Here is a 57,671-nt window from a genome sequence, read left to right on the forward strand (position 1 = left end):
GCTGGTCGTCGTCGGCGCGGAGGACACCCTCACCCCGCCCTCCGACGCGGAGGCCCTGGCCGCGGCGCTGCCCCGGTCGGAACTGACCGTTCTCCCGGGCGCCGGCCACCTCTCGGCCCTGGAGGTGCCGGAGGCCTTCAACACGGCGGTCCGCGGGTTGCTGGCGCGCATCGACTGAGAAGGGGGACCCGCCATGGGCGGGTCCCCCTTTTTCTCCACGATGCTAGCAATCTAGCGTGCTAGCATCGTGGTGTGGGTGACGAAGTCAAGCAGTTCAACGTGTACCTGCCGGTCGAGCTGATCAAGCAGCTGAAGTACCGCGCGCTCGACACCGGCATGTCGCTCTCGGCGCTGGTCGCCGAGGCCCTGCGCGCCTACCTCGCCGAAGCGCCCGAGAAGCCCGAGAAGCCCGAGAAGGAGTCCTGAGATGGCGACCGACGGAATCGAGGCCGTGTTCCTGGAGACGCACAACTGGGGCAGGGCCGCCCAGTTCTTCCAGTCGCTCGGCTACGAGCTCGAGTTCGACACCGGCCACAACTCCGGCCAACTGCGCAACACCGAAGGCCCCTACGTCTTCATCGCCGAGATCCCCGCGGACCGCGAGCCCACGACCCGGCTCGTCCTCAAGGTCCCGGACGCCGAGGCCTTCCGCCCCGGCCCGGGCGTCGAGCTGGTCACGCCGTTCGAGCAGACCCACTACGGCACCCTCGAGGCGACCGTCCGGGACGCCGACGGCCGGGTCTGGAGCCTGCAGGCTCCGTTGAAGGGGTGAGCCGCGCCGTGAGCGACGTACCCGACAACACCGCCGTCCGGGTCGCCCTCTGGCGGGCCATGCACGTCCAGCTCGACGCGGCGCCGCACGTGTTCGAGGACGAGATCGGCCTGCGCATCGCCGCGCCGGAGCCCGGCTGGCGCGACCGCCCCGACATGGATCCGGCCGGAACCAGCCGCCTTCGCGCGGCGGTCGCCGCGCGTGCGCGGTTCATCGAGGAGTTGCTTGCCGAGCAGGTCGAGGGAGGTGTCACCCAGTACGTCGTCCTCGGTGCGGGGCTGGACACCTTCGCCCAGCGGCGTCCCGAATTCGCCTCCCGGCTGCGGGTCTTCGAGATCGACCAGCCGGCCACACAGGGGTGGAAGCGCCGCCGCCTGGACGAACTCGGCTACGGCGTCCCGGAGTGGCTGAGGCTCGTGCCGGTGGACTTCGAGGCCGGCGAGTCCTGGGTGGAACGGTTGGTCGCGGCCGGTTTCGACCCCGGCAGCCGGGCGGTGGTGGTCTCCACCGGCGTCAGCATGTACCTCTCCGAGGAGGCCACGTCCGCGACGCTGCGCCAGATCGTGGGCCTCGCACCCGGGTCGACGCTGGCGATGACGTTCCTGCTGCCCGCGGACCTCGTGGACGCGGCGGACCGCCCGGCGCTCGAAGCCTCCCAGCAGGGCGCGCGCGCCTCCGGCACGCCGTTCGTCAGCTTCTACACGCCGGAGCAGATGCTCACACTGGCACGCGAGGCCGGCTTCTCCGGCGTTCGCCATGTCTCCGGACGCTCACACACCGAGCGCTACTTCGCCGACCGCGCCGACGGCCTCGCCCCGTCCACCGGCGAGGACCTGCTGCTTGCGATGACTTGAGGTGGCAATGCCCAGGGGCGCGAGGCTGTGCCGATCTGCGGCTCCGCCGCGCGGGCGCGAGCGTTCAGTTGCAACGCTCAGGGGCGCGAGGAACTGCGCGAGCAACCACCCGCGTGCGGATGGCCCTGCTCGTGCGGCGACTCACCACTGAGGGTGGCTTGTCGCGCAGTTCCTCGCGCCCCTGGAGAGTGCAACTGCCTGCGGGAGCTCAAGCCGAGGCTTGTCGCGCCCGCGCGGCGGAGCCGCAGATCAGCAGAGCCTCGCGCCCCTGGAGAGTGCAACTGCCTGCGGGAGCGAAGCTTTGAGGCTGTGAAGCCTTAGCGGCTCTGCTGGGCCGGGACGCCGCGGCCCATGACGTCGTCGTCCGGGGCGGCCGCGGCGGCGACCGCAGCGCCCGTGAGGGTGGCGAGCATCTCGCGGACGTTGGTGAGCTGGGCGTTGATGCTGTCGCGACGGTTCGTCAGCGCCGCGAGCTCGCGCTCGCTCTCGCTGCGGACGCGGTCCGCCTTCGCGTTGGCGTCGGCGACGATGTCCTCGGCCTGGCGCTGGGCGGTCTCAACCGTCTGGCGCGCGCGACGCTCGGCGTCGGTGCGGAGCTTCTCCGCCTCCAGGCGGAGCTGCTCGGCGCGGTGCTCGATCTCGGCGAGGCGCTTCTCGGCCTTGGCCTGACGCGCGGCCAGGTCCCGCTCGGACTGCTCGCGGCGCTTGGCCAGGTTGGTCTCGAAGTCCGCAGCGGCCTGCGCGGCCTTGGCGCGGGTCTCCTCGAAGAGGGCGTCCGCCTCCTCGCGCTTGTTCTGCGCGTCCTTCGCCGCCTCGGCGCGGAGCTGCGCGGAGTCGCTCTTCGCCTTCTCGACGATCCGAGCGCCCTCCTCCTCGGACTTGGCCTTGCGGTCCTTGGCGAAGCCGTCGGCCTCGCTGCGGACCTGCTGGGCCGCGGCCTCGGCCAGCTCGCGGTGCTGCTCGGCGGCGCGGCGGGCCTCCTCACGCAGGTCCTTGGCCTCCTCCTCGGCCAGGCGCAGGATCTTCTCGACCCGGGCGCCGAGGCCCGCGTAGGACGGCTCGGCGTCAGTGATCTGAGCCTGCGCCGTCTGCGTCTCGAGGTGCAGCTCCTCGATGCGCTTCTCCAGCGCGCCGATCCGGTTGAGGGCGCCGTCGCGGTCCGTGACCAGCTTGCTGATGCGCTCGTCGACCTGAGCCCGCTCGTACCCGCGGCGCACAACGTCGAAGCCGTGCGGAGAGTGTGTGTCGCTCATAGGGGTGGAGTTCCTGTCGTATGCCCGGAGAGTCGGATGGTTGAGGTGAGGTGATAGGGCGAATCCTGACACGGATTCGGTGTGTCATCGGCGTAAAGCCGATGAAGAGTGGAGAATGACCGCTCAATCGGGTGGTTGCGTGCCACCACGTTTGCCACCCGGACGAGTGGCCCCGGCACCGACTCCCGCAGGAGCGCCGCCACGGCCGCCCGACCTGTTGTTGCTGTCCCCGTTGGCCCTGCTCGCCCCACCGGCCGCACCGTTGCCGGCACCGCCCGTTCCCCCGCTGGGCTTGCCCGCACCGCCGGGCGCCTCGAAGGCCTCGAGGGCCTGGAGGACGTCCTGCACGCGGGCGATCTCGGTGTTGATGTCCTTGCGCCGGTTGACCAGCTCGTCGAGTTCCCTGCGGCCCTCGTCGGTGATCCGCTTGGCCTCGGTGCGGGCCTCCTCCAGCGTCTGCTCCGCCTCGGCCCTGGCCTGGGTCAGCTCCGTCTCGCCCGCCTCGACGGCGTCCTGACGGGTCTTCTCCGCAGCCTCGGCGGCGGCCGACCGCAGCTGGTCGGCCTCCTCGCGGGCGGCCTCCAGCCTCGCGTCGGCGTCGGCCTTGCGCGCCTCCGCCTCCTTGAGCAGGCCCTCCGCCTTCCTGACGGCGGCGATGCGGACCTTGCTGGCCTCGGCGGACGCCTCGGCCTGCAGCTCCGCCGCCTTCTCCTTGGCCACGGCGAGCTCGCGCTCGGCCTCGGCCCGCATCTCGTCCAACTGCTCGTTGGTCTCCGAGACGAGCTTGTCGACCCGCTCGCCGGCCGAGCGCAGCGCCTCCGCGGACTCCTTGCGGGCCCGCTCGTGCAGCGCCTCGATGTCGGCGTGGGTCCGATCGCGCAGCTCCTCGGCGCGCTCGCGGATCTGCGTGGCGTCGCCGCGGGCCTCGACCAGCATGGTGTCGGCGTCGCGGCGGGCCTGCTCGACCAGCGTGCTGCCCTCGGCCGCGCCCTCGGCGGCGATCCGCTCGGCCTCCTTGCGGGCGGCCGAGACCATCGCGTCGGCCTGCTCCTCCGCGGCGGCCGTGGTGGCCAGCGCAGCGGTCTCGGCATCGGCGGTGACGGACTCGGCGAGCTCCTGCGCCTCCGCGAGGGCGCGGGTGGCGTCCTCGGCGGCCTTGGCGCGCAGCTCCTCGGCCTCGGCGCGCAGGCGCTGGGCCTCCTGCTCGGCCTGCTCGTGGGCCTGTTCGGCCTCGGCCCGCAGCCGGGCGGCCTCGGTGGTGGCCAACTCGCGGATCTGCGCGGCCTCGCGCTCGGCGTCGGCGCGGGTCTGCGTGGTCTGCGCCTCGGCCTGCTCGTAGAGGCCGGCCACGGACTGGCGGACCTCGGCGGCCTCGTCCTCGGCGGAGGCGATCCGGTTCGCGGCGTCGCGCTCGTTCTCCGCGCGCGCGGCCTCGATCTTCGACCGCTCCTCGGCGAAGGCCTCGGCGGCCTCCGCGCGCAGTGCGGCGAGCTCGGCGGTGACCCGCTCGCGGTCGTCGGCGGCCTCGGCGCGGAGCCGGGCGGCCTCGGTGGTGGCCAGCTGGCGGACCTGCGCGGCCTCGCGCTCGGCGGAGTCGCGGGTCTCACCCGCGGCCAGCTCGGACTCGGTGCGCAGCTCGGTCAGCTCGGCCTCGAAGAGCGCGCGGTCGGCGGCGGCCTTGGCCTCGGCGTCGGCGAGGACCTTGGCGGCCTCCTCGCGCAGCTCGGCGACGGCGGTCTCGGTGTCGGTGAGCGCCTTGACGGCGGCCTCGCGCGAGCCCTTGGCGTCGGCCAGGTCGGCGGCGGCGGCCTCGCGGGCCTCCTCACGGACCCGGTCGGCCTCGGCGTGCGCCTCGGCGAGCACCGCGTCGCGGCGGTCGGCGAGCTCGTGCTCGGTCTCGGCGCGCAGCGCGGCCAGGTCGGCGGCGTGCTGGGCGGCGTCCTGCTCGGCCTGGGCGATGATCTCGGCGGTGCGGGCGTCGGCGGCGGTGCGCTGCTCCATCATCGCCGCGCGCTCGGACTCGATCGCGGCGTCGGCCTCGACGCGGATCCGGGCCAGCTCGGCGCCGGCCTCGTCGTAGTCGCGGCGGGCCTGGGCGTGGATCTCCTCGGCGGCGGCCTGGGCCGCCTCGCGGATCTGCGCGGCGGCCCGGTCGGCCTCGGCGCGCAGCTCGGAGAAGTCCGCCTCCAGCGCCTGGCGGTCGGCGGCGGCCTTGGCCTCGGCGTCGGCGAGGACCTTGGCGGCCTCCTCGCGCAGCTCGGCGACGGCGGTCTCGGTGTCGGTGAGCTGCTTGGCGGCGGCCTCGCGCGACGCCTTGGCGTCGGCGATGTCGTGGGCGGCGTGCTCGCGGCCCTCGGCGCGGACCCGGTCGGCCTCGGCGTGGGCCTCGGCCACGATGGTCTCGCGCTGCTCGGCGTGCTCGCGCTCGGCCTGGGCGCGCAGGTCGGCCAGGTCGGCGGTGTGCTGGGCGTGTGCCTGCTCGGTCTGCTCGAGCGTGGCCTGGGCCTCGGCGTGCAGGGCCTCGCGGCGCGCGGCGGCCTCGGCGTCGTGCTGCTCCAGCTTCAGTCGGACCTGCTCGGCCCCGGCCTGGGTCTCCGCGGCCAGCTGCTCGGCAGCGGCCTGCGCCTCGGCGGCGAGCCGCTCGGCGGTGGCCTGGGCCTCGGTGAGCAGCGCGTCACGCTGCTGTGCGGCCTCGGCGTCGTGCTGCTCGACGGCGAGCCGGATCCGCTCGGCCTCGGCCTGGGCCTCGGCCAGCAGCGTCTCGCGCTGGTCGGCGTCCTCGGCGAGCTGCCGGGCGCGGGCCTGCTCGGCCTCCTCGGCGGCCTCCTGGGCGCGTCCGCGGATCAGGTCCGCATCGGCCTTGGCGGCGACCAGCGTGGAGAGCCGCTTGTCGGCGAGCTCGCTCGCCTGCCGCTCGGCGGCCTCCCGGGCCTCGGCGGCCCGCTGCTCGGCCTCGGCGTCGGCGGCCTCCCGGCGGCTGACCAGGTCGGCCTCCAGGTCGCGGGCGGCCTCGCGGATCCGCTCGGCCTCGGCCTCGGCCTCGGCGACGGAGGCGGCGGCCTGCTCGCGCAGGGACTTGGCGTCGGCCAGGTCCTGGGCGGCGGCCTCCCGGGCCTCGGCCCTGGTCTGCTCGGCGTCGGACTCGGCGGAGTCCGCCTTGGCCTTGGCGGCCGCGACGTCCGCGGCGACGGACTCCTGGGCCTCGGCGCGCAGGCGCTCGATCTCGCTGTCGAGGTCGGCGCGCATCCGGGCGAGCTCGTTCTCGGCCTGGGCGCGGGACTCGGCGACCTCGACGGCGGTGCGCTCGCGCAGCTCGGCGGCGGCGCGGGCGTCCTCGGCGGCCTTCTCGGCGTCGGCCGCGGCCTGCTGGGCGCGCTCGGCGGCCAGCCGCTCGGAGTCGGCGAGGATCTGGTCGCGCTCCTGCCGAGCCTCGGCCTGGACGCGCTCGGCCTCGGCGACGGCCTGGGCGCGCAGCTCCTCGGCGGCCGCGAGCGTCGCGGCCTGCGTCTCCTCGGCGGCGGCCTGGGCGGCGGCGCTGATCTCCTCGGCCCGGGCGGTGCCCTTGGCGGCCTCGGCGTCGCGGACGCCCTCGGCCTCGCCGCGGATCCGCTCGGCCTCGGTCTTGGCGCGGGCCAGCACCTGCTCGGCGCGGCCCTGCATCTCGCGGGCGTCCTCGGCGGCGCGCGCCTTGGCGGAGGCGACCTCCTCGGCGGCCCCGCCGCGCAGCTCGTCCGCGTCGGCCTTCGCCTTGACCAGCAGCTCCTCGGCGCTGCGGGCCGACTCCTCGATCTGTCCTATGGCCTGGCGGCGGGCCTCACCGAGGGTCCGCTCGACCTCGACGGCCGTCTCGGCGCGCAGCTGCTCGGCCTGGGCGCGCAGCTGGGCGGCGGCGTCCTGGTGGGCGGCGATCTCGTCGAGCGCCATGCCCTGGGCCTGCTCGGCGGCGTTCCTGGCCTGCTCGCGCAGCAGCTGGGCCTCGGCCTGGGCCTCCCCGCGGATCCGCTCGGCCTCCTCCGCGGCGTTCTGCCGGACGGTCTCGGCGTCGGCGGTGGCGCGGGAGACGACGTCCTCGGCGGTGCGGGCGGCCTTGGCGAGGTGAACGGTGGCGCTGGCGGCGCCCTCGGTGCGGGCGGATTCGAGCGCCTCGGCCTTGAGCCGCTCGATCTCCTCGCGGGCCTCCTCCAGCAGGCGCTGGGCCTCGACCTTGAGCTCGTCGGCCTCCTTGGTCGCGGCGGCGACCATGCGGGCGACCTCGGCCTTTGCGGTGTCGGTGCGCTGCTGTCCGGCGGCCTCGACCCCAGCCAGGCGGGCCTCCGCCTCGGCCCGCAGGCTCTCGGCCTCGCCGCGCAGGGCGGCGGCCTGGTCGCGCAGTCGCTGGATCTCGGCCTGGGCGGCGGCGAGCCGCTCGTCGGCCTCGGCGCCGGCGTCGGCGCGGACCCGGTCGGCGCGTTCGGTGGCGTCCTGGGCCTGGGCGGCGGCGGCGTTCAGCAGCCGCTCCGCCTCGGTGCGGGCGCGCTGCAGGACGGTCTCGGCCTCGGCGCGGGTGGACTCGACGTCGGCGGCGACCTGGGAGGTGGCGGCCTCGGAGACGGCCATGGCCTCGGCGCGGGCGACGCCGAGCATCCGCTCGGCCTCGGCGCGGGCCTCGTCCATGATCTGGCGGGCCTGCTGCTCGGTGCCGACGCGGGCCTGCTCCGCCCAGGAGACGTTCTCGTTGACGTGCTGCTGGGCGCTGCGGCGCAGCTCGGCGAGCTCGGCCTCCAGCTGGCGGCGGCGGGCCTCGGCCTCGGCCTGCCACTCGGCCTGGAGCCGGGCGGAGCGCTCGGCCGCCTCCTGCATCAGCCGGGCGGTGGCGTTCTGCGCCTCCATCCGGGTGCGCTCGGCCTCCTGGCGCAGCTGCTCGGCCTGGGCCTCGGCGTTGCGCAGGATCTGTTCGGCCTGTCCGGCCACGGAGTCGAAGGCACGCGGCTGAGCAAGCTGCCGACGTGCCTCGTGCAGCTTGGCGCGGAGGACTTCGACCTGGTAGGCGAGGTCCTCGGCGTGTGTGACGGCCTTCTCGCGCTCCTTGCGAAGCCGCTCCATGTCGGCCTCGAACTTGGCGAGGTGATCGTCAACCTCGTAGCCGTCGTTGCCCCGCACTCCGCGGTCCCATCCGTCTCCATGATCGCGTCGCCACACCGTGCGCGGTTCGGGTGTATCCCGCTCCGCCGTCCGGGTGAGCTCCTTGGTGAACCCTATGCCTTACGGAGAATGGTGGCAGATCGTGGGGAAGAGTGGGCCACTCGGTATCTCACGCACCCCACCCGCACCCCCGGCTACCGGGCCGTGGCACCGGCGCATTTTCTCACGTCATCGGGGGTGCGTGCAGGGGGGTCCGCCGGTTTTTCTTGCTTTCCGTGCCCGACTTCTTGCTACTGGTGAGTTTGCTGTGGCTACTCGTGCGTCGGCTGGGCGGCGGAGGTGACCAGCTCGGTGAGCACGCCGTGGCAGTCCTTGGGGTGCAGGAAGGTGATGCGGGAGCCCATGGAACCGATACGCGGCTCGTCGTAGAGGACCCGGACACCCTTGCCACGGATGTCCGCGGCGTCGCCGTCCACGTCCGCGGTGCCGAAGGCGATGTGGTGCACGCCCTCGCCGTTCTTGGTGAGCCACTTGCCCACGGCGGAGTCCTCGCGGGTCGGCTCCAGGAGCTGCAGGTAGCTGGCGCCGCCGTCGGAGGTCTCGTTGATCTTCAGCATGGCCTCGCGCACTCCCTGCTCCTCGTTGACCTCCTCGTGGAAGACCTCGAAGCCGTAGGTCGCGCGGTAGAACTCGACCGTCTTGTCCAGGTCGAAGCAGGCGATGCCGATGTGGTCGATGCGCGTCAGCACGGGTAGGTCCTCCGGGAGGGAATGAGGGAGAGCGTGGTTGCGCTCTCCCTCCAATAGAGCGCAACTCGTGTTTCGACGAAACCCGTGGCGACCGTGCCCGTGATCACACCGTGTGCCGGGTGACGGCCTCCCTGCTCGTCGATACATTGTGCGGAAAACTCCCAACTGGCACTCGGTGCCGTGGCACACCGTCGCCCGCCAGTTCCCGTCGCAGCAAAGGGGCTCGACCACCATGAGCAACACGGCAAGCCGCGCCACCACGTCCGTGATCGTCGCGGGCGCCCGCACTCCCATGGGCCGCCTGCTCGGCTCGCTCAAGGGGTTCTCCGGCGCCGACCTCGGCGGCGTCGCGATCAAGGCCGCGCTGGAGCGCGCCGGTATCACCGGGGACCAGGTCCAGTACGTGATCATGGGCCAGGTGCTGCAGGCCGGCGCCGGCCAGATTCCCGCCCGCCAGGCCGCGGTCAAGGCCGGCATCCCGATGAACGTCCCGGCGCTGACCATCAACAAGGTGTGTCTGTCGGGCCTGGACGCGATCGCGCTGGCCGACCAGCTGATCCGCGCGGGTGAGTTCGACGTCGTCGTGGCCGGCGGCCAGGAGTCGATGACCAACGCCCCGCACCTGCTGCCGAAGTCCCGCGAGGGCTTCAAGTACGGCGCGATCGAGATGCTCGACGCGATGGCCTACGACGGCCTCACGGACGCCTTCGACGGTATCCCGATGGGCGAGTCCACCGAGGTCCACAACACCCGCCTCGGCATCGAGCGCGCCGCGCAGGACGAGATCGCCGCCCGCTCGCACCAGCTGGCCGCGGCCGCGCAGAAGAACGGCGTGTTCGAGGCCGAGATCGTTCCCGTGGAGATCCCGCAGCGCAAGGGCGAGCCGGTCCTCTTCTCCGTGGACGAGGGCGTCCGCGCGGACACGACGGTCGAGTCGCTCGGCAAGCTGCGTCCGGCCTTCACCAAGGACGGCACGATCACGGCCGGCACCTCCTCGCAGATCTCCGACGGCGCCGCCGCGGTGGTCGTGATGAGCAAGGCCAAGGCCGAGGAGCTGGGCCTGACCTGGATCGCCGAGATCGGCGCCCACGGCAACGTGGCCGGCCCGGACAACTCGCTGCAGTCGCAGCCGTCCAACGCGATCCTGCACGCGCTGGGCAAGGAGGGCCTCGGTGTCGAGGACCTCGACCTGGTCGAGATCAACGAGGCGTTCGCGGCGGTGGCCGTGCAGTCCGTGAAGGACCTGGGGATTTCCCTCGACAAGGTGAACGTCAACGGCGGCGCGATCGCGCTCGGTCACCCGATCGGGATGTCCGGCGCGCGCGTGGTCCTGACGCTGGCCCTGGAGCTCCAGCGGCGTGGCGGCGGCGTCGGCGCGGCCGCGCTCTGCGGCGGCGGCGGCCAGGGCGACGCGCTCGTCATCCGCGTGCCGAAGGCCTGACGGCGTAGCCGTTGGGGGCGCGAGGAACTGCGCGAGCAACCACCCTGTGCGGATGGCCCTGCTCGTTCGGCGAACCACCTGCGTGGATGGCTTGTCGCGCAGTTCCTCGCGCCCCTGGGGATAGTGCAAGTACCTGCGGGAGCGCATGGCACCCTGGTCGCGCCCACGCGGCGGAGCCGCAAATCGGCAGAGCCTCGCGCCCCTCACGTTTGCAACTGGCTCGCCCGATCAAGATCTGGAGCTCCGTACGGTGATCGACGTCCCCGCGCTGGTGGCGCAGGCCCGAGAGGGTCGGCCGCGTGCCGTTGCCCGCCTGATCTCGTTGGTCGAGGGGGCCAGCCCGCAGTTGCGGGAGGTCATGGCCGCGCTGGCGCCGCTGACCGGGCGGGCCTACGTCGTCGGGCTGACCGGCTCGCCGGGGGTGGGGAAGTCCACCTCCACCTCCGCGCTGGTGACGGCGTACCGCCGTCAGGGCAAGCGGGTGGGCGTGCTCGCCGTCGATCCCTCCTCGCCGTTCTCCGGGGGAGCGCTGCTCGGGGACCGTGTCCGCATGCAGGAGCACGCGACGGACCCGGAGGTCTTCATCCGGTCCATGGCCACCCGCGGCCACCTCGGCGGGCTGGCCTGGTCCGCGCCGCAGGCGATCCGGGTGCTGGACGCGGCCGGCTGTGACGTGGTCCTGGTCGAGACGGTCGGCGTGGGCCAGTCCGAGGTCGAGATCGCGGCCCAGGCGGACACCACGATCGTGCTGCTCGCCCCGGGCATGGGTGACGGGATCCAGGCGGCCAAGGCGGGCATCCTGGAGATCGGCGACGTCTACGTGGTCAACAAGGCCGACCGCGACGGCGCGGACGCGACCGCCCGCGAGCTCAACCACATGCTGGGCCTGGGCGAGGCCCGCTCGCCGGGGGACTGGCGTCCGCCGATCGTGAAGACCGTGGCCGCGAAGCAGGAGGGCGTCGACGAGGTCGTCGCGGCGCTGGACAAGCACCACACCTGGATGTCCGAGCACGGCGAGCTTGCCGCCCGGCGGCTGCGGCGGGCCGCGCAGGAGGTGGAGACCATCGCGGTCACCGCCCTGCGTGAGCGCTTCGCCCGGGTCCACGGCGACCGCCACCTCGACGCCCTGGCCCAGAAGGTCGCCGACGGCGAGCTGGACTCATACTCCGCGGCGGACGAACTGATCGCCTCCCTCACCGGCTGACGGTGCCCGCCGGCCCCCCGGGCCTACGATGGACGCAGTGGCCGCGAGCGATCCGTCCGAACCGGAGTCCCAGCCGAGGGAGCGCCCACTCATGCCCGTGCACCGCGTCCACCCCGATGTCAGCGTCCTCAGTGACAGCCTCGAAGTGCCGGGGATCGGCCACATCCCCGCCAACGCGTTCGTCCTCCACGCCGCCCAGCCCGTTGTCGTCGACACCGGCCTCGGGCTGCCGGACCGGGACTTCCTGCGGACGCTCAGCACCGCGCTCGACCCCGCCGACGTGCGGTGGATCTGGCTGACCCACCCCGACCGCGACCACACGGGCGGGATCTTCGCTCTGCTCGACGCCGCCCCGCAGGCGCGGGTGGTGACCACCTTCGTCGGGGCCGGGATCATGTCCACCGAGCACCCGCTGCCGATGGACCGGATCTTCCTGCTCAACCCCGGGCAGTCGCTGGACGTGGGGGACCGCACCCTCACCGCCTTCCGGCCGCCGCTGTTCGACAACCCGGCGACGGTCGGCTTCTTCGACGACCGCACCGGGGTCTGCTTCAGCTCGGACTGCTTCGGCGGTCCGATGCCCAGCGCGGAGCTCGCGGAAGGCCCGGACGCGCGCGACCTCGCGCCGGAGGGACTGCACGACGCGCAGGTGTTCTGGGCGAGCGTGGACAGCGTGTGGCTCGAGAACGTCGACGCGCGGAAGTTCCAGGACAGCTGGCAGCTGCTGCGGGAGCGCGCGCCCGAGCTCGTGCTGTCGACCCATCTGCCCGCGGCGTCCGGCATCACCGGGCGGATGATCGACACGCTCAGCGCCGTGGCCGGGCTCGCCCCGTTCGTCGGGCCGGACCAGGCCGCGCTGGAACAGCTGCTGGCCGGCTTCGAGCCGGCGGGCAGCCCCTGAACCCGGCCGGGCTCAGCCGCGTCCGCGCAGCTCGCGCAGGTGTTCCGCGATCGGGGCGAGGGCCTCGTAGATCGTGTCGATCTGGTCCTCGTCGAAGCGGTCGATGAAGTGCTCGCGCACCTTGCGGACGTGGCGCGGGGCGACGTGCCGCATGGTGTCCCAGCCGTGGTCGGTCAGCACCGCGAACAGGCCGCGGCGGTCGCCCGGGCAGGTGTCGCGGACGACCAGGCCAGCGGCCTCCATGCGGGTGATCTGGTGGGAGAGGCGGCTCTTCGACTGCAGCGTGGCGACGGCGAGGTCGGTCATCCGCATCCGCCGTTGCGGTGCCTCGGAGAGTTCGACGAGGATGGTGTAGTCGCTGATCGAGAGCCCGTAGGGCTGCAGCTCGCGCTCCAGTTGGTACATCAGGAGCCGGCTGACCTCCAGGTGGGCTCGCCACAGGCGCTGTTCTGCCGCGGTGAGCCACGGCGCGTCCTCCTGGGGGTCCGGGTCGGACGCGGGGAGGACGGGCGCGGCTGTGGTGGTGTCCATGGCTCCGATGATACGTCGTTTAGTTGAAAATTGTACTATTCAACGATCGCCGACGGCCCATCCACGGCGTTGTGCTGCTGCGGTGCCACTCGATCGAGTGGCGCGTTCTGGTGGACGTTCGCCATCGCCGTCGCGACCTGGGCCTCGCGGGCCTTGAGCGAGGCCTGATGGGCCGCCGCCTCGACCTCCAGCAGCGAGGCGCCGTGACGCTCCGCCTCGAATGCCTTCGCGCCGCCCCGCAGCCCGAAGAGCCGCTTGGCCAGGAGGATGTAGAGGACGGCCAGCACGTTCAGCGCCAGTGTGGCGATCTTGAAGCCGCTGACCTTGTGCGTCAGCTCCATGATCTCCAGCGGCAGGAAGGCCGCCGTCGCGACCACCGTCAGGTACTCCGCCCAGCGCTTGGCCGCCCACAGGCCGAAGGCCTCGACGATCTCGATCAGCGCGTAGGCGACCAGTGCCGCGGCGGTGATCAGCAGGGTGCTGTGCTTGTACTGGAAGGTCTTCTGGATCGAGTCGACGACCGCCGAGTGGTCGATGTCGAAGCCGTAGTGCTGGGCGATCGGGCGGAAGAGCGTCAGGTCGTCGTTGAAGAGCTGCTGCACCGAGGTCTGGCTGTTGCTGAACTTCCAGACCGCCCAGGCCACCAGGATGATGAACACCCCGCGCACCAGCCGCTCCACGGCGAGGAAGCGCAGGATGAAGAGGTCACGCAGTGCCTTGCCGCGCGGAACGAAGGGGGCGTCCGCGGCCGGGCCGCTGCCGTGCGCCTCGCCGACGGCGAAGTCACCGCAGCGCAGGCACCGCCAGGCCTCGCCGACGGCCGTCTCGACCCGCAGCCGCTCGCGCAGCTCCGGCTCGGTCGGTGCGTAGGTGATGTGCCCCTTGCGGGCGCAGTGCCGGCGGTCCCAGTCCCTCGTCATGGCCGGGAGAATAGCCGGATACAGGGACGAAAAACCGGTCGGTCATACTGAACGGGCGCCTTGGCGCAAGATTGCGACATTCCCGAGAGGTCCGAGGGTTCGAAGTGAAGACCACCGCCGTCCATCGCCTGCGTCTGGTGTCCATGCCGGAGGGCGTCTCCTTCCTCCTGCTGCTCGTCTGCTCGGTGCTCAAGCGCACCACCAGCTTCGACGCGGTGCCGGTGATGGGCATGGTGCACGGCATCCTGTTCATCCTCTACGCGATCTTCGCGCTGCTGGCCTGGCGTGAGCAGGGCTGGGGCTTCAAGCGCTTCGCCTGGATCATGGTCCTCTCGGTCCTGCCGACCGGCGGCTTCTTCGCCGAGCGGATCCTCGGCCGCGAGGAGCGCGAGACCGCGCCCGCCATGGCGTGAGACGCCCGGTCCCACCCTGCAGACCTAGCGGTAACGTGTCAGCGTGCCGAAGCCGCTGAGCCTGACCTTCGATCCCATCGAACGCGCCGACGAACTGTGGGCGCGGCGTTGGGGTGCAGTCCCCTCCATGGCGGCGATCACCTCGGTGATGAGGGCGCACCAGATCCTGCTGGCCCAGGTCGACGCGGTGGTCAAGCCGTACCGGCTGACCTTCGCCCGCTACGAGGCGCTGGTGCTGCTCACCTTCAGCAAGGCGGGTGAACTGCCGCTGTCCAAGATCGGTCAGCGGCTCATGGTCCACCCCACCAGCGTGACCAACACCGTCGACCGCCTGGAGGCGGCAGGCCTGGTCACCCGCCGCCCCAATCCGCTGGACGGTCGCGGCGTCCTCGCGGCGATCACGCCCAAGGGCCGCGAGGTGGTCGAGGCGGCCACCCGGGACCTGATGGCCATGGACTTCGGCCTGACCGGATACGACGCCGAGGGCTGCAAGCAGCTGTTCGAGATGCTGCGGCCGCTGCGCATAGCCGCCGGGGACTTCGAGGACTCCGAGGAGTCCGGGGCGGTGTGAGTGATCGACTTTTGTCGGTCTACTCTCGATGACTATGAACAAGTCCAACCCCCTGCTCACGGCCTACCGTGTCCTGGCGTACGTGACCGGCGTGGGCCTGGTCCTGCTCACGGTCTTCACGGTCGCCTGGCTCGCTTTCGGTGCGTCCAAGACGCCGGTGACCATCGTCGGCACCTTCCACGGCTGGCTCTACATGGCCTATGTCGTGGTCGCCTTCATTCTTGGCATGAGGCTCGAGTGGCCCATGGGCAAGATCGTGTGGACGGTCCTGGCCGGGACCATCCCCACCGCTGTCTTCTTCGTCGAGCGCCGCGTCGTGCGTGAGATGAAGGCCCAGCTGGCCGCCAAGGAGTCGGAGCAACTGGTCGGCGCCTGACCACCACCGCTCCTCCCTGTGCCCCGCGATCCCTCGGACGCGGGGCATTGCGCGTTTAGTAGGACGTCCGAGTAAATTGAAGGAGTGTGCAGCCTGCCGAAGGTGAGGGTCACTGCCGATGGACGCACAGCAGACGGACGCCGCCCGCGAGCGGTGGCAGCAGCGCTACGACCGCGCCCTCAAGCGCGACGCGGACTTCACGACGCTCTCCGGTGACGCGGTCGAGCCCGCGTACGGCCCGCCGCCCGGCAGCACCTACCCCGGTTTCGAGAACATCGGCTGGCCAGGCGAGTTCCCCTTCACCCGCGGGCTCTACGCGACCGGGTACCGCGGCCGCGCCTGGACCATCCGCCAGTTCGCCGGCTTCGGCAACGCCGAGCAGACCAACGAGCGCTATCGGATGATCCTGGATGCGGGCGGCGGCGGCCTCTCCGTCGCCTTCGACATGCCGACCCTGATGGGCCGGGACTCCGACGACCCGCGGGCGCTGGGGGAGGTCGGTCACTGCGGCGTCGCCATCGACTCCGCCGCCGACATGGAGGTGCTCTTCCGCGGCCTGCCGCTGGCGGACGTCACCACCTCGATGACCATCTCCGGCCCGGCCGTCCCGGTCTTCTGCATGTACCTCGTCGCCGCCGAACGCCAGGGCGTGGATCCGAGGGGCCTCAACGGGACGCTGCAGACCGACATCTTCAAGGAGTACATCGCGCAGAAGGAGTGGCTCTTCGCCCCCGAGCCGCACCTGCGCCTGATCGGCGACCTGATGGAGTACTGCGCCGCCGACATCCCGGCGTACAAGCCGCTCTCGGTCTCCGGCTACCACATCCGCGAGGCCGGCACGACGGCCGCGCAGGAGCTGGCGTTCACCCTCGCCGACGGGTTCGCCTACGTCGAGCTGGGCCTGTCGCGCGGGCTGGACGTCGACGTCTTCGCACCCGGCCTCTCCTTCTTCTTCGATGCGCACCTGGACTTCTTCGAGGAGATCGCCAAGTTCCGTGCCGCGCGCCGGATCTGGGCCAAGCGCCTGCGTGACGTCTACGGCGCGAGGACCGAGAAGGCGCAGTGGCTGCGCTTCCACACCCAGACGGCGGGTGTCTCGCTCACCGCGCAGCAGCCCTACAACAACGTGGTGCGCACCGCCGTCGAGGCGCTCTCGGCGATCCTGGGCGGCACCAACTCCCTGCACACCAACGCCCTCGACGAGACGCTCGCGCTGCCGAGCGAGCAGGCGGCGGAGATCGCGCTGCGCACGCAGCAGGTGCTGATGGAGGAGACGGGCGTCGCCAACGTCGCCGACCCGCTGGGCGGTTCCTGGTACGTGGAGGCGCTGACCGACCGGATCGAGGCGCAGGCCGAGGCCATCTTCAGCAAGATCCTGGAGATGGGCGCGGCGGCGGTGGGCGCGGGCGGGCGGCACCCGATCGGCCCGATGACCTCGGGGGTCCTGCGCGGCATCGAGAACGGCTGGTTCACCGGCGAGAGCGCGGAGGCGGCCTTCCAGTACCAGCGCGCGCTGGAGAAGGGAGACAAGCGCGTCGTCGGCGTCAACTGCCACACCGGCTCGGTGACCCCGCCGCTGGAGATCCTCCGGGTCGGCCACGAGGTCGAGCGCGAGCAGGTCCGCGTCCTGGCCGAGCGCAAGGCGGCCCGCGACGAGGCAGCGGTCCGGGCCGGCCTCGACGCGATGCTCGCCGCCGCCCGCTCGGGCGCGAACATGGTCCCGCCGATGCTGGACGCGGTCCGGGCGGAGGCGACCCTCGGCGAGATCTGTGACGCGCTGCGCGAGGAGTGGGGCGTCTACGTGGAGCCGGCCGGGTTCTGAATCACCGTCACGCCGCGTCCGTCACGCGCGTCCGTCACACCGCCTCCGTCACACCGCGTCCGTCACGCGCGTCCGTCACGCCGGTCCGTCGGCCGTCAGGCCCGGGACGACCCGCAGCCGCGCCATTCCCGGTACGGCTGCGCCCACGGCGTCGATGTCGTAACCGGTCTCGTCCCCGTCGGGCCCGATTCCGTCGACGTCGTGGAGCCGTGCCCGGGTCACCAGCCCACCGGGGGCGGCCAGCCAGTACGCGCTCGGGGGAAAGGACTCGGCGGGGAACACCACGGCCTGGCCGAGTCCCTCCGCGAGCGCCGAGCAGAGCTCCCGCTCGCTCGGGGTGGCCGCCACTCCCTGCAGGGGGAACACCTCCATGGCCCAGACGACGTCCCGCGGCGGGCATGCCCAACGCAGGCAGACGACGCGCGCGCCCGCGCTCTCGTCGGTCCAGTCCTCGCCGATGTGGACGTCCTCGGCGGGAACGCCGAGAACGTGGCCCAGGGCATCCGCGAGTGCGTGGTCGGCCACCATGGGGCCGGTCAGCAGCAAGGTCCCGTATCCGTCCATGGGAGGGATCGTTGCACCCGCGTCAGCCCGGCTGGGCGGAGATCTCGGTCAGCGGGTGGAGCAGGAGGGTGGTGAAGGCGCTGATCCACTCCGTCGTGGCCGGCTCGCCGCTGACGAGCATGCGGTGGACGACCGTGCCGGCGACGGTGTCGAAGATGATGTCGACCGAGGCCCGGGCCATCTCCTCGCAGGTGTCCGCCACGAGCTCGCCGCGGGCCTGCGCGGCGGCGCGGCCGGCGATGACGAGACGTTTCTGCGGCTCGATGATGGCCTCGCGGACGCGCTGCCGCAGCAGCGGGTCGCGGGTGGCCTCGGCGAAGAGGGCGAGCAGGGCGGCCTGGGTCTCCGGTGCGGACAGCAGCGCGGCGAACTGGGTGACGACCGCCTCGATGTCCGCACGCAGGCTGCCGAGGTCCGCCATCTCCAGTCCGTCCAGCTGTTCCGCCACGGCCGCGACGACGAGCTCGTTCTTCGAGGGCCAGCGCCGGTAGAGCGTCGTCTTCGCGACGCCCGCGCGCACGGCCACGTCGCCCATGGTGAGCCCGCCCCAGCCCAGCTCCGCGAGTGCCTCGCGGGTGGCGGCGAGGATCGCGCCGTCCGCGTCGGCGTTGCGCGGGCGGCCCTTGCGGGGACCGGCCGGTGCGGTCACGTCGGGCTCCTTGCTCTGCGACTGTGTTCTGTGTCTGTTTGAAGACAGCGGGGTTAACGCAGGTTACTCGTCGGTATGCGGTGCTCCGAGAGGGCGGGAGCAAGAGTGGCGCAGGTCACCCGGAAGCGGCTGCGCGCCGCCCGGTCGCCGATATACGCTACGACTCGTAGCGAAAGAGCGACAACCACGCTTCCGCGCGGATGGGGATCCGCGCCCGCTGACATTTGACACTCGCACGATGCACCACGGCCCCCGGGGTCCTGCAATCCGGCAGGACGGCGGGGGTATTGGTGCGAACCGACCGCGCGACGGGGGAGGATAGGCGCATGCAGCCACGGAACAACATGTCCCTGCGCGGCGCGGTCGACCTCGCCGCGGTCAAGGCGGCCGCCGACGCCGCCACCAAGGCCGAGCAGATGCGCGCCGAGCGCGCCCGAAAGGCCGAGGAGGCCGGGGCCGACGCCGCGGCCGAGCCGCTGATCTTCGCCGTCACCGAGGCCGACTTCCAGGCCCAGGTGATCCCGCTGTCCGCCGAGGTCCCGGTGCTGCTGCTGTTCTGGGCCGAGGGCTACGGCCCGGCCGAGCAGCAGGTCCCCGTCATGGAGGCGCTGGCGGAGGAGTACGACGGCCGCTTCGTGCTGGCCGAGGTCGACGTCCGCGACAACCAGCGCCTGGCCCAGCAGCTCCAGCTGCGGGACCTGCCGACGGTGCTGGTCGTCGTCGCGGGCCAGCTGATCCCGTTGTTCGAGGGTCCGGCCCTGGCGGAGGAGATCCGCCCGCTGCTGGACCAGCTCATCAAGGAGGCGGCCGAGCGCTTCGGCATCGCCGGCGAGCCGGGCCTGCGCAGCGGCAAGGGCGAGCCGGGCGCGGTGGCCGAGGGCGTCGAGGAGCCCCTCGACCCGGCCCTGGCGCTGGCTCACGAGGCGCTGGACCGGGGCGACATGGGCGGGGCGATCCAGGCCTACCGCAACGTGCTGGCCGAGCAGCCGGGCAACGAGGAGGCCAAGCTGGGCCTGGCCCAGGCCGAGCTGCTGCAGCGGGTGCAGGGCGCCGACCCGGCGGCCGTGCGCGCCGCCGCGGCCGCCGACCCCGCCGCCGCCGAGGCGCAGATCGCCGCGGCCGACCTGGATCTGGTCGGTGGTCACGTGGACGATGCCTTCAGTCGCCTGGTCGACACCGTGGGCCGCACCTTCGGCGAGGAGCGCGACAAGGTGCGGCTGCACCTGCTCTCGCTCTTCGAGGTGATCGGCGGTGAGGACCCGCGCGTGGTGAAGGCGCGGGGCGCGCTGGCACGCAAACTCTTCTGAAGGGTGTCACGTTCGTGAGCGTGTCGCGGAGACCTGTCGACACGCTCGTCAGCTTTATCAAATCTTGACATTCCGGCGAGACGGTCACCCTGTGTGGCCGTCTTCGTCTGTTACGCCCGTGTTTCCTGCAGCTTGGCATCGGGGGTCACGTGATCACGATCACAGAGCGTAAAACACTCGTCTTTCCCGGGCCTTGTCCGGTTCACATGTTCCTTACTCATCGGTAATGAACCACTTGTGCAGCAGCCCCACATGGACCACGATCTAGCACGCTCGGTCCAACACCTTCACCCCGGCAGCCGGTCGGGAGCGGGCGCTGGAATCCCCACCGGGCGGGGTGTCGGTCCGCCGGCACCTGAGTTGAGGACAGGGGGGTCTCCGTCCACCGGATGGAGCCTGTACTCGCAACGGGCGTGCCCCTCGGCACGCACGAGTGGTTGTCGCTCGGGGGTGCTCTCACCTCCCGAGGACGTAGCTCTTCTCCCCATCTCCGCCGGGCACCCACACCCGCCGGGAGATGTACGTCCGAGAAGGAGGATCTCGACTCATGTCCCAGACCTTCGGCAAGACCCGCTGGAAGCGCTTCGCCGTCGTCATGGTTCCGACCCTGGCCGCGACCGCCGCGGTCGGCGTCAGCATTGCTCAGGGCGCGCTCGCCGCGTCCTTCGCGCTCTCCGGCGCGTCGTTCAAGGTCGAAGCCGGCTCCCTGCACGGTGACGGCTTCTCGCAGTACGGCACCGTCGACACCGTGGTGAACGGCAGCGGCACCAAGGCGCCGCTTCCGGTCGCGGTCTCCGGCTTCAACAGCGCCACCATCACCAACCTGTGCCAGTCCGTCGACGTGCCGCTCGGCCCGCTGGGTGACTTCACCCTGCGGATCACCGCCGGTGACGCGGGCACCCCGGTCCAGGCGTCGAAGCTCTTCATCGACATGACGGACCTGAAGGCCGACACCGCGACCTTCAACAACATCAACATCGGTGTTGCCGGCGGCGCCATCTCCAAGGGCCCGGTCGACTCCACCTCCGCCGCCCAGCAGGGCTTCGCGGGCAGCTTCGGCCAGGAGGCGGACTCCGCCGACCTGACCAACGTGAAGCAGACCGCGTGGGCCACCTCGGCCGGCACCTTCGCCCTGGCGAACATGCACCTCAACCTCTCGTCCGGCAGCAACCCCTGCTTCTGACGTAACCGAGGTACCTGAGGTCTTTCGGCGGGGAGGGCCTGTCCCCTCCCCGCCACCCCCCTTTTCGAGCCATCGAGCTCCACCCCAACGAGCTACACCCCTGGGAGCTGCCACGTGACCAGCGCGATGACGACGGCGCAGCCCGATCCGATCAGCGGTTTCACCAAGGCCCGTCGAGCCTTCCGTGACTGGCGTCGGACCCGCCCGTTCTGGGGCGGCCTCCTGATCCTGTGCGCCGCGGGGCCGATCCTCTACTTCCCGTACGCGACGATGAACATCGGCGCACTCCGCATCCAGATGGCCACGACCGCGGGCGCGGGCTCGGCCGTCATCGGCATGCTGCTGATCGCTCTCGGCATCTCGTGCTGGTTCCAGCCGCTGATCCGCGTCTTCGCCGGCATCGCCGCGATCGTGCTGAGCATCATCTCGCTGCCGGTCTCCAACTTCGGCGGCTTCGGGATGGGCCTGCTGTTCGGCATCCTCGGCGGTGCCCTGGTCTGCTCCTGGGCCCCGCTGAAGGCGGAGCCCGAGGTGGCGGCCGCGGTCACCGCGACCGACTCGGCCGAGGCGGCCCAGGCGGCCCAGGCGGACACCCAGGTGGTGCTTCCCACCCAGCAGGCAGGCGAAGCGGGACCGGCTGCGGAGCAGTCGGCCGCGCAGCCGGCCGCCGCGCCCGAGGCGCAGCAGCCGCAGGAGCCGCAGGAGGAGAGCAAGAGTGTCGAGTGAGAACGAGCAGCAGCCGGCTCGCACCGCCGGTCGCCACGCTGCTCCCCGGCCCACCGTGCGCGGGCGCATGCAGCGCCCCGTCGGTCGTGCCATCGCCCTGACCGCCATGCCGACGGCCCTGCTCATGGGCATGCTGGCGCCCAAGCTGGCCTTCGCCGCGGACGGCGCCGCCAAGGTCGCGCCGAAGTCCGTCCCCGATCTCGCGGGGTCGACGGGCGCCACCTGCACCAAGGGCGCCCCGGGGACCGGCACCGGCGCGACCACCCCCGCCTCGGGGGGCACGACCGGCACCACGTCGAAGAACGCCTCGGTCGCGGGCAAGCCGGCGACGCACACGGGCGGCACCGCCACGTCCGTCCCGACGCAGCGCGGCGCGGGCTCCGGCTCCACCGCCGGCGGCACCGGCTCCGGGAGCACGGGTGGCAGCACCGGCGGGACGACCGGTGGTGGCACCGGTGGCACCGGCGGCGGCACGCCGACGCCCACGCCGACGCCCAGCCCCACCCGGAGCACCCCCTCCGACCCGCTCGGCGGCATCCTCGGGGGCCTGCTCGGCGGCATCCTCGGCGCTCACACGGCATCCGGCACGACGACCACGGCGGTGCAGCCGTCCGCGTCGGCGAGCGCGATCCCCCAGGCGCACGCCGCGGCCGCCCGCACTGCCGCGGTCCGCAGCGCCGCGACGCCGGCCCCGTCGACGTCCGCCGCGCCCACGCCGAGCGCGTCCGCCACGCCGAGCAAGCCGAGCGCCACGCCGAGCACCACGCCGAGCGCCGGCGCCACGCCGACGGCCTCCGCGACGCCGAGCAGCGACCCGAACAAGGCCTGCGACATCAGCCACCTGGCGGCGCCGCTGGACACCTCGGTCAGCTCCCAGCTCGCCGCCGGCACCATGCCGGTGGAGAAGTGGACCCTGAAGTCCTCCGACCTGAAGCTGATCAACACCGAGTTCCACGGCGTGGTGACCATTCCGCTGGCGGACGGCAGCACCGAGCGCGTGCTGAAGTTCACCGCGGAGGAGGTCAACATCGGCGACCTCGACATGTCCGCCAACCAGCGCGGCCAGGAGGTCCACGTCCAGGGCTCGCCCGGGTCGACCTCGACGATGCGCGGCGGCACGGTGACGATGTACGTCACCGAGCTCAAGGGCACCGTCCTGGCCGCCGAGGGCATCCCGTTGAGCCTGCTCAACATCAACATCGACCTGACCCCGGACACCCTGCCGCAGTGGCTCTACAACCTCATCGGCGCCGTCCCGATCCCGCTCACGCTGGAGCTGGGCAACGTGACGGCGATTCAGCAGGGCCAGTTCGGCGGGAACCTGACGATCCCGGGCATGCACCTGTTCTACACGCCGCTCGGGCAGTGAACGCGCGGGGAAACCCCCTCCGGCTTCGGCTGGAGGGGGTTTCCCTTTGCCTGCGCGGTCGTTGAACCCGGCGTGAGTGACGATCCGATATCCCGACTGCTCGTCCCCGCCTACTTCCACCCGGCCGTGGAGCCCGAGGCGTGGGCAGCGCTGCGGGTGGCGGCACCGCGGCTGGCGGCCGTGGTGGTCAACCCCGCGAGCGGACCGGGGTCGGCCCCGGATCCGGCCTACCGCGAGGCGGTGGCGGGTCTGCGCGCGACGCGGGTGCTGGGCTACGTGGACACCGACTACGGGCGGCGCCCGCACGCGGAGGTCGTCGCGGAGATCGCCGCCTACCGGGAGTGGTACGCCGTCGACGGCGTCTTCCTGGACCAGACGCCGGACGGCTCGGCCGCGCTGCCGCACTACGACCGCCTCGCGATCGCCGCCCGCTCGCTCGGCGCGACCTTCCTGGTGCTCAATCCGGGCCTGACGCCCCACCCGGCCTACCTCGACCTCGCGGACCTCGTGGTCACCTTCGAGGGCCCGTGGTGCGACTACGAGAACCGCGCCGAGGACGCCGGCTGCCACCTCGTCTACGCGGCCCCGCCGGACGCCTCGGTCCACGGTTACGCGACGTCCGGCACCCTGCCCAACCCCTGGGCCGTCCTCGGTCTCACTACTGACCGGGTTGGTGGCTCCCCGCCGGGGTGCGGCGGATGACGTTCAGCCGGTCGCAGGCGTTGATCACGGCGATGGCCGGGTGACACGGAAGGGGCGAGAACCCGCGACGCGGATTCTCGCCCCTTCCGTGGTCGGGTCAGTCGCCCGTCGCCAGGTGGTGCACGCGCACCATGTTCGTCGTGCCGATGATCCCGGGCGGGGAGCCGGCCGTGACGATGATGGTGTCGCCCTTGCCGTAGCGGCCCTGGGCCACCATCGCCTCGTCGACCTGGTCGACCATGGCGTCGGTGTTGGGGGCCTGCGGCAGCACGTAGGTCTCCACGCCCCAGCTGAGGGTCAGCTGGTTGCGGGTGGCGGTCTCCGGGGTGAAGGCCATGACCGGGATCGGCGAGCGGTAGCGGGACAGGCGGCGGGCGGTGTCACCGGACTTGGTGAAGGCCACCAGCGCCTTGGCGTTGAGGAAGTCGCCCAGCTCGCAGGCCGCACGCGCGATGGAGCCGCCCTGGGTGCGGGGCTTGCGGCCCGGGTTCAGCGGCTGCAGGCCCTGCGAGAGCAGCTCCTGCTCCGCGGCCTCGATGATCCGGCCCATGGTCTGCACGGTCTCGATCGGGTACTTGCCGACCGAGGACTCGGCGGAGAGCATGACCGCGTCGGTGCCGTCGAGGATCGCGTTGGCGACGTCGGAGGCCTCGGCGCGGGTCGGCCGGGAGGCGGTGATCATCGACTCCATCATCTGGGTGGCGACGATGACCGGCTTGGCGTTGCGGCGGCAGAGCGTGATCAGACGCTTCTGCACCAGCGGGACCTTCTCCAGCGGATACTCGACCGCGAGGTCGCCGCGGGCGACCATCACCGCGTCGAACGCCATGACGATCTCTTCCATCGCCTCGACGGCCTGCGGCTTCTCCACCTTGGCGATGACCGGGACGCGGCGTCCCTCCTCGTCCATGACCTTGTGGACGTCGTCGATGTCCGCGGCGTTGCGGACGAAGGAGAGGGCGACCATGTCGACGCCGAGGCGCAGCGCGAAGCGCAGGTCCTCGACGTCCTTCTCGGAGAGCGCGGGGACGTTGACCGCCGCGCCGGGCAGGTTGATGCCCTTGTTGTTCGAGAGCACGCCGCCCTCGACGACGCGGGTCACCACGCGGGGGCCGTCGACGCTGACGACCTCCAGGGCGATGACGCCGTCGTTGATGAGCACCGGGTCGCCGGGCTTCACATCGCCGGGCAGACCCTTGTAGGTCGTGCCGCAGATGTGCTGGTCGCCGGGGACGTCCTCGGTGGTGATGGTGAAGGTGTCGCCGTTCTCCACGGTCACCGGACCGTTGGCGAAGGTGGCGAGGCGGATCTTGGGGCCCTGCAGGTCGGCGAGCACGCCCACGGCGCGGCCGGCTGCGTCGGCGGCCGCGCGGACGTTGTTGTAGCGGTTCTCGTGCTCGGCGTGGCTGCCGTGGCTCATATTGAGGCGGGCGACGTTCATTCCGGCTTCGATCAGCGACTTCAGCTGTTCGAATCCGTCGGTCGCGGGACCCAGAGTACAAACGATCTTGGCTCGGCGCATATCGCTCATCCTATCGGCTTACCTTTTGAGGGCATTCAGTGCATTCCACGCATTGAACACACTCAACGCATTTCACGGCTGCTCCGACGCACTGCTCCGACGCACCACCGCGAAGGTCTGCTGGGCGATCTCCAGCTCCTCGTCCGTCGGCACCACCGCGACCTTGACCCGGGAGGAGTCCGTCGAGATCAGCCGGGGCGAACCGCCGCGCACCGCGTTGCGGACCGGGTCGACCTCGATGCCCAGCGAGTCCATGCCCGTGAGCGCCGCCTCGCGCACCGCGGGGTCGTTCTCGCCCACCCCGGCGGTGAACACGACGGCGTCCACCCGGCCCAATACCGCGTAGTAGGCGCCGATGTATTTCCGCAGCCGGTGGACGTAGATGTCGAAGGCCAGCCGGGCGTCGTGGTCACCTTCGTCCATTCGACGCCCGATTTCCCGCATGTCGTTGTCCCCGCACAGTCCCAGCATGCCGCTGCGGCGGTTCAGCAGCGCGTCGATCTCGTCGACCGACATGCCGCCGACCCGGTGCAGGTGCAGCACCACGGCCGGGTCGAGGTCACCCGAACGGGTGCCCATGACCAGGCCCTCCAAAGGGGTCAGGCCCATCGAGGTGTCCACGCAGCGGCCGCCGGCCACGGCCGAGGCGCTGGCACCGTTGCCCAGGTGCAGCACGATCACGTTGACCGCCTCGGGCGAGGCGCCCAGCAGCTGCGCCGTGCGGCGCGAGACGTACTGGTGGGAGGTGCCGTGGAAGCCGTAGCGCCGCACCTGGTGGGCGTCGGCGGTGGCCTTGTCGATGGCGTAGCGGGCCGCGTACTCCGGCATGCCGGCGTGGAAGGCGGTGTCGAAGACGGCCACCTGCGGCAGGTCGGGGCGGAGCTTGCGGGCCACCTCGATGCCGGTGATGTTGGCCGGGTTGTGCAGCGGCGCCAGCGGGATCAGCTCGCGCAGCTGCTCGACCACCTCGTCGGTGACCAGGGTCGGCTCCGTGAACCGGGTGCCGCCGTGGACGGCGCGGTGACCGATCGCCGCCAGGCGCGGCGAGTCCAGCCCGAGCCCGTCCTCGGCCAGCTCGTCGGCGACGGCGCCGAGCGCCGCGGTGTGGTCGGGGAAGGCCTCGTAGCGCTCACGCTGCGGGTGGCCGGTCGGTTCGTGCTTGATCCGGCCCTGCCGCTCGCCGATCCGCTCGACCAGGCCGGAGGCGAGCCGGGCGCCGTCGGCCATGTCGATCAGCTGGTACTTCACCGACGAGGAGCCGGAGTTGAGGACGAGGACCCGCGTCGCGCCGCTCACTGCGCGCTCTCCTTCTGCTGCGCGGCCTGCTGGGCCGCCGTCTGCTGTGCGGCGGCCTGCTGGGCCTGGATGGCGGTGATGGCCACGGTGTTGACGATGTCCTGGACCAGCGCGCCGCGGGACAGGTCGTTGACCGGCTTGCGCAGCCCCTGCAGCACCGGCCCGACGGCGATCGCGCCGGCGGAGCGCTGCACGGCCTTGTAGGTGTTGTTGCCGGTGTTCAGGTCCGGGAAGATCAGCACACTGGCCTGTCCGGCGACGGCCGAACCGGGCAGCTTGGTGGCCGCCACGGAGGCGTCGACCGCCGCGTCGTACTGGATCGGGCCCTCGACCGCGATGTCCGGGCGCTGTCCGCGCACCAGCTCGGTGGCCTTGCGGACCTTGTCCACGTCCGCGCCGGAGCCGGAGGTGCCGGTCGAGTAGGAGAGCATCGCCACACGGGGGCTGACGCCGAAGCGGGAGGCGGTCTCCGCGGACTGGATCGCGATGTCGGCCAGCTGCTCGTCGTCCGGGTCGGGGTTGACCGCGCAGTCGCCGTAGACGAGGACCTTGTCGGCCAGGCACATGAAGAAGACCGAGGAGACGATCTTGGCGTCCGGCGAGGTCTTGATGATCTCGAAGGCCGGGCGGATGGTCGCCGCCGTGGAGTGCACCGCACCGCTCACCATGCCGTCGGCCAGGCCCTCCTGGACCATCAGCGTGCCGAAGTAGGAGACGTCGCTGACCACGTCGAGGGCGAGCTCCACGCTCATGCCCTTGTGCTTGCGCAGCTCCGCGTAGACCTCGGCGAAGCGGTCGCGCAGCGGCGAGGTGACCGGGTCGATGATCCGCGCGCGGGCGCGGGCGCCGTTCGACTCCGCCCCGGTGTCGGCCGCGTCGAAGGAGAGGTTGAGGCCCAGCTCGGCGACCTTGCGGCGGACCGCGTCCTCGGTGCCGAGCAGGGTGAGGTGGCAGACGTTGCGGCGCAGCAGCACCTCGGCCGCGCGCAGCACCCGCTCCTCGGTGCCCTCCGGCAGCACGATCTCGCGCAGCTCCGCGCCGCGGGCCCGCTCCAGCAGCTCGTGCTCGAACATCATCGGAGTGACCCGCTCGCTGCGGCTCAGCTCGATCCGGTCCGTCAGTTCGGCGGTGTCGACGTGGAGTTCGAACAGGCCGAGCGCGGTCTCGGCCTTGCGCGGGCTGGCCGCGGTGAGGCGGCCCTCCAGCGTGGAGAGGTCCATCGCGGTCGGGTAGCTGCCCTCCTGCACGGCCAGCACGGGCGTGCCGGGGGCCAGGCGGTCGGCCAGCTTCATCACGTTCGGGCCGGGCGTCTCGCCCAGCGTCAGCAGCACCCCGGCGATCGGCGGCGCGCCGGCCGCGTGCGCGGCGAGGGCGCCGATCAGCAGGTCCGCTCGGTCGCCGGGGGTGATCACCAGGCACCCGTCGGAGAGCGCGTCGAGGAACTTGGGCAGCATCGCGCCGCCGAAGACGAAGCGGCGCACGTCGCGGGCGAGACCCGCCGGGTCGCCGAGCACCACCTCGGCGTGGGTGGCCTCGGCCACCTGGGTGACCGTCGGCGCGGAGAGCGCCGGGTCGTCCGGGATCACGTAGCAGGGCACGTCCGGCTTGTTCGTCAGCCGCCGGGTGATCGCCTGCTTGTCGCTCGGCGCGACCCGGTTGGCGATCATCGCGAGGATCGAGCAGCCCAGGTCCGAGTAGGAGCGGTGGGCGTTGCGCACCTCGTTGACCACGGTGTCCGCGCTCTCGCGGTGCCCGCCGATGACGGGCAGCACACTGGCTCCGAACTCGTTCGCGAGCCGGGCGTTCAGGGCGAGCTCGTCCGGGATGTTGGTGGAGGCGAAGTCCGTGCCGAGCACCAGCACCGCCTCGCAGGCGCGCTCCACCGCGCGGAATCGGTCCACGAGCTGGCCGACGAGCTCGTCCTGCCCGCGCTCCGCCTGGATGGCGGCGGCCTCGTCGTAGCTGAGCCCGTACATCGCCTCCGGCGTCAGGTCGAGCCGGTACCGCCCGCGCAGCAGCTCGACGACGTGGTCGGTGGGCGGGTGCACGAGCGGACGGAACAGCCCGACCCGGTCGACATGCCGGGTCAGCAGCTCCATGACCCCCAGCTCGACGGCTTGTCGGCCGTCTCCTCTGCCGATTCCGGTCACGTAGACGCTGCGGGCCACCGAGGCACTCCGATCCGAGTCGCTGTTCGAGCGGCTTCGAGCCTACCTTCGCATTTCGGGCAGTGGGCTGCTCGCGGGGAACTGGTGACCAAGGTCCTGGACGCCGGGTCGTCAGGCCCCGGCCAGCGCCTCGTCAGCCTCCCAGCTGCGCGCGCCAGTGCTGGAACAGGGCCATCGGGTCGCCGCAGTAGGCCCACGGGATGCGGGCGGGGCGGTCGCCCAGCAGCGCGCTGATCTCCTTGGCCTCCTGCAGCAGGCCGGCGAAGACCAGGCCGTGCAGGAGCAGGTTCAGGTCGGCGACGTCCTGGGCGTACTCGATCGTGGAGCGGTGGGCGATCCACTGCCGCAGGGTGCCGTGCAGGGCCTGGACCGCGACCTCGTGGGTCCAGTGGTAGGTCAGGCCGACGGCGGACTCGCCCTCGGACTGCAGCCGGTGGCGGTAGTGCTCGGCGCGGGCGGCCTGGGTGAGGGTGCACAGGGGGGAGCCGGCCGGGGCGAAGGCCGCGGTGTCGCGGGCGAAGTTGTACATCTCGCCGTAGCTGCCGTGCCAGCGGGCGGAGAGGTGCCGGAGCACCTGGTGGTGGCCCTCGCGGTTGAACTGGTCCCGGGCCTGGAGCTCGCGCCACCAGTGCCACACGTGCGGGTGGCCGCCGGCGTACAGGCGGGCCAGGGTCAACAACGAGACCCACGGGATCGGGTCCGCGGGATGCCGTTCGGCGGCCTGGAGGCAGATCCGGGCCACCCGGTCCAGCTCGCGGCGGTCCAGCGCGTCCTCGCCCGGTGGCGGGGTGCCGTTCTGATTGCTCGTCTCGGCCACGGCGAGGAAGAGCCGCTGCACCTCCGTCTCGGCGCGCAGCACCAGCGCGTCCGGGTTGTTCGGCTCGGCGACCTGCCAGGACTCGACGGTGCGGGTCGTGGCCGCGGTGTCGGCCAGCAGCCGCATCCGGTGCGTGCGCCGGTCCCAGTCGCGGCCGGTGTCACGCAGCAGGTCGCGCGGGCCCTGCCAGCGGCCGACCACCAGGTCCCGGCGGGCGGTGGCGAGATCCTGGTCCCCGTAGGTGGGGTCGAACTGTGGTGCGCTGCTGCGACGTGATGATCGGGCCATGTCGGCGGCTCCTGAACCCTTCCGGAAAGCGGAAAGCCGACAACCGGCAGTCGGGTGACTGCCGGTTGCCGTGCTGTGGACGGAGGTGCGGTTGGTGCCTTTGGTGCCTTGTGGTGCCGTTCGTGCAGGTGACGTTCTTACAGGTCGGTCGCGACGGAGCCGGAGTTGTTCGAGGCGCCGACGCTCAGGGTCGAGCTGCCGAACTCGGCGTCGACCGCGTCGGCCGTCGCGGCGTCCAGACGGGAGCCCGGGTTGCTGTAGAACTCGCTGCCCTTGATCCAGTAGAAGGCCAGCGGGACGATCCCCAGCGCCAGGGCGCCGAGTCCGATCGCGATCACCTCGCCACTGAGGCTCATGCAGTTCTCGACGAAGAGGAAGCCCATGAAGATGGCACCGGCGCCGGGCCAGATGCCGACGAAGAGCGCGTTCGAGGCGGACTTGAAGACGACCTTGCGGTAGGCCACCACGACCGCGATGCCGGCCAGCGCGTAGTAGACGCAGATCTGCAGGCCGATCGCGAGGACGGCGTCCTGCAGGATCGTGTTGACCGATCCGATCTGGCTGGAGGCCACGAAGAGGCCGAGGGAGATGACCACGATGACGGCGATCGCCACGTACGGCGTCTGCCAACGGGAGTGGGTCTTGCCGAAGACGGAGGGCAGGGTCTTGTCGCGGCCCATGGCGAAGAGCGAGCGGCTGATCTGGATCAGCGTCGTCTCCAGGGTGGCGATGGTGGAGAGCACCACGGCCAGCACCATGATCTTGCCGCCGGCGCCCGGCATGACGACCTCGCCGAGGTCGCTGAGGAAGGTGCCGCCGCTGATCTGCTTGTCCGTCACGTTCATGTTGAGCGCGATCGTGAAGATCTCGAAGACCGCGAAGACCGCGGCCACACCGAGCAGGCCGCCGAGGCCGGAGTTCTTCTTGGAGTCGGTGGTCTCCTCGCTCAGGTTCGCGGTGACGTCCCAGCCCCAGAAGTAGAATCCGGCCACCAGCGCGGCGGTGGCGAACCCGGAGACCCCGCCGAAGTGGCCGAAGCCCCACAGGTAGGAGAGGTGGAAGGAGGCGCCGGGGCGGTGGTGGAACAGTGCCAGGATGCCGAAGACCGCGAGGATCGCGATCTCGATGCCCGTCATGATCCACTGCGCGTGGGCCGTGATCCGCGCGCCCAGCAGCACCAGCAGCGCCATCACCAGGAAGACGAAGGCACCGACGCCCACGGCCGCCCAGGTGTTCTGGGAGAGGCTCGCGGAGAAGAGCGAGAGGGTGTACTGACCGGCCGGCAGTGAGCCCGCCACCATGAAGATCAGCGCGGAGACCACCAGCGACCAGCCGGCCGCGAAGCCCAGCGACGGGTGCAGCGCGCGGCCCACCCAGGAGTAGCTGGCACCGGCGTTGACGTCCAGTCGGCCCAGGTAGTTGAAGGCCCAGGCGATGCCCAGCATGGGTATCGCACACCAGAGCAGGGCGGCGGGGCTGAACAGGCCCGCGGCTCCGATGAGCGCGGCGGAACTGGCGGCCAGCGAGTACGCGGGGGCGCTGCCGGCGATGGCCATGACGACGGTGTCGAATGAACCGAGGACGTTGGCCCGCAGGCCGCCTCTGCCCTCGGTCGGGGTGTACTCGCTCAACGGAACCTCTCCTGCGACGGCCGAGGGTGTGGGGAAGGGGACCTCGGCGGTCGCCTGGTGGGACGGGAAGCACGGGGGCATGGGGGACTGCCGCACCGCACTCAAGCAGGTGTGATCGCGAGCTGGGCAACAGCCTTGTGTCGCTTGTGTTTCCGGAGGCGGGGTCGCCGCTCGGTCACCTCTGTGGCCAGCGCGTGCCACATGGTGCCGCCCCGGAAGCGCGACTGGCAATGGTTTGGCGGAATTCGTTTACCAGGCTTCCTGAAATACGGAATCAGTCGCCGTTCCGAGATTCCTGACCGGAATCCGTTGGTCAACGCGACGACTGGCAAGTGAACCAGCGGGTAACCCACGGACTCGCCACTGCCCCGAATGCAAAGCGGAACCGGACGGGGTCCCCCTGGTCGGCGGCGCCGGATTCCTGGTTCGCCCAGGTCAAAGCCCGGTCCTGCTCTACGATTCCGGGATCGGGCAGTGGTCGGGTCGGGGCGGACAGCTGTGATCGGTGTGCGGGAGGGTGGTCGCATGGGGGAGCGCCGGGCACTGGTCGTCGCCGTGCCCCGTTACGAGCTGAACGAGAAGTTCGCCGACCTGTCGACGATCGTCCACCAGGACGTGGAGCACCTGCAGGCGGCGCTCACCTCCTCCCACTACAACGTCGAGGTGCTCGGGCTCGACCGGGACAAGGCCGCCAACAAGTCGGCCATCCGCAGCGCCATCAGCCGTACCGCCTGCACCGCCCCCGAGGGAGCCACCCTCCTCGTCCACTTCACCGGGCACGGGCTGGCCGACCTCGAGGGCACCGACTACCTGGTGCCCGCCGACGCGCAGTTGAAGTGGGACACCTCGCCGCCACGGATCGACCCCGACTCGCTGCTCGGTCTCGACCTGGACTCCCTCCTCGCGGGATGCCGGGCGGAGACGGTCCTGTTCACCGTCGACGCCTGCCGGGTCGACGCGGCGGACGGCGGGCAGCCGGGCTGGGGGCGCGCGCCCGTCTTCCCGGCGTACCCGACGCGTGTCGCGGTGCTCTTCGGCTGCGGGCCGGATGAGGAGTGCGGCTCGGACGAGGAGCAGGGCAGCCACTTCTCGCGGGCCCTGGCGGAGGCCCTCCAGGCCGACAGCCCGCCCCGGACCCTCGCGGAGGTCCTCGACAGCACCAAGCGCCGCACCGTCGAGCTGGCGAGGGCGGCCGGGCAGGGCCGGCAGCAGCCGGTCGAGCAGTACCACCCCTCCGCCCACGCGGACGACATCGGAGCCGTGGAGCTGTGCAGCGGCCGCACGCTGCACGAGGACTGGGCCACGGCCGTGCGCGACGCGCAGCTCTGGGCGGCGGTCGAGTGCGGGGACGCTCGGCGGCGGGAGTTGCAGGCCGCTCTCGACGCCCTGGTGAGCCGGTGCGCGGAGGGATGCACGCGGGCGTCCGCGGGGCGCACGGATCCCTGGGCCGATCCCGACTACCCGGTCCGAGTTCTCACGCGCGGCCTGCGGCTGCTGGTCGCCCCCTCCGAGACGAAGGGGGGTCCGCTCCTCGACCCCGGCGAGTTCGCGGTCCTGGCAGCCGCGCCCTTCGTACGGGAGGCGGTGTACGCGTACGGCCTCAAGGCGCTCCAGGACGTGGAGCCGCTGTCGCTGGAGCCGGCCGTCGGCCCGATCGCGCTGGAGCAGCGGCGCGCGGATCTGGAGCAGACCTGGGCCGCGCACCCCATGGTCTGGCGCAAGGGCCGGGAACTCGCGGAGCGAGGCCGCGTCGAGGAGGCCCGGGCGGTCGCCTCCTGGCTGCTGCACCGGCACCTCCGCGGCCAGGAGAGCCTCTGGGAGACCTACGCGCCGGTCCTGCTCAAGCAGTTGTCCCTCACGTTGCTCGGCGATCCCGCCGGTGACCAGCCCGCGAGCCGGTCGGCCGCCCCCGAGCTGGTCGACGAACTGATCCGGATCACCCGCAGCGTCGGACTGATGCCGAGTCAGCCGTACGAGGACGAGGAGGCCTCGGCGGGAGAGCGGTGGCGTCTGAAGGAGCTGCGCACGGTGTGCGCGGACCGGACCGACGAGGTGAGCGAGCGCTGGCGTCCCGAACAGCTGTCCCGGCTGCTCGGCCTGGCCGGGCTGCTGGCGGGAGACCTGTGCGAGCTGCCGGGGGTTCTCGTCGACAACATCGGCGTGGCGGACGGCCTCACGCCCGCCCAGGCCGTGGCCGCCGCGCGAGAACTGCGCTGGACGCGCGACGAGCACACGAACACCTTCGACCTGCAGCTGGCCTGCCCGCATCCGGCGGTCCACGCCGCCCTCACCACCCTGACGACCTGGTCCGACGACGCGGTGCAACTCGTCCGCCGGAACCGTCGGCCGGACCACGACGACGTGTTCCGGTTCGTGCCCAGCCGCGTCACCGACACCGGCCTGCGACCGGGCTACGACCCCGACAGCAAGTCCGACGCCTACGCGCTGCCGCTGATGCGGTTCAGCCTGGCCGAGGACGAGATGCGCGAACTCCTCATGGGGCCACGCCTCTACGGTGACCGCGACCTGGCACTGCGGGAGCTGTACCAGAACGCGCTGGACGCCTGCCGCTACCGCCTGGCTCGCGCGCGGTACGCCGCCAAGGCGCAGGGGGCCTCCATCGGGTGGGAAGGGGAGATCGTCTTCCGGCAGGGCACCGACGCCGCCGGTCGCAGCTACGTCGAGTGCGAGGACAACGGCGTCGGCATGAGCCGTCGCACCCTGCACGGCACCTTCGCCAGGGCCGGCCGCCGCTTCGAACAGTCCCGGGAGTTCCGGCAGGAACAGGCACGCTGGCGCCGGGCCGACGCCGAGCTCCGGCTCTACCCGAACAGCCGGTTCGGCATCGGGGTCTTCAGCTACTTCATGATGGCCGACGAGATCAGCATCTTCACCCGCGCCACCGACGAGTACGGGCAGGCGGCTTCGGGGGCGCCGCGAGGCCTCCGGGTCGACATCGCGTCCACGGGAAGCCTCTTCCGGATCAAGGAGGGCGACCGCTCCGTCCCGGCCGGCGGGACCCGGGTCCGCCTGTACGTCCAGGACGGATCCGTCGACGTCGCGGAGGTGCTGGCGGCGTTGGTCTGGCGTTCCGAGTTCGCCCTGCGCGTGGAGCGCGACGGAGTCGTCGTTCGGCGCTGGGAGCCGGGGCGCCTGTACTACAACGGCGAGGGGAACCAGGCCGTCGCGGCGGCGGAGGACCTGTGGTGGGTTCCCGACGAGGGCCAACTGCTGGCCGACGGACTGGTGGTGGGCCGGATCAAGCGCTCGACGTCGCAGGGGCCGGCGCTGGACGTCCGCCGCCCCGGCCCACCCGTTCCCCACGGCTGTGTGGTCAACCTGCACGGCCGTCATGCCCCGGAGTTGAGCGCCAGCCGGACCGAGTTCCTCACCTGGCCCAAGGAGCACGTGGCCGCACTGATCAGGTCGGCGTCGGCGGACTTCGTCAAGCCCCCGTGGTTCAACCTGCAGTGGCTGTGGAGGCTCGTCGAGTCGGAGGAGCCGGCAGCGACGCTGATCGCCCGACAGCTGTTGGCACGGGACGAGACGGTGCGCACCGGGCCGCACTGGATTGCCTGGTCGGACGTGCCGATGCGGCAGGTCGGTCTGTTCTGCCTCGACTCGTACGTCGCCGATGGCAAGGTGCGCATCTGGGAGCACATGGAGGAGCGAGACTCCCGGTGGTTCACAAGGGCTGTGATCGGCTGGCGGACGGCGGTGCTGCGGGGGTGCAACATCGGACTGAAGGGCCTGCCCACGGCCAGCTGGCCGATGCCGGAGACGTTGGGCGGCTATCCGGAACCGGGTGGGTGGGAAGGGCGGATCCCCCAGAGCACGAGCGGTCTGTCCTGGGTGTTCAAGGCAGCCGTTCCCGGGCCGAATGAGCCGAGCACCTTGGGGCAGTGGCTTCAACGCCTGGCCCGCTGGTCGATCGTGGGCCTTCGGGTGCCGGACGGCATCGACCGCGAGCGGGCGCACGCCACCCTGCTGGACGAGAGCGACCGCGAGATCCTGCGCGCGCTCTTGCGGGTGGCCTCCGCCGATGGCATGCCCGAGGCCGTGGGTGTGTTGCGGGTCCTCGGGATCTTCTCTGTCGATAGGGGGCTGCCGATCCCCGAGGCACTGGAACGGGCACGAAGGTTCCGGGAGCTGGGAATCCCCCTGGAGGTTCCTGCGTTCCTGCCCGCGCCTCCTCCTGATCGCCCGGTCACCAGGGAGGAACTACGGTGCCTGCGCAGGCACCCGGACCTCTGGGCTCCGGGCGATCCGATGCGGGCCTCCGTGGAGTTCGACGGCTCCACGTACGACCGGGTCGTGCGCGACTACGCATGGCTGGGCCTGCGGCACGAGGCTCCGGTCGGTGGTGAAACGCGCAGCGTCTCTCTTGACGACGTCGCAGAAGCGGACCTGAGGGCCTTCGACCTCGACCGCTGGGACGAGGTGAGTCGCCTGACGCCGACGCGCCTCGCCCGGGCGTCGGCAAAGCTGGCCTTGTCGTGCGACGAGGTTCTGGCTCGGCACGCGAAGCTGTTGGCAGAGCTCGGCGTGACGATCCCGGAGCCCGACCTGTTTGCCGACCGGGTCTTCAGCGGCCAGGAGTTGGCTCTGCTCGGCGGCCAGAAGCCGCGGGAGGTCGACCTCGACGCGGTCCCCATGTCACTCGTCGACACGGCTCACGCTGTGCGGTCGATCGGAACCGATCCGGTGCTGATCAGGGAGGCCGCGCGCGGGCTGGTCGAGCTCGGGCTCCTGGACGGTCGTGTGAACGACAGCCTGGACGCCTGGCTCGACTGGCGGGAGGGGGAATGGGACCTCCTCCCCGACGGAGCCTCGTCCGACGTGGACCTGCCGCGGGTGATACGCCTGGTCAGTGACGTGGTCGAGCTTCCGAATGTCAAGCAGATGTTCACTGCGCCCTACGCGGTCACCGCTGCCTTCAAGACGGGCCGGGACGCCGCCGACGTCTATGCGGCCCTGCGCCGGATCGGCCCGACTGTGGGCGTCGACGTGCCACCCGTGCCCGAAGGAATCCACACTCTGACCGGAGTGCGGCCCACCCGTGCCGACGCGGAGGCCTGCATTCGTGTCGCCGAGCTCATGGCCTTGGCGGAACGCAGCGCCGACGCCTACCCGCAGACGTTGCTCGGGGCAGCCGTCCTGACCCGGCACGCCCTGGACTCGGGGTGGACCCTCGGCGACAGCGTCACGGCCCTGAACCGCTACGCCCCCTTGGGATCGCTCCGGTGGGGTGAGCTCTCCGGCGAGGAGTGGGAGGCGCACCGTCCCACCCCGCACGACGTGGCGCTCTTCGGGCCAGACCTGATCGGCGGCGGCCCGGTGACCCCGCTCGACCTGCTCCGCGTGGCGGCGCGATTCGGGTGGTCGTTGGACCGGGCGTGGCGTCGGATCACGATGTACCGGCCTCTCGGGGTCGAACTCGCGGTACCGGAGCCGGAGCTCGACGTCGTGCCCGGCTGGGAGGACCTGATCCTGCTGAGCGAGCGCCTCAGCGGGCGAGCGCCGGTCGTCACCGGCGGGATCACGCCGGAGCGGGTCGCGCTGCTCGCCCGCGAGGTGGAGCGGCCCACGTGTTGGGTGAGGGACCGGTACGCCCTCTACGCGGACCTCTTCGGTCTCACGCTGCCCGACTCGTGCCCGGACGAGCCGCTGCCCATGCCCGAGGCGGTCCCGTTCCGTCCTGATGCCGCCCCCGGAGGCGACGCCCATGGCTGAGCACAGACTCACCCACTTCCGGGAGGTGCAGACGGACCCGGCGACCAACCCGGCGGCCACCGTGGAGCGGTCCCCCGACGGGCGCTGGTACACCGTCAGCGGGGCGTGCCCGACCTGTCACGGGCGGACCGTGTCCCGGGTCGCCCACGGCGTGCTGGGACCGGGCAAGGGGCTGTGGGGTGCGCGGCCGAGTCCGCCACCGCTGACCGGCGTGCTCACGGTGTACTGCATGTGCGGGTTCCCGCACCCCGCACGGCCGGACAGTTCGCCCGACACCGGTTGCGGAGCCTTCTGGGACGTTCCGGTGCCGGATCCGGGTGGTGCGCAGCCGTGAGCGACCTGCAGAAGAAGCGGCTCGCGCAGCTCGGGCAGCAACTCCAGCAGGACCAGCTCGCCGTGGTCCGCCGCCAGGCGGAGGGGTGGCGCAACGGGCTGGCCGGTCTGACCGGCCTGGTCAGCGTCGTGCTGGTGCTGAAGGGCAAGGACTCCGTCACCGGTATGCCCGAGGCTTGGCGTTGGGTGTGTGCGGCGCTCCTCGCGATCGCCTTCGGTCTGCTCCTGTTCGGCGCCCTGCGGTCCGTCCAGGCGGCGAACGGCGAGATCGGCGCGGGGACCTGGCTCAACGCCGAGCAGCTGTTCGGCGCGGTTCTCGACGAGGTGGAGCGGACTCAGCGGGCGCTCGCGACCGCGCGTCGCTGCACCGCCGCGGGCCTTTGCCTGATCGTCGCGGGAGTGTTCCTCGGTTGGGTCGTCCCGGACACGAGTGCCGCCGGCACCGGTACTGCCGGGGCCCCCAGCGTGCTGGTGACCTCCGCGGGTGGAACGGTCTGCGGTCAGCTGGTGCTGGCCGATGCGCACGGAGTCGTGGTGAGGGAGCCCGCGGGGAAGGGTCGGCCCGCCGCGACGGAGGTGACCGTCCCGGCGGGGTCCGTACGGGAAGTGGTACCCGTGGCCTCCTGCTGAATCAGACCCCCCACTCCGCGCGCAGTGCGGCGAGGGCCTGGTGGAAGCCGGGGAAGGTCTTCCGGACACAGCCCGGGTCGTCCAGGGTGATGCCGGGGGTGCGCAGGCCGGTGACCGAGAAGGACATCGCGATCCGGTGGTCCCCGTGGCAGGCGATCTCCACCGGGCCGGCGGGCTGCGCGGGCTGGATCTCGATCCAGTCGCGGCCCGTCGTCACCGGCACGCCGAGCGCGGCGAGGTTCTGCTCGCAGGCCGCGAGGCGGTCGCACTCCTTGATCCTGGTGTTGTAGACGTCCTCGATCCGGACCGGCCCGTCCGCGAAGGGGGCGATCGCGGCGAGCGTGGGGACGGTGTCGGAGATGTCGCGCATGTTGACGGTGACGCCGCGCAGGCGGCCCGTGCCGGTGACCGTGGTGCCCTCGGGGGTGATCTCGACCTCGGCGCCCATCTGCCGCAGCACCTCGGCGAAGCGCAGGTCGCCCTGGAGCGAGTCGGTGCCCAGGCCCGGGACGGTGACGGTGTTGCCCGTCAGTGCGGCGGCCGCGAAGACGTAGCTCGCGGTGGAGGCGTCGGGCTCGATCAGGTAGTCCGTCGCCGTGTACGGGACCGGCGGCACGACGAAGGTGTCCCCGACCCGGTGGGCCGGGTTGCCGAAGCGGTTCATCATCGCGAGGGTGATCTCCACGTAGGGCACGGAGACCAGGTCGCTGACGGTGATCTCCAGGCCCTGCTCGGTCAGCGGACCGGTCAGCAGCAGCGCGGTGAGGAACTGCGAGGACAGCCCCGCGTCCAGGGTCAGCGCGCCGCCCTTGATGCCCGACGCCTCGATCCGCAGCGGGTGGTGGCCCTCGGCCTCCTCGTGCACGAGGTCGACGCCGAGCTCGCGCAGCGCCTGCGTCAGCGGGCCGAGCGGACGGCGCCGCATCTGCGCGGACGCGTCGAAGCGGAACGAGCCGTGCCCGGCGGCGGCCAGCGCCGGCAGGAACCGGGCCGTCGTCGCACCGTCACGGCAGAAGACGTCCGCCTCGGCCACCGCCGGACCCTGCGGGCGGCCGTCGATCGTCCAGACCCCCGGCCGGCGGTCCACCGCGTAGCCGAGGGAGATCAGGCCCTCCGCGAAGCCCTCCGAGTCGTCGGAGAGCAGCGGCTGCCGCAGCGTGGTGGTGCCCTGCGCCGCGGCGGCCAGGTACAGGGCGCGCGCGGTGACGGACTTGGAGCCGGGGATCTGGACGACGGTCATGCGGCCGAGGATACGGCCGCACGCACGCCTTACGCGGGGCTCAACCAGATAGTGGAAAGGGGCGGAAGGGTCAGCTCCGCGCTGGTGTCGCGGCCGTTCCACTCGATCTGCTCGGCCTTGACCGGATCGGGGTTGCCGACACCGCTGCCGCCGTACACCGCGGTGTCGGTGTTGAGGATCTCCAGCCAGCGGGCGTTCCGCACGTCCGCCCGCACCGTCGGCAGGCCGACCCGGTAGCCGTGGCGGACCACCGGGGACATGTTGCTGACGCAGACCAGCGGCCGGCCCTGGGCGTCGTGGCGGACGAAGGAGAAGACGTTGTCCTCCGCCGCCCCGCCGTCCAGCCAGGCGAAACCGGCCGGGTCGGCGTCCAGCTGCCACAGCGCCGGGGTGTCCAGGTAGAGCCGGTTCAGGTCCCGGACCAGGTCGCGGACGCCCTCGTGCTCGGCGTGCGCGGGCCAGGCGGGGTCGAGCACCCACCACTGCGGGCCCTCCTTGTGGTCCCACTCCGCACCCTGGGCGAACTCGCTGCCCATGAAGAGCAGTTGCTTGCCCGGGTGGGCCCACATGAAGCCCAGGTAGGCGCGGTGGTTGGCGCGCTGCTGCCACCAGTCGCCGGGCATCTTGCTGACCAGCGCGCGCTTGCCGTGCACCACCTCGTCGTGCGAGATGGGCAGGACGTAGTTCTCGCTGTACGCGTAGACCATCGAGAAGGTCATCTCGTTGTGGTGGTACTTGCGGTGCACCGGCTCGTGGCCCATGTAGACGAGCGAGTCGTGCATCCAGCCCATGTTCCACTTCAGGCCGAAGCCGAGACCGCCGTGCTCGGTCGGCGCCGTCACGCCCGGCCAGGCCGTCGACTCCTCCGCGATGGTGACGATGCCCGGGCAGCGGCGGTAGACCGTCGCGTTCATCTCCTGCAGGAACCTGACGGCATCCCAGTTCTCGCGGCCACCGTGCTCGTTGGGCGCCCACTCGCCGTGCTCGCGGGAGTAGTCCAGGTACAGCATGGAGGCGACCGCGTCCACCCGCAGGCCGTCGACGTGGAACTCCTCGCCCCAGTGGACGGCGTTCGCGACCAGGAAGTTGCGCACCTCGGCGCGACCGTAGTCGAACTCCAGAGTGCCCCAGTCGGGGTGCTCGGCCCGGCGCGGGTCGGCGGGCTCGTACAGCGGCTCGCCGTCGAACTGTGCGAGGGCGAACCCGTCCTTGGGGAAGTGCGCGGGGACCCAGTCCACGATCACGCCGATCCCGGCCCGGTGCAGCTCGTCCACCAGGAAGCGGAAGTCGTCCGGGGTGCCCAGGCGCGAGGCCGGCGCGAAGTAACCGGTGACCTGGTAGCCCCAGGAGCCGTCGAACGGGTGCTGCATCACCGGCATGAACTCGACGTGGGTGAAGCCGAGATCACGCACGTAGCCGGGCAGCTCCTCGGCGAGCTGCCGGTACGTCGCGCCGGGCCGCCAGGAACCCGGGTGGAGCTCGTAGACGCTCATCGGCGCCTGGTGGTGCGGCAGCCTGCCGCGCGTCGCCATCCACTCCGCGTCGTGCCAGTCGTAGTGCGAGGAGGTGACGACGGAGGCGGTCGCGGGCGGGCACTCGGCGCGCCGGGCGAGCGGGTCGGCCTTCTGCAGCATCCGGCCGTCCTGGGTGGCGATCTCGAACTTGTACCGCGCGCCGTCGCCGATCCCCGGGGCGAACAGCTCCCACACGCCGCTGGCACCGAGCGACCGCATCGGGTACGCGGCGCCGTTCCAGCCGTTGAAGTCCCCGATCAGCCGCACGCCCGAGGCGTTCGGCGCCCAGACGGCGAAAGCGGTCCCGGCCACGCCGTCGACCAGTCGGGGGTGCGCGCCCAGCGCCTTCCACAGCTGCTCGTGCCGCCCCTCGGCGATCAGGTGCAGGTCGGTCTCGGAGAGGGTGGGCAGGAAGCGGTAGCCGTCCTCCTGCTCGTGGTCGGTGCCCTCGTAGGTGACCTGGAGGAGGTAGCCCTCGGTGACCGAACCCTTGGGGAGCAGGCCGGTGAAGAGCCCGTCCTGCTGGTGGGTCAGCTCGAAGCGGGCGGTGCTGGTGTCGACCACGACGCGCTCGGCGAGGGGCCGCAGGACGCGCACGGCCGTGCCGTACACCGTGTCGTGCGCGCCCAGCAGCCCGTGCGGATCGTGGTGCCAGCCGCCCACCAGCCGCTCCACCTCGCCGGGGGCGAGGGGAGCCTCGGGCACCGCCCGCTCGCCCGCCCCGGAGGCGAGGACCGCCTCCGGCGCGGACGCGGCAGTCGCGGCACCGACGGCACCCGCGGCAGGTCCGGCCGAGCCGCGGGGCGCCGCAGCCCGGCCCCGGCCGGTGCCGGCCGTCGCCGCACGCTTGGTGCCGACGCGCGGATTCGCCGCCGCGCCCGCCCGCGGGGCCCTGTCGGAGGCGGGTGGGACGGCCGCCGCGGCACGCGTGGCTGCGGCCTGCGCGGTCGCGGCGGCGCTTTCCAGCGGGGCCGAGTCGGCGGCGGCCGTCCCACCCGCCTCCGGGGGGGAGGCTCCCGCGCCGCCCTCGAGCCGGAGGCTCGAGGCGGGGGCGCTCGGCGCAGGCGTCGCCGGGCCTGTGGGCGTCGGGGCCGCGACCGGGGTACGTGGCGCCGCAGCCCGGCCGGCGGCCGTCCCGCCCGCCTCGGTGGGGGCGGGCGTGACGGCCGTAGGCGCAAGCGCCGCCGGCCTCGCGGCCGGTGCGTTCGTGGTCGGCCCGGTGTCCGTCGGAGCCGTCCGGCGGCTCGCCGCGGGCGCGGACGCCGGGGCGGCCGCTGGGCCGGCGCTGCCGCCGGTCGGTGGGGTCGTGCCCAGGAAGGTGGCTGGTACGTCGAACCGGGTCACGAGCTATGCCTCCGTCGAGGTGTGGCGTGTCGAGGTCGGGGGTGTCGAGCCGGGGGCGGCCCAAGTGCTGTGCGCCGTCGGGGTGAGCGGGGTCGTGGCCAGGCGGGCGCAGGCCGCGAGCGGGATGACGACCCAGTCCGGGCGGTGGCGGGCCTCGTAGACGACCTCGTAGACCGCCTTGTCCGTCTCGAAGGCGCGCAGCAGGACCGGGTCGAGGGTGGGATCCTCGGCGCCGGTCGCGGCGTAGCCCGCGCAGAAGGCCTCGCGGTTGCGGGCCGACCAGGCCGCAGCGGCGGCCGGGTCGGCGAGCCGGGCGTGCGCGGCGGCGTAGTCGAAGGAGCGCAGTATCCCGGCGACGTCCCGCACGGCGGGCTGTGGCTGCCGCCGCTCCTCCAGCGACTTGGCCGGCTCGCCCTCGAAGTCCAGCAGCACCCAGCCACGGGGGGACCGCAGCACCTGGCCCAGGTGCAGGTCGCCGTGGACGCGCTGGGCGCGCAGCCGCAGGCCGTCGCGGGCCGCGGCGGCGAGGTCGCGGAAGATCTGCCGCAGTGCCTCCCGGTGCTTGCCCAGCGCCGGGACGGCCAGGCACGCCGCGTCCAGGCGCAGCGCCATGGTCTCGGCCATCGACTCCACCTCCGCCCGGCGCAGCACCGTCACCGGCAGGCTGCGGGCGAGCGCGAGGTGCACGTCAGCGGTGGCCCGGCCGAGGAGAAACGACTCTGCCGCGAAGTTGCCCACCCGGGCCGGATCGGCGTCCAACAGGTGGATCTGGCGCAGCGCCAGCTCCCAGCCGTCCTCGGCGTCGCGCAGGAAGTGGGTGAGCACGCCCAGCGTCGCGGGCGCCTCGTCGGCGGCGTCGGGCAGCTCCGACTCGAACCAGGCCAGTGGGGCGGGGATCCGGCTGCTGCCGGCGCGGCCGAGGGCGAGCGAGAGCTCCAGATCGGGGTTGAGGCCGGGGGAGACCCGCCGGAACAGCTTGAGGATCGCGGCCTCGGCGGCGCTGCCGCCGTCGTAGATGATCGAGGTGTTGGACTGCTCGGCCGTGCTGACCCGGCCGGGAGCGGCGGCCGGGAGACGCGCGCCGAGCGTGAGGAAGCGCAGCGGGCCGAGTCGCTGCGGCGCCGTCAGCAGCGCGAGCAGCCGACGTGTCAGTGCCGGGTCGTAGGCTGCGTCGTAGGTGACCAGCCCGTCGTGTGGGCCGCTGGTGATCCGGCCGATTACGGCGTCCTTCGGTACGGCCGCGCCGTGCAGGCCGGGCAGCCCGTCGGGGTGGGCGCCGAGCAGCAGCTGGTAGACGTCGACGACGGGCGCGCCGCCGCCGGAGTGGCGCTGTTCCACGCGCAGCAGCAGGTGCAGCAGCGTGCCCGTGGCCCGGGCCAGGCCGGTCGGGCCGGGCAGCAGGGTGATGGCCAGCGGGGTAATGGTGGTGATCGGGTGGCCCTTGCCGGCGAACCAGCGCTGACGCGGCAGCCAGTCGCGCAGCAGCGGCAGGGCGGCCTCGACGAGGGGTCGATAGCCGGCCGCGGGAGTGGGCGGGACCGGCGTGGTCACGGCACGCGGGCGGGAGGTGTCGGACATGTCTCCCTTTCCCCGGAAAGACCGGTTCAACCGGTGATGAGGGCGGTCATCACCGGTTGAACCATTTTTCCCGGAACGGACGGACGTGGCATCGTCGGCACGCCCGGCGGAGGACGGCGTTGCGCAGGACGGGGGACGCGCTGTCGGGTCAGGGCATGGCCTGGAGCCGGGGTGTGGGCCCGTCGCCCGGGCGCAGCCGGAACCAGTAGAAGCCGTGCCCCGCAAGGGTGAGCAGGTACGGCAGTTGGCCGATCGCGGGGAAGCGGACCCCGCCGATCAGCTCGACCGGGTGCATGCCCTCGAACTCGCGCAGGTCCAGCTCGGTCGGCTGGGCGAACCGCGAGAAGTTGTTGACGCACATGACCAGGTCGTCGCCGTAGGAGCGCAGGTAGGCGAGGACGGCCGGGTTGGAGGAGGGCAGCTCCGCGTAGGAGCCCAGCCCGAAGGCCGGGTTGAGCTTGCGGAGCTCGATCATCCGGCGGGTCCAGTGCAGCAGCGAACTGGGGTTCGCCATCTGCGCCTCGACGTTGGTCACCTGGTAGCCGTAGACCGGGTCCATGATGGTCGGCAGCGAGAGCCGGCCCGGGTCGGCCGCGGAGTAGCCCGCGTTGCGGTCCGGCGTCCACTGCATCGGCGTGCGGACGCCGTCGCGGTCGCCGAGCCAGATGTTGTCACCCATGCCGATCTCGTCCCCGTAGTACAGGACGGGGGAGCCGGGCAGGGAGAGCAGCAGCGCGGTGAACAGCTCGATCTGGTTGCGGTCGTTGTCCAGGAGCGGGGCGAGCCGCCGGCGGATGCCGACGTTGGCGCGCATCCGCGGCTCCTTGGCGTACTCCGCGTACATGTAGTCGCGCTCCTCGTCGGTGACCATCTCCAGGGTCAGCTCGTCGTGGTTGCGCAGGAAGATGCCCCACTGGCAGCCGGAGGGGATGGCCGGCGTCTTGGCGAGGATCTCCGAGACCGGGTAGCGGCTCTCGCGCCGCACCGACATGAAGATGCGCGGCATCACCGGGAAGTGAAAGGCCATGTGGCACTCGTCGCCGCCGCGGGAGAAGTCGCCGAAGTAGTCGACGACGTCCTCGGGCCACTGGTTGGCCTCGGCCAGCAGCACGGTGTCCGGGTACTCGGCGTCGATCTCGGCGCGCACCCGCTTGAGGAACTCGTGGGTGGCGGGGAGGTTCTCGCAGTTGGTGCCGTCCTCGGCGTAGAGGTAGGGCACCGCGTCGAGGCGGAAGCCGTCGATGCCGAGGTCCAGCCAGAACCGCAGCGCCGCCAGCATCTCCTCCTGGACCTGTGGGTTCTCGTAGTTCAGGTCGGGCTGGTGGGAGAAGAAGCGGTGCCAGAAGTACTGCTTGCGGACGGGGTCGAAGGTCCAGTTGGAGGTCTCGGTGTCGACGAAGATGATGCGGGCGTCCTGGTAGAGCTTGTCGTTGTCCGCCCACATGTAGTAGTCGCCGTAGGGCCCGTCCGGGTCGGTGCGGGAGGCCTGGAACCACGGGTGCTGGTCGCTGGTGTGGTTCATGACGACGTCGATGATGATGCGCATGCCGCGCTGGTGGGCGGCGTCCACGAACTCGACGAAGTCGGCCAGGTCGCCGAACTCGGGCAGCACCGCGGTGTAGTCGGCCACGTCGTAGCCGCCGTCGCGCAGCGGCGAGGCGAAGAACGGGGGCAGCCAGAGGCAGTCCACGCCGAGCCACTGGAGGTAGTCGAGCTTGGAGGTCAGACCCTTCAGGTCCCCGATGCCGTCGCCGTTGCTGTCCTGGAAGGACCGGACCAGGACCTCGTAGAAGACGGCTCGCTTGAACCACTCCGGGTCGCGGTCGCGTTGCGGGGTGTCGGCGAAGGTGTCGGGGACGGGTTCGTTGACGATCACTGAGCGGCCCTCCGGACCGTGAGGATGTGTGCCGGCATGGTGTGGGGGTCCAGCCGGACGTAGTTGTGGCGTCCCCACCGCCAGACGGCACCGGTCAGCTCGTCGTGGACCTCCCACTCACCCTCGCGGAGCCCCTCGTCGGGGAAGGCCTCCGGGTCGAGGGTGAGGGTGCCCGCCTGCGGATGGTGCGGGTCGAGGGTGACGACGGTGAGCACGGTGTCCTCGCCGCGGCTCTTGCTGTAGGCCAGGAGCTGGTCGTTGTCGGTGGGGTGGAACCGCAGGTTGCGGAGCTCCTGCAGTGAGGGGTGCGCGCGCCGGAGCCGGTTGAGGGTGGTCAGCAGCGGCGCGAGCGTGTCCGTGCGCGACCAGTCGCGCGGACGGAGCTGGTACTTCTCCGAGTCGAGGTACTCCTCGGAACCGGACTTCGCGGGGGCGCCCTCGTAGAGCTCGAAGCCGGCGTAGACGCCCCAGCTCGGGGCGAGGGTGGCGGCCAGGACCGAGCGGATCGCGAATGCGGCCCTCCCGCCCTGCTGTAGGTAGGCGTGCAGGATGTCCGGGGTGTTGGTGAACAGGTTGGGCCGCATGTAGGCGGCCGCGTCCCCGGAGAGCTCGGTCAGGTACTCGGTCAGCTCCTGCTTGGTGTTGCGCCAGGTGAAGTAGGTGTACGACTGGTGGAAGCCGACCTTGGCCAGGGCGTGCATCATCGCCGGTCGGGTGAACGCCTCGGCCAGGAAGAGCACGTCCGGATCGCTCTTCGCGATCTCGCCCAGCACCTTCTCCCAGAAGACGACCGGCTTGGTGTGCGGGTTGTCGACGCGGAAGATCCGCACGCCGTGGGACATCCAGTGGCGCAGCAGCGAGACCGTCTCGGCGACCAGGCCGTCGAAGTCCCGGTCGAAGTTGATCGGGTAGATGTCCTGGTACTTCTTCGGCGGGTTCTCGGCGTAGGCGATGGTGCCGTCGGCGCGCTCGGTGAACCACTCCGGGTGCTTCTCGACCCAGGGGTGGTCGGGGGAGCACTGCAGTGCGAAGTCGAGCGCGATCTCCAGCCCCAGTTCGGCGGCGCGGGCGGTGAACGCGTCGAAGTCGTCCATGGTGCCAAGGTCGGGGTGGATCGCCTCGTGCCCGCCCTCGGGGGAGCCGATCGCCCACGGCGAGCCGACGTCGGACGGGCCCGCCTCCAGGGTGTTGTTCGGACCCTTGCGGAAGGCCCGGCCGATCGGGTGAACCGGCGGCAGGTAGACCACGTCGAAGCCCATGGCGGCGACGGCGGGCAGCCGTTCGGCGGCGGTGCGAAGGGTGCCGGTGACGGGGGCGTGACGGCCCGTCGGGTCGACCTTGGCGCCCTCCGAACGGGGGAAGAACTCGTACCACGAGCCGTACAGGGCGCGCGGCCGGTCGACCTGCAGCGGCAGCGGGCGGGAGGCGGAGACCAGCTCGCGCAGCGGGTGGCGGGCGAGGGCCGTGCGCAGTTCGGGGGTGAGCGCGGCCTGCAGACGCTCCATCGGGGGCAGCTCGGACTCGCGCAGCAGCTCGGCGGCGGCCTGAACGTGGGCGCGGCCGTCCTTCTTGGGGACGCCGCGGGCGGCGCGGTCCAGCAGCAGCGCGCCCTCCTCCAGCATCAGGCCGGCCTCGATCCCGGCCTCGATCTTGATCCGGGCGGCGTGCTCCCAGGTGGCGACCGGGTCGGCCCAGGCCTCCACGGCATAGGTCCACCGGCCGGGGGTGGACGCGGTGATCTCCGCGCCCCACCGGTCGGTGCCGGGCGCGAGCTCGCGCATCGGCGTCCACGGGCCGCTGCGGCCGCGCGGATCGCGCAGCACCACGTTGGCCCCGATCAGGTCGTGGCCCTCGCGGAAGAGCGTCGCGCTGACCTCGAAGACCTCACCGACCACGGACTTGGCCGGGCGCCGTCCGCAGTCCACCGAGGGGCTGACATCCAGTACGGGAATACGGCCGATCATTTGGGGCTGGTCGTCCTTTCGTGCGGGCATCACGCAGGGCGGGGGATGGTAAAGCCAAGGTAAAGCGAAAGCCGGGCGAGAGTGGTGCAGAACTCGGGACAAAAGGGGTGCCGACGGGCGTCCGGGGTGCCGGACGGAGAACCAGAGCGAGTGGAGCCGAATGATGGTGACGCGCAGTGAGGGTGACGCTGAGTGAGGGTGGTGCCGGAGGAGGTGCGGCGGCGCGGGAGCCCTACTGAGAGGCGTCGGGGGAGCGACCCAAGGAGCCTTCCCCAGCCTCACCGCTCGGCAACCTGCCACCTGTCGAACGTCGTCGTGTTGACAACGATCGCGCGCGCGGAGTGGACACGCAGAACCACCGGTTCCACATCACCGGCGCGCAGGTCGGTGCGTCCGGTCCGACCTGCTTCGATCCTCGCACCGAACGTGGGTGCTACGTGCCGGTAGCGGCGCATTTCGGCCACCAATCAAGGCAGTTGGTCGCACATGGTTGGACAGCCGTGTGTCGGTGTCGTGAATTCCTACGATCGTGCGCTCCCGCACTCCGGCGTGCGCCCGCGCGCGGCGTACCCCCGAGAGAGTGAAGCGCGGCGCCGCCGATCGCACCAATGCGCCGAACGGCGGCAGTGCGCCCCGGCGGCGGTCGGCGACGGACCTGTCGCGCGGCTATCTTCGGCTGGGTGAAGGCAATCCGACGTTTCACGGTCCGCACCGTCCTGCCCGAACCGCTCCAGGCCCTCGGTGAGTTGGCGCTCAACCTGCGCTGGTCCTGGCATCCGGAGACGCGTGAGCTGTTCCGCTCGGTCGATCCCGAGGTGTGGGAGGCCACCGGCTGCGATCCGGTCCGCCTGCTCGGGGCGGTCTCCGGACAGCGGCTGTCGGCGCTCGCCGCCGACCGGCGCTTCCTGCGCCGGCTCCACGACGCCGAGGAGGACCTGCGCGACTACCTGACCGGTCCGCGCTGGTACCAGCAGCAGCGCGACCGCGAGCTGCCCGCCGCCATCGCCTACTTCTCGCCCGAGTTCGGCATCACCGCCGCCCTGCCGCAGTACTCCGGCGGCCTCGGCATCCTGGCCGGCGACCACCTCAAGGCCGCCAGTGACCTCGGCGTTCCCATCATCGGGGTCGGCCTGCTCTACCGCCACGGCTACTTCCGCCAGTCGCTCTCCCGCGAGGGCTGGCAGCAGGAGCGGTACCCGCTGCTCGACCCCAACGAACTCGCCGTCAGCCTGCTGCGCGAGGGCGACGGCAGCCCGAGCACCGTCGCCCTCGCCCTCCCGGGCGGGCGCGCGCTGCACGCGCAGATCTGGAAGGCCCAGGTCGGCCGGGTGCCGCTGCTCATGCTCGACTCCGACATCGAGGAGAACGACGCCCGCGCCCGCGATGTGACCGACCGTCTCTACGGCGGCGGCAGCGAGCACCGGCTGCTCCAGGAGATGCTGCTCGGCATCGGCGGGGTGCGCGCGGTGCGCACCTTCTGCCGGCTGACCGGACACGCCGACCCCGAGGTCTTCCACACCAACGAGGGACATGCCGGCTTCCTCGGCGTGGAGCGGATCCGCGAACTCACCCGTCCGGGTGAGGAGGGCGGCGCCGGACTCGACTTCGACGCGGCCCTGGAGGCCGTCCGCGCCGGAACTCTGTTCACCACCCACACGCCCGTTCCCGCCGGGATCGACCGGTTCGAGCGGCAGCTGGTGCAGCGCCACTTCGCGAGCTCCGGTGCCGCGGGCGCCACCGAGGGGCTGCCCGGCGTGCCCGTCGAACGGGTGCTCGCGCTCGGCGCGGAGAGCTGGCCCGAGGGCGACCCGGCCCTGTTCAACATGGCTGCGATGGGTCTGCGCCTGGCCCAGCGCGCCAACGGCGTCAGCCTGCTGCACGGCCAGGTCAGCCGCGGCATGTTCAACGGCCTGTGGCCGGGCTTCGACGCCGCCGAGGTGCCGATCACCTCGATCACCAACGGCGTCCACGCCCCGACCTGGATCGACCCGGAGGTGGTCCGCCTCGCCGCCCGCGAGATCGGCGCCGAGCGGATCGAGGACGCCATGGTGCTCGGCGAGTCCCGCCGCTGGGACGGGATCGACGCCATCGCCGACGGCGAGATCTGGGAGCTGCGCCGCCGCCTGCGCGCCCAGCTCGTCACCGAGGCCCGCGACCGCCTGCGCGCCTCCTGGCGTCAGCGCGGCATCGGCGACGCAGAGTTGGGCTGGACGGGTGACGTACTCGACCCGGACGTGCTGACCATCGGCTTCGCCCGGCGGGTGCCGTCCTACAAGCGCCTGACACTGATGCTCCGCGACCCGGAGCGGCTGCGTTCGCTGCTGCTGCACCCGACCCGCCCGATCCAGATCGTCGTCGCGGGGAAGGCCCACCCCGCCGACGACGGCGGCAAGGCACTGATCCAGAAGCTGGTCGCCTTCGCCGACGACCACGCGGTCCGGCACCGGATCGTCTTCCTGCCCGACTACGACATGGACATGGCCGCCAAGCTCTACCCGGGCTGCGACGTCTGGCTCAACAACCCGCTCCGTCCGCTGGAAGCCTGCGGCACCTCCGGCATGAAGGCCGCGCTCAACGGTGCGCTCAACCTCTCCGTCCTCGACGGCTGGTGGGACGAGTGGTTCGACGGCGCCAACGGCTGGGCGATCCCCACCGCCGACGGCGAGGTCGACGAGGACCGCCGCGACGAGATCGAGTCCGGTGCGCTCTACGACCTGATCGAGCACCAGGTCGCGCCGCGCTTCTACGAGCGTGACGCGTCGGAGCTGCCGCGCCGCTGGATCCACATGGTCCGGCACACCCTCGTCACTCTCGGCCCCAAGGTGCTGGCCGGCCGGATGGTCCGCGAGTACGTCGAGCGTCTGTACGCCCCGGCGGCGGAGTCCCAGCGGGCGCTGGCCGCGGCGGGCGAGGGCGGCCTCGTCTTCGCGGGCGCCCGGGAGCTCGCGGAGTGGAAGGGCCGCATCCGGGCCCGTTGGTCCCAGGTCCGCGTCGAACATGTCGAGGCGGCGGGCGGCGCGGATGCACCGGAGCTCGGTTCGACCCTCACCCTCCGGGTCCAGGTGCACCTGGACGGGCTGGACCCGTCGGACGTGGACGTCCAGGCGGTCTCGGGCCGGGTGGACGAGTCGGACGTGATCTCCGAGGCCACCACCGTCTCCCTCAAGCCCGCCGACCGCGCCGACGTCGACGGCCGCTGGCGCTACGAGGGCCCCCTCGAGCTCAGCCGCACGGGGCCGTTCGGCTACACGGTCCGCGTCCTGCCGAACCACCGGCTCCTCGCGACGGAGACCGAGGTGGGGTTGGTGGCCCTGCCGGTGGAGACCACCGGTCTCTCGGACGGCGTGCTGCGGTGACCATCGGGGGCGCGGGGAACCGCGCCCCCAGTGGTTAACCAAGAGGACATGTCAAAGGTCTTCCCAGGTAAGGAATCGGTGAGCCAGACTTCTACGCGCGTTGTGCATCGCGCGTAGATACCTATGGTCTGGAGCCTTGATGTCCCTGAAGCGCCGCGACTTCGTCGCCGGTACCGCTGCCGTCGCGGCGGGAGCCGCCGTCGCCGCCACCGCGTCCGCGAGCCCCGCCGCCGCGGCCGAGCAGCCGCAGCACCACAAGCCGGCGCTGACGCACACCTTCACAGTGCTCGGCACCACCGACGTGCACGGACACGCGGTCAACTGGGACTACTTCACCGACGCCGAGTACGAGGACAAGGCGCAGAACGACGTCGGCCTGGCCAAGATCGCCACGCTTGTGTCGCAGATCCGCAAGGAGGTCGGCGAGGACCGTGTCCTGCTGATCGACGCCGGTGACATCATCCAGGGCACCCAGCTCAGCTACTACTACGCCCGGGTCGACCCGATCACCAAGAAGCCCGAGCACAAGGCGCCGCGCCACCCGATGGCGCTGGCCATGAACGCCATGAAGTACGACGCCGCAGCCGTCGGCAACCACGAGTTCAACTACGGCATCGACACCGTCCGCGCCTTCGAGCGGCAGCTCCACTTCCCGCTGCTGGCCGCGAACGCCATCGACGCGAAGACCAACCGCCCGGCCTTCCCGCCCTACATCGTCAAGAAGCTGCGCGTGCCGCACGGCCCGCACATCAAGGTCGGCATCCTGGGCCTGACCAACCCCGGCATCGCGATCTGGGACAAGGACAACGTCGCCGGGAAGATGACCTTCAACGGCATCCCGGAGCAGGCCGCCGTCTACGTCCCGCGCGTGCGCAGCGCCGGTGCGGACGTGGTGATCGTCTCCGCGCACTCGGGCATCGACGAGGCGACGTCCTGGGGCGACCAGCTGCCGTACGCCGAGGACGCGTCTGGTGCGATGGCCGCTCAGGTGCCGGGGATCGACGCGGTGCTGGTCGGTCACACGCACAAGGAGGTCCCGCAGCGCATCGTCGTCAACGAGGCCACCGGCAAGAACGTGGTGCTGTCCGAGCCGTACTGCTGGGGCTACCGCCTCACCCGGTTCGACTTCGAGGTGACGCTCGTCGACCACGAGTGGCAGGTCACCTCCTGCACGGCGACCACGCTCAACAGCAACACCGTCGACGAGGACCCGCACATCGCCGCACTCGTCGCCAAGGAGCACGCGGCCGTCCGGGCCTACGTCAACCAGACGATCGGCACCTGCACCCAGGACCTGTCGATCGCCCGCGCGCCGTTCCAGTGCGTGCCGATCGTCGACCTGATCGCCAAGGTCCAGGTCGACACCGTCAAGGCCGGGCTGGCCGGCGGCAAGTACGCGAGCCTGCCGGTGCTGGCGCAGGCCGCGCCGTTCAACCGCACCGCCGACATCCCGGCTGGGACCGTCCGGCTGCGCGACGCGGCCGGGCTCTACATCTACGAGAACACCCTCGAAGCCAAGCTGATGACGGGTGCCCAGATCCGGGACTACCTGGAGTACACCGCGGAGTACTTCAACACCCTTGCGGTGGGTGCCCCGATCGACGAGTCGGCGCTGACCAACGCAGGCAGCCGTCCCGACTACAACTTCGACGAGGTCTACGGCGTCTCGTACGACATCGACGTCTCGCAGCCGGTCGGCTCGCGGATCAAGAACCTGGTGCTCCAGGGCGCCCCGCTGGACGACCAGGCGCAGTTCGTCCTGGCGGTCAACAACTACCGTGCCAACGGCGGCGGCAACTTCCCGCACGTCGCGGACGCGCAGCTGGTCTGGAGCTCCTCGGACGAGATCCGCAACACGATCATCGCCTGGGTCAAGGCCAAGGGCGAGATCAACCCGAAGGACTTCTACGCGAACGGCTGGCGTCTGGTCCGCCAGGGCGCTCCGCTGTATTCCTGACCTCCTGCCCGACCGCGCGCGGCCTCAGGCGTCTGAGGCCGCGCGCGGCGTCGTTCAGGATCGCGTCGCGCTGCGGACCGAGGAGGAACGGCAGCACCGTGCGCAGCGCCTCGGTCAACTCGTCCACGCGGGGCCGCGGGACGGGTGCGGACAGGCCGCAGGCGTTCCAGACCGCGGCGAGCGTGGCGCTCGGCCCCTCCGGCAGGCCCAGCACCAGGGCCGGCCCGTCCTCGACGGCGAGCCGCACGCTCAGGCCGTGGCCGCGGTAGACCAACCCGCCGGGTGTCTCCTCCGGTCCGCTCCACCCCTCGTCGACCAGGAACCCCAGCGCCCGCCGTCCGGCCGCGTCCGTCCGTCTTCGCATGCGTTCATGCTGGCACCGCAGGTTCCACTTGTCGCCGTCTCGGACCGTGGGCGGGGCCTCGTGGACTCTGTATTGCTCCATTAGAGTGACCGCCATGACCCTGCTGGTGAGCCGCCGCCATGTCGACCATGGCCTTGCCACCACCACGGGCTGTCGCCGCGTCAGCTGACGCGGCCTTCTCTCGCCTCTGCTCCTCGTCGTCCTCCGCGAGGGCCGCCTCTCTCGTCCGAGCCGAGCGGCCCTTCCCGTCGTGTCCACGCGCGCGGCCGCGCGGCGTCCTTCCCTGTCCACAGGATCGGAATCCGCCATGCGCCTGCGCATCACGCTGTCCACGTTCGCGGCCGTCGCCGCGCTCTCCGCCTTCGGCCCGCTGCCCCCGCAGAACCCGGCGACCGCCCCGAACGGCACCGCCACCATGCACGGCGACAGCGCCTCCAGCGACACCACGCCCTACCCGGGCCCGGGCAGCGGCGCGATCCACTGGAGTCGTACCGCTCTCGCTTCCGCGTGCCCGACCGTGGTGATCGGAAGCGACGGCCACCCCGTCGCGCTCTGCACCACCATCTTCGGGCAGACCCCGACCGTGCACCTGCTCGACCCGGCCGACGGCGCCGACCTCGCCTCGCTGTCGCTGCCCAAGGGAAGCCTCTTCGGTGGCGTCTACGCCTACCTGGACCAGTCGAACGCCCTGGTCGTGGTGGACGGCAACGACAACCTGCTCCGTATCGGGCACCACCTCGTGGGCGGTTCCTGGACGCTGACGGTTGACCAGTCGACCTCGCTCGCGGGAGCGCTGCCGTCCGGGGACACCGTCGTGGGGCTCAGCCCGGGCTGGGACGGCCGGGTCTGGTTCGCCACGACGGGCGGCGTCATCGGCACGGCCGACACCGCGACGGGCACGGTCCGGACCGTCGCGACCGGCGAGGGGATCGAGAACAGCATCTCGACCGTCCCCGGCCACACCGCCGTCGCCACCGACCACGCGCTCTACCTGCTCGGCGAGGCCCCGGACGGCGCCCCGGTCGTCGACTGGCGGGCGCCCTACGACCGCGGTCCGGGCCGCAAGCCGGGCCAGCTCAGCTGGGGCACGGGCGCGACCCCGAGCTTCTTCGGCCCCGGCCCCGACGGTGGCACGCAGTACGTCACCCTCACCGACAACGCGGCCCCGCACGAGAACCTGCTCGTCTACCGCGTCGCCGACGGCCCGACCCCGGTCTGCAGCACCCCCGTGCTGACCCAGTACACCGAGAGCGGCACCGAGGACGCCGTGATCGCCTCCGGCAGCAGCGTCTTCGTGACCAACACCTACGGCTACCCGTACCCCGCACTCCCGGCAGGCGCGCCCGCGAGCGTGCCCTCCTCGGCGTCCTTTACCGGCGGCATGAGCCGCGTCGACCTGAACCCGGACGGCAACGGCTGCCACCTGGTCTGGAACAGCGACGTCGAGTCCGCCGCGCTGCCCCGACTCTCCCTCGCGGACGGGCTGATCCACACCCTCACCGCGGCCGGTCCAATGGGCACCGTCGGTGCGCAGACCTTCGCCTCCTACTCCTACGCCACGATCGACCCGGCGACGGGTGCACAGCTCTCCAGCTCCTGGATCGGCCTCGGCCTGCTCTACAACCCGCTCCAGATGACCGGCACCACCGCGCCGGACGGCACCCTCTACCAGGGCACCGAAACGGGCGTCCTGCGCATCACCCGCGGCTGAACGGCACCGGGCGGCCCGTCAGGACTTGTTGGGCAGGCCGCACCAGTGCCGGTCGGTGGGATACGTGGCGTCGCCCTGCACCTGCGCGACCGAGTACTCGTAGACGAGAACCAGGCACGAGGACTCGGTCGTGGTGTCGATGGTCCCCGGATCCAGCGCGCCGGACGAGCCGCCGAGGACGAGGTCGACGCAGCTCTGCGTCGGGTCGTCCTGGGACACGTTGCCGCCTGCCGCGCTCGTGTCCAACTGGTCGACGGCGTCGGCGCAGTCGAGGGGCATGGCGACGGAGCCGAGCCGGAGGGCCGCCACGATCTGCTGCGCCTGAGCCTGTTGAGCGTTGGTCAGGGTGCCGTAGGTGTAGAGAAGATAGCGGGCATGCGGCAGGTACCAGACGGACTGGGTCGCCTTCCTGGTGCCGTTGTAGTCCGGCTCCTGGTCGGTGTGGACCCGCCAGGTCTGCGCGGGCAGGCCCGCCACGGTGGTGGACTGCGCTGCCCCGAGGTCGGTGACGGTCTGTGTCTGGGCGCTGCCGCCCGAGTCGGAGGGGCCTTGGGCGAAGCGGCCGTCGAGGATCCCGATGCCGTTGGCATTGGTGTCCCCGGTGACGGACGCGAGGCCCGGGGTGAACTCGACCGCGAGGCCCGAGGCACCGTCACCAGAAGCGGGGGCCAGCGACATGGCGAACTTGGTGTCGGTGCCGTCGTCGTAGGTCAGGCTCTCCGCGGGGATCTGGGTCACCACCCAGTCCCCGGGAACGGTCGCCTGCAGGCCGCCGAAGAAGCTCACCGTCTGGGCGGTGGGGCTGGGCGAGGCCGTCGGCGAGCCGGTGGGGCTCGGCGAGGCCGTCGGTGACGCGCCGGCGCTGGCGCTCGGGGACGGTGACGTGGACGTCGGCAGCCGCACGCTCGGCGCGGAGGCGCTCATGCCCGACCCGGGACCGGCCTCGCCGCCGTGGTGGTCGAGCGCGACCGCGCCGATCGCCGCGACGACCACGAGCAGCCCCGCGCCCCCGAGCGCGAGCGCTCGCGCGGCGGGCCGCCGCGTCGGGCGGCCCGGCATCGGCTCCCATGCGGTCGGCTGTGCATGGGCCTGCGGGTGCGCGTGCGGCGGAGCCGCAGGCGGTGCCCATCCGGCCGCGTACGTCGCGCCCGACGAGGGCGGAGCCGGCGGAGCGTCAGGGGCGTTGGCACGACGGCCGCTGTCGCTGTCGGAGCGTGGGAGCAGACGGGTCGGATCGGCGTCCGGGCCCGGCACGTTCCAGGCCCAGGGCGGGAGGACGACGGTCCCGGCCGCGGCTGCGGCGTCGGCTGCGGCCTCGGACTCGTTTCCGTTCGGCGCGGTCGCGTCCAGGCGGGTGTAGGCCAGGGTGGGGAAGACCGCGGTACCGGTCGGCTCGGCGAGGAGCGCCGCACAGCGCCTGGCCAGGTCGACGGCGGTGGGCCGCTCGTCCGGGCTCTTGTGCAGGGCCTCCGTCACCAGCGGCAGCAGGTGGCCCGGGACCGAGGACAGATCGGGTGCGGACGCCTCGATCCGATGGCTGATGCCCGTGGGCGAGCCGAAGGGATGCAGGCCCGACGCCGCGTAGGCGACGAGCATGCCCCAGGCGAACACGTCGGTGGCCTGCGTGGTGGCGCCGCTGCTCAGCTGCTCCGGTGCCATCCACATCGGGGTGCCGGTCCGGACCGAGGTGGCGGTGATGGCGGTGGCGTCCAGGTGGTGGGCGATGCCGAAGTCCAGGACCCGGGGTCCGTCGACGGCCAGGATCACGTTGGACGGTTTGAGATCCCGGTGCGCGATGCCGGCCGCGTGGACGCAGGAGAGCGCGTGCGCGACGGCGGTCGCGAAGGTGACCAGCTCCGCGCCGCCGAGCGGCCCGAGTTGGGCGACGTGCCGGTCCAGCGTGCGGCCGGGGATGTACGGCATCGCCAGCCACGGCCGGTCCGCTGTCGGATCCGCGTCGGTGAGCGCCACCAGGAACGGGCCCTGGACCTTGCGCATCAGGGCGACCTCGCGGGCGAACCGGGCCCGGTAGCCCGGGTCGGCCGTATGGTCCGCCCCGAGCACCTTGACGGCGACGGGCGCGCCCCCTCGGGGATCGGACGCGAGGTAGACCGTCCCCATCCCGCCCGCTCCAAGCACCTGCCGCGGACGGTAGGGGCCTATCTGGTCCGGGACGTGCACGTACGAAACCCCCTCCGGAACAACACGCTTGAGCGCCGGCCCACGGGCTCGGGCACCGCATGCTATCCGGCTGCCCGGACGTCCATCCGCCGTATCGCTGTCCGAGGTATGCATTAGTGTTCGCGCGTTCGACCAGCACAGCCGACCGTCAGTTCCGTGCTCGTCCTGAGGACTTCCCATGTCGCATCGACGCTTCACCGTTCGCGGAGCCGCCGTGCTCCTCGGGCTCCTGAGCGGCGCCCTTCCGATCGCCACGGCCCAGGCGGCCACGGCTGCCCCCGCTTTCGCGCCTCCGGTCACGGTGGCCACCGACGCCTCCACCTACGCCTACGGCGCCTGGGCGAAGGTCACCGTCCATGTCGGGGCCGACACCGCGGGTGCCGGCGCCTCCGCGACGATCGTCGCGGACTCGGTGAACGCCCTCCGGCCGGTGGTCAAGAGCGGGGCCGTCGACGCCAAGGGGGACGTCGTCGCGTACTTCCACCTCTACAAGGACACCACGTTCCACGTCACCGGGTGGGACGTGGCCGGCGGGTGGAACACGGTGTCGCGCTCCGTCGGCGTCCATGTCGGGCTGAACGAGCGGTTGGGCGGCTACTACCGGAGCACCCACATCGGGCGGACGCCCTATCGGGTCTTCCGTGCCTGGAGCAACGTCCAGCTCGGTGTCGTGGTGGCCCCGGACAAGTCGACGCAGTCCGTGGTCTTCCGCGTGCAGGAGTACATCCGCGGGGCCTGGC

42 protein-coding genes (2 of these 42 running past the window's edge) are annotated in these 57,671 nt (G+C 71.9%); 23 read left to right on the forward strand and 19 right to left on the reverse strand.

The annotated features are described in order from the left end of the window. The 4 genes from BMY61_RS02960 to BMY61_RS02975 form a co-directional block, all read left to right on the forward strand. Positions 1-178, forward strand: partial view of an alpha/beta fold hydrolase gene (locus BMY61_RS02960; RefSeq protein WP_042456857.1) — the end only. It extends 617 nt beyond the left edge of the window; only the last 178 of its 795 coding nucleotides appear in the window; its start codon lies off the left edge, out of view; its stop codon occupies positions 176-178. A gap of 74 nt (positions 179-252) precedes the next feature. Further along, entirely contained in the window at positions 253-426 is a 174-nt protein-coding gene (locus tag BMY61_RS02965) for a ribbon-helix-helix protein, CopG family (RefSeq protein WP_042456860.1), read from the forward strand. 1 nt (position 427) lies between these two features. Continuing rightward, positions 428-772 (forward strand): glyoxalase/bleomycin resistance/dioxygenase family protein, encoded by a 345-nt coding sequence (locus BMY61_RS02970; RefSeq protein ID WP_042456867.1) that lies wholly within the window; start codon positions 428-430, stop codon positions 770-772. 8 nt (positions 773-780) lie between these two features. After that, positions 781-1,626 carry a class I SAM-dependent methyltransferase gene (locus tag BMY61_RS02975; protein ID WP_269083987.1) on the forward strand — a complete coding sequence of 282 codons (846 nt, stop codon included), beginning with the start codon at positions 781-783 and terminating at the stop codon, positions 1,624-1,626. Between the two features lie 317 nt (positions 1,627-1,943). On the opposite strand, the gene BMY61_RS02980 is transcribed toward BMY61_RS02975, so the two are convergent. The 3 genes from BMY61_RS02980 to mce form a co-directional block, all read right to left on the reverse strand. After that, positions 1,944-2,879: a coiled-coil domain-containing protein gene (locus BMY61_RS02980; RefSeq protein WP_042456873.1), complete on the reverse strand. Its 936-nt coding sequence runs from the start codon at positions 2,877-2,879 to the stop codon at positions 1,944-1,946. A gap of 123 nt (positions 2,880-3,002) precedes the next feature. After that, positions 3,003-8,018, reverse strand: coding sequence for a hypothetical protein (locus tag BMY61_RS48275; RefSeq protein ID WP_042456876.1), 5,016 nt, complete (start codon positions 8,016-8,018; stop codon positions 3,003-3,005). Positions 8,019-8,311: 293 nt separating this feature from the next. Next, a complete protein-coding gene (gene mce, locus BMY61_RS02990) occupies positions 8,312-8,749 on the reverse strand; it encodes a methylmalonyl-CoA epimerase (protein WP_042456879.1) in 438 nt (145 codons plus the stop codon). Positions 8,750-8,981: 232 nt separating this feature from the next. On the opposite strand from mce, the gene BMY61_RS02995 reads away from it, so the two are divergent. The 3 genes from BMY61_RS02995 to BMY61_RS03005 all read left to right on the forward strand — a co-directional run bounded on the left by BMY61_RS02995 (position 8,982) and on the right by BMY61_RS03005 (position 12,295). Continuing rightward, positions 8,982-10,190 carry an acetyl-CoA C-acetyltransferase gene (locus BMY61_RS02995; RefSeq protein WP_042456950.1) on the forward strand — a complete coding sequence of 403 codons (1,209 nt, stop codon included), beginning with the start codon at positions 8,982-8,984 and terminating at the stop codon, positions 10,188-10,190. A 250-nt stretch (positions 10,191-10,440) separates the two neighbouring features. Next, positions 10,441-11,394 (forward strand): methylmalonyl Co-A mutase-associated GTPase MeaB, encoded by a 954-nt coding sequence (gene meaB, locus BMY61_RS03000; protein ID WP_042456883.1) that lies wholly within the window; start codon positions 10,441-10,443, stop codon positions 11,392-11,394. A 91-nt stretch (positions 11,395-11,485) separates the two neighbouring features. Further along, entirely contained in the window at positions 11,486-12,295 is an 810-nt protein-coding gene (locus BMY61_RS03005) for an MBL fold metallo-hydrolase (protein ID WP_042456886.1), read from the forward strand. 12 nt (positions 12,296-12,307) lie between these two features. Here BMY61_RS03005 and BMY61_RS03010 read toward each other — a convergent pair whose 3' ends face one another. Both BMY61_RS03010 and BMY61_RS03015 read right to left on the reverse strand, forming a co-directional pair. Next, positions 12,308-12,826, reverse strand: coding sequence for a MarR family winged helix-turn-helix transcriptional regulator (locus BMY61_RS03010; protein WP_082015515.1), 519 nt, complete (start codon positions 12,824-12,826; stop codon positions 12,308-12,310). 35 nt (positions 12,827-12,861) lie between these two features. Continuing rightward, positions 12,862-13,746 carry a DUF2127 domain-containing protein gene (locus BMY61_RS03015; RefSeq protein WP_082015516.1) on the reverse strand — a complete coding sequence of 295 codons (885 nt, stop codon included), beginning with the start codon at positions 13,744-13,746 and terminating at the stop codon, positions 12,862-12,864. Between the two features lie 104 nt (positions 13,747-13,850). On the opposite strand from BMY61_RS03015, the gene BMY61_RS03020 reads away from it, so the two are divergent. The 4 genes from BMY61_RS03020 (at position 13,851) to icmA (ending at position 16,928) form a co-directional block, all read left to right on the forward strand. Beyond that, positions 13,851-14,159, forward strand: coding sequence for a DUF3817 domain-containing protein (locus BMY61_RS03020; RefSeq protein WP_269083988.1), 309 nt, complete (start codon positions 13,851-13,853; stop codon positions 14,157-14,159). A 43-nt stretch (positions 14,160-14,202) separates the two neighbouring features. Then, a complete protein-coding gene (locus BMY61_RS03025) occupies positions 14,203-14,730 on the forward strand; it encodes a MarR family winged helix-turn-helix transcriptional regulator (protein ID WP_042456888.1) in 528 nt (175 codons plus the stop codon). Between the two features lie 34 nt (positions 14,731-14,764). Further along, positions 14,765-15,106 (forward strand): DUF3817 domain-containing protein, encoded by a 342-nt coding sequence (locus BMY61_RS03030; RefSeq protein WP_174514569.1) that lies wholly within the window; start codon positions 14,765-14,767, stop codon positions 15,104-15,106. Positions 15,107-15,224: 118 nt separating this feature from the next. Then, the gene (gene icmA / locus BMY61_RS03035) at positions 15,225-16,928 is read left to right on the forward strand and encodes a coenzyme B12-dependent isobutyryl-CoA mutase large subunit (protein WP_042456891.1); all 1,704 of its coding nucleotides are present in this window, start codon (positions 15,225-15,227) and stop codon (positions 16,926-16,928) included. A gap of 75 nt (positions 16,929-17,003) precedes the next feature. Here icmA and BMY61_RS03040 read toward each other — a convergent pair whose 3' ends face one another. Both BMY61_RS03040 and BMY61_RS03045 read right to left on the reverse strand, forming a co-directional pair. Next, a complete protein-coding gene (locus BMY61_RS03040) occupies positions 17,004-17,492 on the reverse strand; it encodes a hypothetical protein (RefSeq protein WP_052439300.1) in 489 nt (162 codons plus the stop codon). A 22-nt stretch (positions 17,493-17,514) separates the two neighbouring features. Continuing rightward, a complete protein-coding gene (locus BMY61_RS03045; protein ID WP_042456894.1) occupies positions 17,515-18,141 on the reverse strand; it encodes a TetR/AcrR family transcriptional regulator in 627 nt (208 codons plus the stop codon). A gap of 326 nt (positions 18,142-18,467) precedes the next feature. Between BMY61_RS03045 and BMY61_RS03050 the strand changes: the two genes are divergently transcribed. The 5 genes from BMY61_RS03050 to BMY61_RS03070 all read left to right on the forward strand — a co-directional run bounded on the left by BMY61_RS03050 (position 18,468) and on the right by BMY61_RS03070 (position 23,428). After that, positions 18,468-19,448 (forward strand): tetratricopeptide repeat protein, encoded by a 981-nt coding sequence (locus BMY61_RS03050; protein ID WP_042456897.1) that lies wholly within the window; start codon positions 18,468-18,470, stop codon positions 19,446-19,448. Positions 19,449-19,995: 547 nt separating this feature from the next. After that, on the forward strand, positions 19,996-20,631 hold the full coding sequence (locus tag BMY61_RS03055; RefSeq protein WP_236656595.1) for a DUF6230 family protein: 636 nt from the start codon (positions 19,996-19,998) through the stop codon (positions 20,629-20,631). A 114-nt stretch (positions 20,632-20,745) separates the two neighbouring features. Beyond that, positions 20,746-21,357 (forward strand): DUF6114 domain-containing protein, encoded by a 612-nt coding sequence (locus BMY61_RS03060; RefSeq protein WP_052439302.1) that lies wholly within the window; start codon positions 20,746-20,748, stop codon positions 21,355-21,357. Continuing rightward, positions 21,347-22,726: a hypothetical protein gene (locus tag BMY61_RS03065; RefSeq protein WP_075003726.1), complete on the forward strand. Its 1,380-nt coding sequence runs from the start codon at positions 21,347-21,349 to the stop codon at positions 22,724-22,726. Before BMY61_RS03060 ends, BMY61_RS03065 begins: the two co-directional genes overlap by 11 nt. 72 nt (positions 22,727-22,798) lie before the next feature. Next, positions 22,799-23,428 (forward strand): spherulation-specific family 4 protein, encoded by a 630-nt coding sequence (locus tag BMY61_RS03070; protein WP_052439305.1) that lies wholly within the window; start codon positions 22,799-22,801, stop codon positions 23,426-23,428. A 97-nt stretch (positions 23,429-23,525) separates the two neighbouring features. On the opposite strand, the gene pyk is transcribed toward BMY61_RS03070, so the two are convergent. The 5 genes from pyk to BMY61_RS03095 form a co-directional block, all read right to left on the reverse strand. Further along, on the reverse strand, positions 23,526-24,950 hold the full coding sequence (pyk, locus tag BMY61_RS03075; RefSeq protein WP_042456910.1) for a pyruvate kinase: 1,425 nt from the start codon (positions 24,948-24,950) through the stop codon (positions 23,526-23,528). A gap of 72 nt (positions 24,951-25,022) precedes the next feature. After that, entirely contained in the window at positions 25,023-26,246 is a 1,224-nt protein-coding gene (locus tag BMY61_RS03080) for an acetate kinase (protein WP_042456913.1), read from the reverse strand. Continuing rightward, a complete protein-coding gene (gene pta, locus BMY61_RS03085) occupies positions 26,243-28,414 on the reverse strand; it encodes a phosphate acetyltransferase (protein WP_042456916.1) in 2,172 nt (723 codons plus the stop codon). The genes BMY61_RS03080 and pta overlap by 4 nt, the downstream gene beginning before the upstream one ends. A 133-nt stretch (positions 28,415-28,547) precedes the next feature. Further along, positions 28,548-29,519, reverse strand: a complete 972-nt coding sequence (locus BMY61_RS03090; RefSeq protein ID WP_042456918.1) for a hypothetical protein — start codon at positions 29,517-29,519, stop codon at positions 28,548-28,550. A gap of 137 nt (positions 29,520-29,656) precedes the next feature. Next, positions 29,657-31,075 (reverse strand): APC family permease, encoded by a 1,419-nt coding sequence (locus BMY61_RS03095; protein WP_052439308.1) that lies wholly within the window; start codon positions 31,073-31,075, stop codon positions 29,657-29,659. A gap of 600 nt (positions 31,076-31,675) precedes the next feature. Between BMY61_RS03095 and BMY61_RS03100 the strand changes: the two genes are divergently transcribed. The 3 genes from BMY61_RS03100 to BMY61_RS03110 are packed head-to-tail and all read left to right on the forward strand — an operon-like array spanning position 31,676 to position 37,846. Further along, positions 31,676-36,883 (forward strand): HD domain-containing protein, encoded by a 5,208-nt coding sequence (locus BMY61_RS03100; RefSeq protein WP_042456924.1) that lies wholly within the window; start codon positions 31,676-31,678, stop codon positions 36,881-36,883. After that, on the forward strand, positions 36,876-37,217 hold the full coding sequence (locus tag BMY61_RS03105; protein WP_052439306.1) for a hypothetical protein: 342 nt from the start codon (positions 36,876-36,878) through the stop codon (positions 37,215-37,217). The genes BMY61_RS03100 and BMY61_RS03105 overlap by 8 nt, the downstream gene beginning before the upstream one ends. Continuing rightward, positions 37,214-37,846 (forward strand): hypothetical protein, encoded by a 633-nt coding sequence (locus tag BMY61_RS03110; RefSeq protein ID WP_042456926.1) that lies wholly within the window; start codon positions 37,214-37,216, stop codon positions 37,844-37,846. The genes BMY61_RS03105 and BMY61_RS03110 overlap by 4 nt, the downstream gene beginning before the upstream one ends. A 1-nt stretch (position 37,847) precedes the next feature. On the opposite strand, the gene aroA is transcribed toward BMY61_RS03110, so the two are convergent. The 5 genes from aroA to BMY61_RS03135 form a co-directional block, all read right to left on the reverse strand. Continuing rightward, complete coding sequence (gene aroA / locus BMY61_RS03115) at positions 37,848-39,086, reverse strand: 3-phosphoshikimate 1-carboxyvinyltransferase (protein ID WP_042456930.1); 1,239 nt, start codon at positions 39,084-39,086, stop codon at positions 37,848-37,850. Positions 39,087-39,115: 29 nt separating this feature from the next. Continuing rightward, entirely contained in the window at positions 39,116-41,944 is a 2,829-nt protein-coding gene (gene glgB, locus BMY61_RS03120) for a 1,4-alpha-glucan branching protein GlgB (protein ID WP_244904192.1), read from the reverse strand. 3 nt (positions 41,945-41,947) lie between these two features. Then, positions 41,948-43,522, reverse strand: coding sequence for a maltokinase N-terminal cap-like domain-containing protein (locus BMY61_RS48280; RefSeq protein WP_063773407.1), 1,575 nt, complete (start codon positions 43,520-43,522; stop codon positions 41,948-41,950). A gap of 148 nt (positions 43,523-43,670) precedes the next feature. Beyond that, positions 43,671-45,398: a maltose alpha-D-glucosyltransferase gene (gene treS, locus BMY61_RS03130; protein ID WP_042460034.1), complete on the reverse strand. Its 1,728-nt coding sequence runs from the start codon at positions 45,396-45,398 to the stop codon at positions 43,671-43,673. Continuing rightward, positions 45,395-47,362, reverse strand: a complete 1,968-nt coding sequence (locus BMY61_RS03135) for an alpha-1,4-glucan--maltose-1-phosphate maltosyltransferase (RefSeq protein ID WP_042460030.1) — start codon at positions 47,360-47,362, stop codon at positions 45,395-45,397. The genes treS and BMY61_RS03135 overlap by 4 nt, the downstream gene beginning before the upstream one ends. A gap of 680 nt (positions 47,363-48,042) precedes the next feature. Between BMY61_RS03135 and glgP the strand changes: the two genes are divergently transcribed. Both glgP and BMY61_RS03145 read left to right on the forward strand, forming a co-directional pair. After that, entirely contained in the window at positions 48,043-50,718 is a 2,676-nt protein-coding gene (gene glgP / locus BMY61_RS03140) for an alpha-glucan family phosphorylase (RefSeq protein WP_042460027.1), read from the forward strand. A gap of 139 nt (positions 50,719-50,857) precedes the next feature. Beyond that, complete coding sequence (locus BMY61_RS03145; protein ID WP_042460023.1) at positions 50,858-52,675, forward strand: bifunctional metallophosphatase/5'-nucleotidase; 1,818 nt, start codon at positions 50,858-50,860, stop codon at positions 52,673-52,675. On the opposite strand, the gene BMY61_RS44700 is transcribed toward BMY61_RS03145, so the two are convergent. Continuing rightward, positions 52,608-53,039, reverse strand: a complete 432-nt coding sequence (locus tag BMY61_RS44700; protein ID WP_143094130.1) for a hypothetical protein — start codon at positions 53,037-53,039, stop codon at positions 52,608-52,610. The two genes, BMY61_RS03145 and BMY61_RS44700, sit on opposite strands and share 68 nt — an antisense overlap. Before the next feature lie 307 nt (positions 53,040-53,346). On the opposite strand from BMY61_RS44700, the gene BMY61_RS03150 reads away from it, so the two are divergent. Beyond that, positions 53,347-54,750, forward strand: coding sequence for a hypothetical protein (locus BMY61_RS03150; protein WP_042460017.1), 1,404 nt, complete (start codon positions 53,347-53,349; stop codon positions 54,748-54,750). 18 nt (positions 54,751-54,768) lie between these two features. On the opposite strand, the gene BMY61_RS03155 is transcribed toward BMY61_RS03150, so the two are convergent. Then, on the reverse strand, positions 54,769-57,111 hold the full coding sequence (locus BMY61_RS03155) for a protein kinase domain-containing protein (RefSeq protein WP_082015659.1): 2,343 nt from the start codon (positions 57,109-57,111) through the stop codon (positions 54,769-54,771). On the opposite strand from BMY61_RS03155, the gene BMY61_RS03160 reads away from it, so the two are divergent. Further along, positions 57,110-57,671, forward strand: partial view of a hypothetical protein gene (locus tag BMY61_RS03160; RefSeq protein WP_042460014.1) — the 5' portion only. Its footprint extends 173 nt past the window's final position; the window shows 562 of its 735 coding nt (coding positions 1-562); it begins with the start codon at positions 57,110-57,112; its stop codon lies off the right edge, out of view. The two genes, BMY61_RS03155 and BMY61_RS03160, sit on opposite strands and share 2 nt — an antisense overlap.

The sequence above is a fragment of the Streptacidiphilus jiangxiensis genome, from assembly GCF_900109465.1.
Lineage (GTDB): Bacteria > Actinomycetota > Actinomycetes > Streptomycetales > Streptomycetaceae > Streptacidiphilus > Streptacidiphilus jiangxiensis.

Bases quoted from the DNA above. Each gene is read 5' to 3' on its own strand.
- BMY61_RS03050 (WP_042456897.1), top strand. From the start codon at position 18,468: ATGCAGCCACGGAACAACATGTCCCTGCGCGGCGCGGTCGACCTCGCC.
- BMY61_RS03030 (WP_174514569.1), top strand. From the start codon at position 14,765: ATGAACAAGTCCAACCCCCTGCTCACGGCCTACCGTGTCCTGGCGTAC.
- BMY61_RS03155 (WP_082015659.1), bottom strand. From the start codon at position 57,111: ATGGGAAGTCCTCAGGACGAGCACGGAACTGACGGTCGGCTGTGCTGG.
- BMY61_RS02995 (WP_042456950.1), top strand. From the start codon at position 8,982: ATGAGCAACACGGCAAGCCGCGCCACCACGTCCGTGATCGTCGCGGGC.
- BMY61_RS02980 (WP_042456873.1), bottom strand. From the start codon at position 2,879: ATGAGCGACACACACTCTCCGCACGGCTTCGACGTTGTGCGCCGCGGG.
- icmA (WP_042456891.1), top strand. From the start codon at position 15,225: ATGGACGCACAGCAGACGGACGCCGCCCGCGAGCGGTGGCAGCAGCGC.
- BMY61_RS03145 (WP_042460023.1), top strand. From the start codon at position 50,858: ATGTCCCTGAAGCGCCGCGACTTCGTCGCCGGTACCGCTGCCGTCGCG.
- BMY61_RS03100 (WP_042456924.1), top strand. From the start codon at position 31,676: ATGGGGGAGCGCCGGGCACTGGTCGTCGCCGTGCCCCGTTACGAGCTG.
- aroA (WP_042456930.1), bottom strand. From the start codon at position 39,086: ATGACCGTCGTCCAGATCCCCGGCTCCAAGTCCGTCACCGCGCGCGCC.
- BMY61_RS03010 (WP_082015515.1), bottom strand. From the start codon at position 12,826: ATGGACACCACCACAGCCGCGCCCGTCCTCCCCGCGTCCGACCCGGAC.
- BMY61_RS48280 (WP_063773407.1), bottom strand. From the start codon at position 43,522: ATGTCCGACACCTCCCGCCCGCGTGCCGTGACCACGCCGGTCCCGCCC.
- BMY61_RS03135 (WP_042460030.1), bottom strand. From the start codon at position 47,362: ATGATCGGCCGTATTCCCGTACTGGATGTCAGCCCCTCGGTGGACTGC.
- BMY61_RS02970 (WP_042456867.1), top strand. From the start codon at position 428: ATGGCGACCGACGGAATCGAGGCCGTGTTCCTGGAGACGCACAACTGG.
- BMY61_RS03150 (WP_042460017.1), top strand. From the start codon at position 53,347: ATGCGCCTGCGCATCACGCTGTCCACGTTCGCGGCCGTCGCCGCGCTC.
- BMY61_RS03055 (WP_236656595.1), top strand. From the start codon at position 19,996: ATGTCCCAGACCTTCGGCAAGACCCGCTGGAAGCGCTTCGCCGTCGTC.
- BMY61_RS03105 (WP_052439306.1), top strand. From the start codon at position 36,876: ATGGCTGAGCACAGACTCACCCACTTCCGGGAGGTGCAGACGGACCCG.
- BMY61_RS03005 (WP_042456886.1), top strand. From the start codon at position 11,486: ATGCCCGTGCACCGCGTCCACCCCGATGTCAGCGTCCTCAGTGACAGC.
- BMY61_RS03090 (WP_042456918.1), bottom strand. From the start codon at position 29,519: ATGGCCCGATCATCACGTCGCAGCAGCGCACCACAGTTCGACCCCACC.
- BMY61_RS03015 (WP_082015516.1), bottom strand. From the start codon at position 13,746: ATGACGAGGGACTGGGACCGCCGGCACTGCGCCCGCAAGGGGCACATC.
- BMY61_RS44700 (WP_143094130.1), bottom strand. From the start codon at position 53,039: ATGCGAAGACGGACGGACGCGGCCGGACGGCGGGCGCTGGGGTTCCTG.
- BMY61_RS03040 (WP_052439300.1), bottom strand. From the start codon at position 17,492: ATGGACGGATACGGGACCTTGCTGCTGACCGGCCCCATGGTGGCCGAC.
- pyk (WP_042456910.1), bottom strand. From the start codon at position 24,950: ATGCGCCGAGCCAAGATCGTTTGTACTCTGGGTCCCGCGACCGACGGA.
- BMY61_RS03095 (WP_052439308.1), bottom strand. From the start codon at position 31,075: ATGGCCATCGCCGGCAGCGCCCCCGCGTACTCGCTGGCCGCCAGTTCC.